Source organism: Falsarthrobacter nasiphocae (assembly GCF_031456275.1).
GTDB lineage: Bacteria > Actinomycetota > Actinomycetes > Actinomycetales > Micrococcaceae > Falsarthrobacter > Falsarthrobacter nasiphocae.
In genome coordinates this window covers 1,944,909-2,001,946 of the sequence record NZ_JAVDUI010000001.1, presented here as the reverse complement: position 1 = coordinate 2,001,946, position 57,038 = coordinate 1,944,909, and the positions used below count along the sequence as shown (strand labels likewise).

48 protein-coding genes and 4 tRNA genes (2 of these 52 cut by a window edge) are annotated in these 57,038 nt (G+C 71.5%); 16 read left to right on the top strand and 36 right to left on the bottom strand.

Going from position 1 to position 57,038, the window contains the following annotated elements:
- Positions 1-417, top strand: the 3' portion of a protein-coding gene (locus J2S35_RS09020) for an IclR family transcriptional regulator (RefSeq protein ID WP_309852476.1). The gene continues 330 nt to the left of window position 1, outside the view; 417 of the gene's 747 nt are visible here — the last part of the coding sequence; its start codon lies off the left edge, out of view; its stop codon occupies positions 415-417.
- Between the two features lie 105 nt (positions 418-522).
- Here J2S35_RS09020 and J2S35_RS09015 read toward each other — a convergent pair whose 3' ends face one another.
- From J2S35_RS09015 to J2S35_RS08965, 11 genes are all read right to left on the bottom strand, one after another.
- Positions 523-843 (bottom strand): hypothetical protein, encoded by a 321-nt coding sequence (locus J2S35_RS09015; protein WP_309852475.1) that lies wholly within the window; start codon positions 841-843, stop codon positions 523-525.
- A gap of 180 nt (positions 844-1,023) precedes the next feature.
- Positions 1,024-1,341 carry a hypothetical protein gene (locus J2S35_RS09010; protein WP_309852472.1) on the bottom strand — a complete coding sequence of 106 codons (318 nt, stop codon included), beginning with the start codon at positions 1,339-1,341 and terminating at the stop codon, positions 1,024-1,026.
- 36 nt (positions 1,342-1,377) lie between these two features.
- Positions 1,378-2,511 (bottom strand): thiamine-phosphate kinase, encoded by a 1,134-nt coding sequence (locus J2S35_RS09005; protein ID WP_309852469.1) that lies wholly within the window; start codon positions 2,509-2,511, stop codon positions 1,378-1,380.
- Positions 2,508-4,187, bottom strand: a complete 1,680-nt coding sequence (locus J2S35_RS09000) for a GTPase family protein (protein ID WP_309852466.1) — start codon at positions 4,185-4,187, stop codon at positions 2,508-2,510. The genes J2S35_RS09005 and J2S35_RS09000 overlap by 4 nt, the downstream gene beginning before the upstream one ends.
- Positions 4,174-6,063 carry a dynamin family protein gene (locus tag J2S35_RS08995; protein WP_380083465.1) on the bottom strand — a complete coding sequence of 630 codons (1,890 nt, stop codon included), beginning with the start codon at positions 6,061-6,063 and terminating at the stop codon, positions 4,174-4,176. Before J2S35_RS08995 ends, J2S35_RS09000 begins: the two co-directional genes overlap by 14 nt.
- An 80-nt stretch (positions 6,064-6,143) precedes the next feature.
- Positions 6,144-6,219 (bottom strand) — tRNA-Glu (locus tag J2S35_RS08990).
- 234 nt (positions 6,220-6,453) lie between these two features.
- Positions 6,454-6,525, bottom strand: a tRNA-Gln gene (locus J2S35_RS08985).
- Positions 6,526-6,652: 127 nt separating this feature from the next.
- Positions 6,653-8,158, bottom strand: a complete 1,506-nt coding sequence (gene gltX, locus J2S35_RS08980) for a glutamate--tRNA ligase (RefSeq protein ID WP_309852464.1) — start codon at positions 8,156-8,158, stop codon at positions 6,653-6,655.
- 132 nt (positions 8,159-8,290) lie between these two features.
- On the bottom strand, positions 8,291-9,064 hold the full coding sequence (locus J2S35_RS08975) for a fumarylacetoacetate hydrolase family protein (RefSeq protein WP_309852462.1): 774 nt from the start codon (positions 9,062-9,064) through the stop codon (positions 8,291-8,293).
- An 89-nt stretch (positions 9,065-9,153) separates the two neighbouring features.
- Positions 9,154-10,239: a branched-chain amino acid aminotransferase gene (locus J2S35_RS08970; RefSeq protein WP_309852459.1), complete on the bottom strand. Its 1,086-nt coding sequence runs from the start codon at positions 10,237-10,239 to the stop codon at positions 9,154-9,156.
- Between the two features lie 42 nt (positions 10,240-10,281).
- Positions 10,282-11,346, bottom strand: a complete 1,065-nt coding sequence (locus J2S35_RS08965) for a 3-isopropylmalate dehydrogenase (RefSeq protein ID WP_309852457.1) — start codon at positions 11,344-11,346, stop codon at positions 10,282-10,284.
- Between the two features lie 193 nt (positions 11,347-11,539).
- On the opposite strand from J2S35_RS08965, the gene J2S35_RS08960 reads away from it, so the two are divergent.
- The 4 genes from J2S35_RS08960 (at position 11,540) to J2S35_RS08945 (ending at position 16,841) form a co-directional block, all read left to right on the top strand.
- Complete coding sequence (locus tag J2S35_RS08960) at positions 11,540-12,853, top strand: sensor histidine kinase (RefSeq protein ID WP_309852454.1); 1,314 nt, start codon at positions 11,540-11,542, stop codon at positions 12,851-12,853.
- On the top strand, positions 12,850-13,518 hold the full coding sequence (locus tag J2S35_RS08955; protein ID WP_309852451.1) for a response regulator transcription factor: 669 nt from the start codon (positions 12,850-12,852) through the stop codon (positions 13,516-13,518). Before J2S35_RS08960 ends, J2S35_RS08955 begins: the two co-directional genes overlap by 4 nt.
- A 180-nt stretch (positions 13,519-13,698) precedes the next feature.
- A complete protein-coding gene (locus J2S35_RS08950; RefSeq protein WP_309852448.1) occupies positions 13,699-14,379 on the top strand; it encodes an ABC transporter ATP-binding protein in 681 nt (226 codons plus the stop codon).
- Positions 14,376-16,841, top strand: coding sequence for an FtsX-like permease family protein (locus J2S35_RS08945; protein WP_309852446.1), 2,466 nt, complete (start codon positions 14,376-14,378; stop codon positions 16,839-16,841). Before J2S35_RS08950 ends, J2S35_RS08945 begins: the two co-directional genes overlap by 4 nt.
- A gap of 9 nt (positions 16,842-16,850) precedes the next feature.
- On the opposite strand, the gene metG is transcribed toward J2S35_RS08945, so the two are convergent.
- From metG to ilvD, 9 genes are all read right to left on the bottom strand, one after another.
- Positions 16,851-18,413, bottom strand: a complete 1,563-nt coding sequence (gene metG, locus J2S35_RS08940; RefSeq protein WP_309852443.1) for a methionine--tRNA ligase — start codon at positions 18,411-18,413, stop codon at positions 16,851-16,853.
- Positions 18,414-18,509: 96 nt separating this feature from the next.
- The gene (locus J2S35_RS08935; protein WP_309852442.1) at positions 18,510-19,733 is read right to left on the bottom strand and encodes a Fic family protein; all 1,224 of its coding nucleotides are present in this window, start codon (positions 19,731-19,733) and stop codon (positions 18,510-18,512) included.
- A 173-nt stretch (positions 19,734-19,906) separates the two neighbouring features.
- A complete protein-coding gene (gene serA / locus J2S35_RS08930) occupies positions 19,907-21,502 on the bottom strand; it encodes a phosphoglycerate dehydrogenase (RefSeq protein ID WP_309852439.1) in 1,596 nt (531 codons plus the stop codon).
- Between the two features lie 173 nt (positions 21,503-21,675).
- A complete protein-coding gene (ilvC, locus tag J2S35_RS08925; protein ID WP_309852437.1) occupies positions 21,676-22,701 on the bottom strand; it encodes a ketol-acid reductoisomerase in 1,026 nt (341 codons plus the stop codon).
- Between the two features lie 54 nt (positions 22,702-22,755).
- Positions 22,756-23,268 carry an acetolactate synthase small subunit gene (gene ilvN / locus J2S35_RS08920; RefSeq protein WP_309852434.1) on the bottom strand — a complete coding sequence of 171 codons (513 nt, stop codon included), beginning with the start codon at positions 23,266-23,268 and terminating at the stop codon, positions 22,756-22,758.
- 1 nt (position 23,269) lies between these two features.
- Positions 23,270-25,084, bottom strand: a complete 1,815-nt coding sequence (locus J2S35_RS08915) for an acetolactate synthase large subunit (RefSeq protein WP_309852430.1) — start codon at positions 25,082-25,084, stop codon at positions 23,270-23,272.
- A gap of 314 nt (positions 25,085-25,398) precedes the next feature.
- Positions 25,399-26,388, bottom strand: a complete 990-nt coding sequence (locus tag J2S35_RS08910; RefSeq protein WP_309852427.1) for a DUF979 domain-containing protein — start codon at positions 26,386-26,388, stop codon at positions 25,399-25,401.
- Between the two features lie 2 nt (positions 26,389-26,390).
- Complete coding sequence (locus tag J2S35_RS08905) at positions 26,391-27,194, bottom strand: DUF969 domain-containing protein (protein WP_309852425.1); 804 nt, start codon at positions 27,192-27,194, stop codon at positions 26,391-26,393.
- A gap of 231 nt (positions 27,195-27,425) precedes the next feature.
- Positions 27,426-29,162, bottom strand: a complete 1,737-nt coding sequence (gene ilvD, locus J2S35_RS08900; protein ID WP_309852422.1) for a dihydroxy-acid dehydratase — start codon at positions 29,160-29,162, stop codon at positions 27,426-27,428.
- 186 nt (positions 29,163-29,348) lie between these two features.
- Between ilvD and J2S35_RS08895 the strand changes: the two genes are divergently transcribed.
- From J2S35_RS08895 to J2S35_RS08865, 7 genes are all read left to right on the top strand, one after another.
- Positions 29,349-29,765, top strand: a complete 417-nt coding sequence (locus J2S35_RS08895) for a hypothetical protein (protein WP_309852419.1) — start codon at positions 29,349-29,351, stop codon at positions 29,763-29,765.
- A 202-nt stretch (positions 29,766-29,967) separates the two neighbouring features.
- Positions 29,968-30,043, top strand: a tRNA-Lys gene (locus J2S35_RS08890).
- A 127-nt stretch (positions 30,044-30,170) separates the two neighbouring features.
- Positions 30,171-30,659: a thioredoxin-dependent thiol peroxidase gene (gene bcp, locus J2S35_RS08885; RefSeq protein WP_309852415.1), complete on the top strand. Its 489-nt coding sequence runs from the start codon at positions 30,171-30,173 to the stop codon at positions 30,657-30,659.
- 75 nt (positions 30,660-30,734) lie between these two features.
- A tRNA-Leu gene (locus tag J2S35_RS08880) sits at positions 30,735-30,816 on the top strand.
- 73 nt (positions 30,817-30,889) lie between these two features.
- Entirely contained in the window at positions 30,890-32,551 is a 1,662-nt protein-coding gene (locus J2S35_RS08875) for an ABC transporter substrate-binding protein (RefSeq protein WP_309852413.1), read from the top strand.
- 87 nt (positions 32,552-32,638) lie between these two features.
- Positions 32,639-34,156, top strand: coding sequence for a malate:quinone oxidoreductase (locus J2S35_RS08870; protein ID WP_380083455.1), 1,518 nt, complete (start codon positions 32,639-32,641; stop codon positions 34,154-34,156).
- Between the two features lie 11 nt (positions 34,157-34,167).
- Complete coding sequence (locus tag J2S35_RS08865) at positions 34,168-34,878, top strand: alpha/beta fold hydrolase (protein WP_309852408.1); 711 nt, start codon at positions 34,168-34,170, stop codon at positions 34,876-34,878.
- A 181-nt stretch (positions 34,879-35,059) separates the two neighbouring features.
- On the opposite strand, the gene J2S35_RS08860 is transcribed toward J2S35_RS08865, so the two are convergent.
- From J2S35_RS08860 to J2S35_RS08850, 3 genes are read right to left on the bottom strand one after another with little or no spacing between them, the layout of a single operon-like run.
- Positions 35,060-36,325 (bottom strand): MFS transporter, encoded by a 1,266-nt coding sequence (locus J2S35_RS08860; RefSeq protein WP_309852406.1) that lies wholly within the window; start codon positions 36,323-36,325, stop codon positions 35,060-35,062.
- Positions 36,322-39,558 carry an SMC family ATPase gene (locus J2S35_RS08855; protein WP_309852403.1) on the bottom strand — a complete coding sequence of 1,079 codons (3,237 nt, stop codon included), beginning with the start codon at positions 39,556-39,558 and terminating at the stop codon, positions 36,322-36,324. Before J2S35_RS08855 ends, J2S35_RS08860 begins: the two co-directional genes overlap by 4 nt.
- Positions 39,555-40,733, bottom strand: a complete 1,179-nt coding sequence (locus tag J2S35_RS08850; protein WP_309852400.1) for a metallophosphoesterase family protein — start codon at positions 40,731-40,733, stop codon at positions 39,555-39,557. The genes J2S35_RS08855 and J2S35_RS08850 overlap by 4 nt, the downstream gene beginning before the upstream one ends.
- A gap of 44 nt (positions 40,734-40,777) precedes the next feature.
- On the opposite strand from J2S35_RS08850, the gene J2S35_RS08845 reads away from it, so the two are divergent.
- Positions 40,778-41,656, top strand: a complete 879-nt coding sequence (locus J2S35_RS08845; protein WP_309852398.1) for a hypothetical protein — start codon at positions 40,778-40,780, stop codon at positions 41,654-41,656.
- Between the two features lie 129 nt (positions 41,657-41,785).
- Here J2S35_RS08845 and J2S35_RS08840 read toward each other — a convergent pair whose 3' ends face one another.
- Positions 41,786-42,805, bottom strand: a complete 1,020-nt coding sequence (locus tag J2S35_RS08840; protein WP_309852396.1) for an exonuclease domain-containing protein — start codon at positions 42,803-42,805, stop codon at positions 41,786-41,788.
- 85 nt (positions 42,806-42,890) lie between these two features.
- Between J2S35_RS08840 and J2S35_RS08835 the strand changes: the two genes are divergently transcribed.
- Positions 42,891-43,592, top strand: coding sequence for a VTT domain-containing protein (locus J2S35_RS08835; RefSeq protein WP_309852393.1), 702 nt, complete (start codon positions 42,891-42,893; stop codon positions 43,590-43,592).
- Between the two features lie 104 nt (positions 43,593-43,696).
- Here the strand turns inward: J2S35_RS08835 and rdgB are convergent, their stop codons facing one another.
- The 6 genes from rdgB to clpS all read right to left on the bottom strand — a co-directional run bounded on the left by rdgB (position 43,697) and on the right by clpS (position 47,900).
- Positions 43,697-44,371 carry an RdgB/HAM1 family non-canonical purine NTP pyrophosphatase gene (gene rdgB, locus J2S35_RS08830; protein ID WP_380083658.1) on the bottom strand — a complete coding sequence of 225 codons (675 nt, stop codon included), beginning with the start codon at positions 44,369-44,371 and terminating at the stop codon, positions 43,697-43,699.
- 41 nt (positions 44,372-44,412) lie between these two features.
- Entirely contained in the window at positions 44,413-45,198 is a 786-nt protein-coding gene (rph, locus tag J2S35_RS08825; protein WP_309852390.1) for a ribonuclease PH, read from the bottom strand.
- Positions 45,199-45,239: 41 nt separating this feature from the next.
- The gene (locus J2S35_RS08820) at positions 45,240-46,025 is read right to left on the bottom strand and encodes an MBL fold metallo-hydrolase (protein ID WP_309852387.1); all 786 of its coding nucleotides are present in this window, start codon (positions 46,023-46,025) and stop codon (positions 45,240-45,242) included.
- Positions 46,022-46,969, bottom strand: a complete 948-nt coding sequence (gene murI, locus J2S35_RS08815; protein WP_309852385.1) for a glutamate racemase — start codon at positions 46,967-46,969, stop codon at positions 46,022-46,024. Before murI ends, J2S35_RS08820 begins: the two co-directional genes overlap by 4 nt.
- A gap of 69 nt (positions 46,970-47,038) precedes the next feature.
- On the bottom strand, positions 47,039-47,596 hold the full coding sequence (locus J2S35_RS08810; RefSeq protein WP_309852383.1) for a DUF2017 family protein: 558 nt from the start codon (positions 47,594-47,596) through the stop codon (positions 47,039-47,041).
- Positions 47,589-47,900 carry an ATP-dependent Clp protease adapter ClpS gene (gene clpS, locus J2S35_RS08805; RefSeq protein WP_309852380.1) on the bottom strand — a complete coding sequence of 104 codons (312 nt, stop codon included), beginning with the start codon at positions 47,898-47,900 and terminating at the stop codon, positions 47,589-47,591. Before clpS ends, J2S35_RS08810 begins: the two co-directional genes overlap by 8 nt.
- 114 nt (positions 47,901-48,014) lie before the next feature.
- On the opposite strand from clpS, the gene J2S35_RS08800 reads away from it, so the two are divergent.
- Both J2S35_RS08800 and J2S35_RS08795 read left to right on the top strand, forming a co-directional pair.
- Positions 48,015-49,319 carry a nicotinate phosphoribosyltransferase gene (locus tag J2S35_RS08800; RefSeq protein WP_309852377.1) on the top strand — a complete coding sequence of 435 codons (1,305 nt, stop codon included), beginning with the start codon at positions 48,015-48,017 and terminating at the stop codon, positions 49,317-49,319.
- A 2-nt stretch (positions 49,320-49,321) separates the two neighbouring features.
- Positions 49,322-49,963, top strand: coding sequence for an isochorismatase family protein (locus J2S35_RS08795; RefSeq protein WP_309852374.1), 642 nt, complete (start codon positions 49,322-49,324; stop codon positions 49,961-49,963).
- 51 nt (positions 49,964-50,014) lie between these two features.
- Here the strand turns inward: J2S35_RS08795 and J2S35_RS08790 are convergent, their stop codons facing one another.
- From J2S35_RS08790 to J2S35_RS08765, 6 genes are all read right to left on the bottom strand, one after another.
- Positions 50,015-51,787, bottom strand: a complete 1,773-nt coding sequence (locus J2S35_RS08790; RefSeq protein WP_309853108.1) for a DEAD/DEAH box helicase — start codon at positions 51,785-51,787, stop codon at positions 50,015-50,017.
- The gene (locus tag J2S35_RS08785; protein WP_309852371.1) at positions 51,780-52,070 is read right to left on the bottom strand and encodes a DUF3039 domain-containing protein; all 291 of its coding nucleotides are present in this window, start codon (positions 52,068-52,070) and stop codon (positions 51,780-51,782) included. Before J2S35_RS08785 ends, J2S35_RS08790 begins: the two co-directional genes overlap by 8 nt.
- Positions 52,071-52,118: 48 nt before the next feature.
- Positions 52,119-53,699: a hypothetical protein gene (locus tag J2S35_RS08780; RefSeq protein WP_309852370.1), complete on the bottom strand. Its 1,581-nt coding sequence runs from the start codon at positions 53,697-53,699 to the stop codon at positions 52,119-52,121.
- Positions 53,684-54,505 (bottom strand): ABC transporter ATP-binding protein, encoded by an 822-nt coding sequence (locus J2S35_RS08775; protein WP_309852367.1) that lies wholly within the window; start codon positions 54,503-54,505, stop codon positions 53,684-53,686. The genes J2S35_RS08780 and J2S35_RS08775 overlap by 16 nt, the downstream gene beginning before the upstream one ends.
- A 72-nt stretch (positions 54,506-54,577) precedes the next feature.
- A complete protein-coding gene (locus tag J2S35_RS08770) occupies positions 54,578-55,552 on the bottom strand; it encodes a co-chaperone YbbN (protein ID WP_309852366.1) in 975 nt (324 codons plus the stop codon).
- A gap of 69 nt (positions 55,553-55,621) precedes the next feature.
- On the bottom strand, positions 55,622-57,038 hold the 3' portion of the coding sequence (locus J2S35_RS08765; RefSeq protein ID WP_309852363.1) for a hypothetical protein. Its footprint extends 227 nt past the window's final position; only the last 1,417 of its 1,644 coding nucleotides appear in the window; its start codon lies beyond the right edge, outside the window — the gene reads right to left on this strand; its stop codon occupies positions 55,622-55,624.

Here is a 57,038-nt window from a genome sequence, read left to right as displayed (position 1 = left end):
TGGCGAGTGTGCGTGGCCTCGGCCGAGCGGCCCATCGGACTGCGGGACACCATCCCCGTGGGCACCAAGCTGTCCATGAAGGGCGGCTCCGCGGCGCAGGTTCTGCTGGCTTGGGAGGATCACTCCCGCCTGCTCGAGGGCCTGGAGGGGGCCCGGTTCACCCCTGCCGTCCTCGCGGGCGTGCGGCGCCGCGGCTGGGCCCAGTCCTTGGGCGAACGTGAGCCCGGCGTGGCCTCCGTGTCCGCCCCGGTGCGGGGCCCCTCCGGCCGGGTCATCGCAGCCGTGTCCATCTCCGGCCCCATCGACCGGCTCACGCGCCAGCCGGGCCGCCTCCACGCCGAGGCCGTCGTTCATGCGGCCGCGACGATCACGGCCGCTCTGCGCAAGCCCTCCGACGGCGGCGACGAGGAGGACTAGCCTCCGCGTGCGACCTATGCGCCGCACGGCGCTGAAGGCCACAGAAGCGGGGCCCGCATCATGCGGGCCCCGCTTCTGTGTGTGCGGGCCCCGTTCCGGCTGGATCTACTCACCTCTCGGCCGCAGCTCCTGCCCCTGGGCCGCCGCGAGCCGCGCCCGTCGACGCCGCCGAACCCAGGCCCGAAGCGCGAAGTCCAGCAGGATATAGTCCGCCAGAAAAAACGCGAGCAGGGCGACTCCCCACGGCCACTCGAAGGGCGAGGGGACCGGGACACCGAAAACAACGGGGAGGAGAATCCACGTGCCGATGCCCAAAGACCATCCGACGATCGAGAGAATCCTGCCGGCCAGCCGCTCGTCGGGATCCTGCTCCGGCTCAAGAACGGCAGACGGGTCAACGGCGCTAGGCCGAGGCAACTGCTTCATGGATTTATGATAGCGTTCGTATGTGATACGTGTCACTCAGCGGCCGGCGAAGTGGTCCCATCCACCCTCGGGCAGCGGGGGCAAGGAGGATGAGTAGACCTTCGCGTGCGGCCAGGACCGCACGACGCTGCATGACGAAGGGGCGGGGCCCGCATCAAGCGAGCCCCGCCCACCTACGTCTCAGCTAAGCAAGTCACCGAGCCACGTGAGGCCACGCCAGCGCGAGGCATTCTCAGACCGCAGGTACCGGCGCACCATCCACCCCTCGATGCCGCCCAAGACGACCAGGAGCACGATGTCCAGAATCACCCCGTTGGGCCACTCGTAGAACCGAGGCACGTGGACCCCAAAGACCTTGGGCATGACGACCCAGATCACGAGAACGATGATGAGGTCGACGATCACGAACACCCGGACCAGGCCCCGAACCGCCTTGTCTTCATCGGATCCCCCGACAGCCGACGAGTCAACAGAACTGAGAGACTGCAACTGCTTCATGGATTTATGATAGCGCTCGTGTGTGTTATATGTCACTCAGCGGCCGGCGAAGTGGTCCCATCCGGCCGCGGGCAGCGGGGCCCCGTCCAGGAGTACGCGGTCCGCCGCGCCGGTCGCGGCATTGGGCCCCACGCCGGCGACTCGGCCGATGACCTCGAACCCATCCGGCACAGAGGCCGCGTCAGGGAACGTCCCCAGCAGGGCGAAGTCCTCGCCGCCGGTCAGGACGAGGCGGAGCGCAGCCCCGGCGTCGTCGTCTGAGTGACCGGACGCCACGCCTGGGGAGGCCGGCGCGGCACCGGTGCCGACGTCTTGCCGGACAGGAGCCGAGCGCAGCGCGCGGACGGCGGGCAGGAGTTCATCAGCGCGGGCGCGGAGGGGCGCGCCGCTCAGCTCGAGGCGGACGCCCGAAGCGCGGGCGAGCCGGTGGGCATCGCGGCCCAGCCCGTCCGAGACGTCCATGAGGCTCGTCGGCGCAGACTCCCGCCACGCGCCCATGGGAGGGCGGGGACGGAACTGCGCCTGGACGAACGGCTCGGCATCCGCAGTCACAGGCGCATCCCCGAGCAGCAGAGCGAGGCCCGCCGCGGCCCAGCCGAGGCGGCCAGCGACAGCGACGACGTCCCCCGGGCGCGCCCCCGAGCGCGAGACGGCCCCGCTCGGGCCGGGCTCGCCGAGGACCGTGACCGTGCTCGTCAGCTCGGACGCGGTGCCCAGGTCCCCGCCGGAGACGCGGCAGCCCGGGGCCAGCTCGTCCAGCGCGGCCCGCATGCCGCGCGCGAAGCCCTCAATGCGCGCCAGCGGGGTGTCAGCCGGGCACTGGAGGGACCAGAAGACGTGGCGCGGCTCGCCGCCCATGGCGTTGATGTCGGAGACGTTCTGGGCGATGGACTTCCACCCCGCGTCCGCCGGGTCCTGCTCCCGTCCGCACGGCCACGCCCACACGAAGTCCTGGCCCTCGACGAGCCCGTCCACCGTGACGAGGGTGCCGCGGGGCATGTGAACGAGCGCGGCGTCGTCCCCGGGGCCGATCTCGTCGACGTGCGCCCGATCTGGCGTCGCCTGGCCGTCGTGGTCCGCCGCGCCGTCGCCATCCCGTGCCCCTGAGCCGAGGATCGGCAGGAGCACGTCGAGGAGCTCGCCCTCGGTGAGATCCCCGACGAGGCTCATCGAGTGGCCTCGGCTCCCTGCCTCCGTCCGAGAAGCCCGCCGAGCCGTGACCGGCGCGGCGCGGCCGAGGCACGCTCCACGGCGGCGCGGAAGCGCTCGTACCGCGCAAGCTCCTCCTCGACCGGGTGCACGACGTACCCGCGTGCCACCCCCTCGACCTCAGCGGTAAGCCGCTTCCGAGCGCGCCGCCCCTTGATCCGGGACGCGGCCCCGGCGATGGCGGCCGCGAGGAGCGCCAGGAGGATGCCAAGCGCGGCGCCGAGCACCACGAGGAGCGTGGGCACCGGAAAGCCCTCCACCTGCGGCGTCTCGGGCAGATGGAACTGGAAGTAGCCCGCGAGGAAGATCGCCGCGAGCCAGCCGAGGCCGGCCACGAGCGTCAGCAGCGCCACCCACTGGAGCACCGTGAAGACGGGCCACCACCACGCGCGCCGCCCGGCCTGAAGGTCGGCCGAGGCGAGGGCCTGGTCCAGGCGATCCGGGAGCCTCTCGGACTCGCTTCGGGCCGCCCGCCGGGTCGAGGACCGCCACGCCTCGGTCGCGCCGTCGCTCGCCTCGTCCGCGAAGCGCCGCACGGCCGAGTCCGCCCGTGCCCGCTCGGACGCGCCCATCGGCGGCATCGAGGAGCGGTTCACCTCCGGGTTGACGTCCGAGCGGTGCAGGTTGAGCCGGCGCAGCGGGTCCGGCCGGAATCGGCCCACCCACTTGACGAGCGGCCATCCGGTGGCCGCGTGGGAGCGGTGCCGGTAGGACTTCTCGACGGCGTCCGCCACGACGCCCACCCGGGCCGCCGCGGCGAGCTCGGTGCTCAGGCCCTCGACGGACTTCTTCGTCACCCCCGCGGGCTCCCCCGTCCCGGAGGAGGCGAGGTCCCTCGCGGCGGCGTCGACATCGGCCGCAAGGCGGGCGTCGGCCGCGTCCTTGGCGTCCGCGAAGCGCCGGATGCCGTTGCGCACCCGGTCCACGTTCTGCCCCGTGCGGGCGCTCGCCGGGATGACCTCGACGCCCGTCACCCCGTCCTGGCGCAACAGTCCCTGGAGGGAGGCGACGACGTGGTCGACCTCGCCCGGGGGGAGGCGGTCAATCTGATTGAGCACCGCGAGCATGACGGAGCCGTGGCCCGCGAGCGGCCGGATGAAATCAAGGTGCACCGAGGCGTCGGCGTACTTCTGCGGGTCCATGACCCACACCAGCACGTCCACCTGGCCTGCGAGCCGCTCCGCCACCTCGCGGTTGGCCCGCTCCGTCGAGTCAAAGTCCGGCAGGTCCAGGAGGATGAGGCCGGACGGGTTCTGCGAGCCACGCTCGGTGGAGTGAAGCACCTCCCCGTCAGGTCGGAAGCGGCGGTCCGTGACGCCGAGCCAGTCCAGCAGCGGCTCCGAGCCCTCCCTGCCCCAGATCATGGCGAGCGGCTGGCTCGTCGTCGGCCTCGTGGCGGCGGTGCGCGCCACCTCCTCCTCCACGACCGCGTTGAAGAGCGTCGACTTTCCGCTTCCGGTGGCGCCGAAGAAGCCGACGACGGTGTGCTCGCTCGACAGGCGCCGGCGCTCCCCGGCGGCCGAGCTCACGCGGGCGGCCCGCTCAAGGAGCTCGCCGCTCAGGCGGTCCTCGCCGAGCGCGCGCGCCTCCTCGAGCGATTCCAGGCGGGACGCGAGATCAGACTCAGTTCTGGGCACGGGCGGCCTCCCTGGACTCGGTGGCGACGGCCCGGAGGTCCCGGGCGGCGGAGCGGGCATCGGCGGATGAGAACGCGGCGTCCGTGGCCGCGGCGGGAAGCAGACCCGTGAAGCGGGCCTCCTCCTCCCCCATGAGCGAGGCCATGCGGACGCCCAGGTCCTCGCGGGCCTTCTTGGCGAGGCGGCGCACGGCGTCCTCGCCGAAGATCGACTCGAGCAGGCGCTGAGACAGCACGGCGGTGGTGCCCGCAATGCCCACCTCGGCGCCCGTCAGGCCGCCCGTGGAGCCGAAGACGACGAGCATGAGCGCCACACCCACGGCGTTGACGCCGAGGCTCGAGATGCGGGCCATGCGGCGCTTGCCCTGGCCCTCGGTGCGGATGAGGCCGAGGAGATCGTCCTGCCACAGGCGAATCTCCTCCGCGGCGCGCTCCTCGAAGCCGGGCGAGCAGTTGGAGAGGTCACGGCCCTCCACGAGGGGGCGGCCGGCCGGCTCCTGGCGGAACATCGTGTCGGTGCGCTCGGCGGCGTGCGCGGCGGCGTTGACGATGACCGAGTGGAGGCCGGACTCAATCTCCGTCTCCACTTCCACGGCGGGCACGGGCTTGCCCGTGATGAGCGCGCCAATCCTGTCGCGGATGCGTCCGACGCCGGACTCGACACCGCGGAAGAAGTCCCCCGTGCCGATGAAGTCCTGCCAGCGCGCCAGGACCTCGCCGCGGAGCAGGTTGCCGTCCTGGGTGCTGCGGAGGACGTCCTCGGCGGCGATCTCGTAGTTCTCGCGGGCGAGGGACGCCAGGCGGGCGTGGGCGCCCTCCTGCTCGGCGATGCCCTCGGCGAGGCCGTCCATCCGGTCCGCGAGCTGGGCGAGGACGCCGTCGAGCGTCCGGCGCGCCACGTCGGCCCGGGACTGGGCGTCCGAGGCGAGCGTGGCCAGCCAGTCCGAGAGCTCGTCCGTGGCGCCGGCGGGGAGCATGCGCAGCTCGTCGAGCTCGCTCTCCGGGACGACGAAGAGCTTCGCGTCCGCGAGGCCCTCGCGGCTCAGGAGGGAGCGCAGGTCCGGCTCAATCTCGCCGATGACGGCCGGCGGGACTCGGTCGAGCACGACCGCGAGCGTGATGTCCCGGGCCGCCGCGTCCTTGAGGAGCGCCCACGGCACCGCGTCCGCGTACCGGTTGGCGGTGGTGACGAACACCCAGAGGTCAGCAGCGGAGAGGAGCTGCCCGGCCAGGCGGCGGTTCTCGTCCGAGAGGGAGTCGACGTCGGGGGCGTCGAGGAGGGCGATGCCCCGCGGAATGCTCGGCTCGGCGAGGAGGGTGATGGAGCCGATGGCCGCGGGGTCGGGCTCCTCGCCGGCCTTCGTCGCGGGCACCGGGGCCTCGCCCGGCTCGACGATGCGCCCGCGGACCCGCGCCAGGCTCGGGAGGATGCGGGATGTGGCGAACCACTCCTCGTCCTCCGGGTTGTGCAGGAGAATCGGCTGGCGCGTGGTGGGCCGGATGGCTCCGGCGCGCGTCACGGGCCGGCCCACGATGGAGTTGACGAGCGTGGACTTGCCCGCACCCGTGGACCCGCCGACAACGGCCAGGAGCGGCGCGTCGAGGGAGGCGAATCGGGGCAGGATGTAGTCGTCGAGCTGCTCCGCCATGCCCTTGGCCGCGGCGCGCGTCTGGGCTGCCGCAGGGGTGTTGAGCTCGATGTCGACGCCGGCGAGCCCGTCCCGCAGGCGCTCGAGGAGCGGGCCCAGTGCGGGCGCGGGACGCCGGAGGGCGGACGAGCTGGAGCGAGCGGGCTCGACGACGGAGGCTTCGCCGGGCGCGGGGACGCCGGGCGAGTGGGGATCCTGCGGCTCATGGCCGCCAAGTGAAGTGTTCACTCCCCCATCTTGCCAAAGACCTGGGCGGCCGTGGGACACGCAAAAGCCCGGCTGGCTTGCGCCAACCGGGCTTTCGGCTGTGGTGACCCCAGCGGGATTCGAACCCGCGTTGCCGCCGTGAGAGGGCGGAGTACTAGGCCGCTATACGATGGGGCCGTACATTCGCGTTGTCATTTCTCTTGCGAGAAGCTCCAACCTTATTTCCATGGCTCAGAAGCGATCTTCCGATCATTTCCTCGCCCTTTGCCACTCCGAATCTCTCCGAAGCAACTCGTCTAGCTTACCAGAAGTTTTTCTGACTTCCAAATCGGCTAGCCTTTTCAAAATTCGATTCCCGCACTCTCACCAATGATTCCCTCGAGAATCTCTAAAGCGGTGAAACGAATTTCGCTGGGATACCAGGACTCGAACCTAGAATGACGGTACCAGAAACCGTAGTGTTGCCAATTACACCATATCCCAATGGTCCCGAACCCGGCCGCAGCCGCCGTTCGCAACGAGTAATGACTCTACACGGTGCGAGCCGCACATGCAAATCGGCAGGGACCGGCGGTGCCGATCCCTGCCGATGCGCCTCTCCTGGGCCCCTCTAGCCGCGCGCGGCGAAGGCCCGCAGGCGCGCCACCGTGGACTCGCGGCCGAGAATGACCATGGACTCGAAGAGCGGCGGGGACACGCGGCGCCCGGAGAGGGCCGTGCGCAGCGGGCCGAACGCCTTCCGGGGCTTGAGCTCCATCTCGTCGATGAGGAGCGCCCGCAGCGCCGCCTCAACCGACTCCACCGTGAACTCGCCCAGCCCCTCGAGGACCTCCGCGGAGCGCGAGCAGATCTCCGCCGCGTTCTCCGGCAGGCCCTTCAGTGCGTCGTCCGCCACGTCGATGGCGTTGTCCGCCTTGAAGAGGAAACCCGCCATCTCCGGGACCTCGCCGAGGAGGGCGATGCGCTCCTGCACGAGCGGCGCCATCTCCGCGATGATCTCCCGCTCCCGCGCGGTGGGCTCCTCCCCGATGAGGCCCGCGGCCGCAAGGTACGGCGCGAGCCGGGACGCGAAGTCCTCCGGCGCGAGCATGCGGATGTGCGTGCCGTTGATCGCCTCGGCCTTCTTCTGGTCGAACCGCGCCGGGTTGGACAGCACGTCCGCCACGTCGAACGCCTCGACGAGCTGATCCACCGTGAAGATGTCCTCATCTGCGGAGAGGGACCAGCCGAGCAGCGCCAGGTAGTTGAGCAGCCCCTCGGGGATGAAGCCCTTGTCCCGCTGCAGGAACAGGTTGGACTCCGGGTCCCGCTTGGAGAGCTTCTTGTTGCCCTCCCCCATGACGTACGGCAGGTGGCCGAACTCCGGGGTGTACTCGGCGACGCCCACCTTGACGAGCGCGTCGTACAGCGCGATCTGGCGGGGCGTCGAGGAGAGGAGGTCCTCGCCGCGCAGCACGTGCGTCACGCCCATGAGCGCGTCGTCCACCGGGTTGACGAGCGTGTAGAGCGGCTGGCCGTTGGCGCGGACCACGACGAAGTCCGGCACGCTTCCGGCCCGGAACGTGATCTCGCCGCGCACGAGGTCCGTGAACGTGATGTCCTCGTCCGGCATGCGCAGGCGCAGCACGGGCTCCCGGCCCTCGGCGCGGAACGCGGCCACCTGCTCCTCGGTGAGCTCGCGGTCGAAGCCGTCGTAGCCCAGCTTGGGGTCCCGCCCGGCGGCCCGGTGCCGGGCCTCGATCTCCTCGGGCGTCGAGAACGACTCGTAGACGTGCCCGCCCGCGACGAGCTTCGCGATGACGTCCGCGTAGATCTCCCCGCGCTGCGACTGCCGGTAGGGCTCGTGCGGGCCGCCGACCTCCACGCCCTCGTCCCACGTGATCCCGAGCCAGCGCAGCGCCTCGAGGAGCTGCTCGTAGGACTCCTGCGAGTCCCGCTTCTGGTCCGTGTCCTCGATGCGGAAGATGAGCTTGCCACCGGTGTGCCGTGCGTAGGCCCAGTTGAAGAGCGCCGTGCGGATGAGACCCACGTGCGGCGTCCCTGTGGGCGAGGGGCAGAAGCGCACGCGCACTCCCTGCGAGGCGGGTGCGGGGTGGATGAGGGAAGAGTCAGTCATGCTCAGCAGCTGTCCGTTCGGTGTCTGTACGTGGTCGGTGTGAATGCGCTCCGGCGGGGGCGGTGCGGGCGGCCGCGTCGTCGTCATCATGAGAGAAAGGGCGACGACGATGCTGGCGCGACCCGCGAGGCCCTAGCGGCGGAAGGTGTTGGTCAGCTCGCCGATGCCCTCGACGGCCGCCGTGAAGGACTGGCCCTCCTCGAGGAGGCCGACGCCGGCGGGCGTGCCGGTGAGGATGACGTCGCCCGGCAGGAGCGTGAACGCGCTCGAGGCGAAGGCGACGAGCTCGGCGACGGAGAAGACCATCTGGGAGGTGCGGCCGTCTTGGCGGAGCTCGTCCCCCAGCTCGCCGGTCACGCGCACGTCGTCCGGGTCCAGCTCGGTCTCAATCCAGGGGCCGAGGGGGCACGAGCCGTCCCAGCCCTTGGCGCGGGCCCACTGGCCGTCGGTGCGCTGGCAGTCTCGTGCGGTGAGGTCGTTGGCCACGGTGTAGCCGAAGATGACGTCCCCCGCCTTCTCGGCCGGCACGTCCTTGCAGATGCGGCCGATGACGACGGCGAGCTCCGCCTCGAAGCTGATCTCCTCAGAGAAGCTCGGCAGGGTCACGGGGTCCCCGGGGCCGACGACGGACGTGTTGGGCTTGAGGAACATCAGCGGCGACACGCGCGGCGCCTCGTTGCCGAGCTCCGCCGCGTGGTCCTCGTAGTTGCGGCCGATCCCGATGACCTTGCTCCGAGGGATGACGGGCGCGAGAAGGCGGACGTCCTCCAGGCGGTGGACCGTGCCCGTGGGCTGAACGCCCTGGAAGAACGGGTCACCGACGATCTGAGTGAGGCTCTCCTCCTCGGCGTCGACGATCCCGTACGCGGGATCCTGTCCTGGGGCCACAAACCGTGCAATACGCATGTGTCCCATGGTATCCCCCGGACGGAGACGGCCCCGGGGCCCCGGGGCGACCGGAGCCCGCGGGGCCGCAGACGGAACTCTGGTGGCGCTTAGCGGACGCGCGTCACCCATCCGTGGCGGTCCTCGACGGCGCCCGTCTGGATGCCGAGCAGCTCCTCGCGGATCTGCTGCGTCACGGGGCCGGCGGGTGCGTCCGGGTCACCGATGACGTCGTCCCCGTCATAGAGGGCGCCGATGGGCGTCACGACGGCGGCCGTGCCGCACGCGAAGACCTCGCTCACGCGGCCGGAGGCGGCCAGCTCGCGGAACTCGTCCAGAGTGACCTTGCGCTCTTCCACGGCGAGGCCCTTCTCTGCGGCGAGCGTGAGGATCGACGAGCGCGTGATGCCCTCGAGGATCGAGCCGGACAGGGCCGGGGTGACGAGCGTGTCCCCGTCCACGACGAAGAACACGTTCATGCCCCCGAGCTCCTCGATGGCGTTGTCGTTGAGCGGGTCGAGGTACACGACCTGGTCGCAGCCCTTCTGCGCCGCGAGGACCTGCGGCTTGAGGGATGAGGCGTAGTTTCCGCCGCACTTGGCTGCGCCCGTGCCGCCTCGGCCGGCGCGCGCGTACTCGCGCTCCACCCAGATCTTGACCGGGCGAACGTCCCCGCCGAAGTAGTTGCCGGCCGGCGAGGCGATGACGCAGAACGTGTACGTCTTCGACGGGCGGATGCCGAGGAACGCCTCGGTGGCGATCATGAACGGGCGCAGGTAGAGGGACTCCCCCGGGCCCGTGGGGATCCACTCTGCCTCGACGTCCACGAGCTCGCGGCACGCGTCCACGAAGATGTCCACGGGCAGGTCCGCCATCATGAGGCGCTCGGCCGAGCGGCGCAGGCGCTCCGCGTTGGCCTCAGGGCGGAAGAGTCCCACCGTCCCCTCGGCGTTCTTGTACGCCTTGAGGCCCTCGAAGATCTCCTGGCCGTAGTGGAAGACCGCTGCCGCCGGATCGAGGCTGATGGGGCCGTAGGGCTCGATGCGGGCGTTGTGCCAGCCCTTCTCCTCCGAGTAGTCCACCACGGCCATGTGGTCCGTGAAGATCGTGCCGAACGCGGGCGCGGCCAGGATCTCGGCACGGCGCTCGGGGCTCGCGGGGTTCTCGGAGAGGCGTCGATCGAACGACAGCGTCATGGTGTCCTCCAGTGGGTCCGGTGCGGAATCGTCCATTTCAGACTAGGCCAGGCGAGCGGCAACCGCCTCGCCGATGACGCGGGTTCCGCGGGCCGCGCTGCCTGAGGCCGCCCCGTGCTCCGCCACGTCGTCGCGCACGGCAGCCCTGACGCGGTCCGCGAGCGCGCCCCTGCCCAGGTGATCCAAGAGGAGCGCGGCGGACAGGATGGCCGCGCGGGGGTCTGCGAGGCCCTGGCCCGCGATGTCCGGTGCGGAGCCGTGGACGGGCTCGAACATCGAGGGGAAGGCGCCGTCCGGGTTGATGTTGGCGCTCGCGGCGAGGCCGATCCCGCCGGTGACGGCTGCGGCGAGGTCTGTGAGGATGTCGCCGAAGAGGTTGTCGGTGACGATGACGTCGAAGCGCGAGGGGTCGGTGACCATGAAGATCGTGGCGGCGTCGACGTGGAGGTAGTCGGTCTCGACGCCCGGGAAGTCCTGGGCGACCTCGCGGACGACACGCTTCCACAGGGCGCCGGCGTGGACGAGGACGTTGTGCTTGTGCACGAGGGTGAGGCGGCCTCGGCGGGCGGCGGCGCGCTCGAAGGCGTCGCGGACGACGCGGCGGACGCCGTGGTCCGTGTTGATCGAGACCTCGGTGGCGATCTCGTGGGGCGTGCCCGCGCGGATGGCGCCGCCGTTGCCCACGTACGGCCCCTCGGTTCCCTCGCGGACGACGACGAAGTCCACCTCGCCCGGGTCTGCGAGCGGCGACTCGATGCCCGCGGGGAGGATGGACGGGCGGAGGTTGACGGCGTGGTCGAAGGCGAAGCGGAGCCTCAGGAGGACGTCGCGCTCGAGGACGCCGGAGGGCACGCGGGCGTCCCCGGGGGCGGCGCCGATGGCGCCGAAGAGGATCGCCTCGTGCCTGGCGAGGCTCGCGAGCGTCTCATCGGTGAGGGTCTCCCCCGTGGCCAGGTAGCGCTCGGCTCCCAGCTCGTAGCGGGTGATGTCGACGCCGGTGCCGTCGAGGGCGAGCGCCGCCTCGAGGACGCGGAGGGCCTCGTCCGTGACCTCGGGGCCGATTCCGTCTCCGCCGATGACTGCCAGGTCAATCCGTCCGTGTGTCATGGTCCCCAGCGTAGCGAGAAGTCCACAATTCAGACACATGATCCACGATGTGAACGGCAGCGTCGCTGGCGGGGTGCCATGAACGGGGGCAGGGCGGGCGGAGCGGGCGGGGCTCAGCGGGCCCCGCCTCGGGCGTGCAGGATCAGCCCGCGGTCTGATGCGCGGCCGCCCCGCCCGGACTAGCGTTGACGAGGTGAATCCATTCATTCCGCTGGGGGCCTGGCTTGCCACGCGGCGGTTCGGCGTCGACATTGCCCTTGCCCTGCTCCTGACGCTCATGACGCTGTACATGATCCTCGAGGCTGCGTCGCTCTGGGAGCTGCAGGGGCGGCGGTTCGTGTTCTATGTGGGGCTGGGCTGCGTGGGGTTCGCCGTCGCGTTGAGGCGGCGCCTGCCGTCCCACGCGTTCGTCGCGGGCAGCCTCGGATTCCTCGGGTTCCTGCCGGCCTTGGTGTACTCCTTCAGCGAGGTGTACCTCGCGCTGCCGGTCCTCGTTCTCCTGTACACCTTCGCGTCTCATGACAGCCCTGTCCACCGCCGGGTCTCCCTCATGGGCTTCATTGCGTCCGTCGTGCTCCTCGCCTTGTTCCGAACCGGCTCGACGCCCCCCGGGGACGCAGCGAGCGCCCAGGCGACCGTCCTCGCCATCCTCGTCCTGGCCGCGGGACTGACCGCGTGGGCGTTCGGCGACATGGCCCGATCTCGCCGCCTGGCCATCCAGGCGATTCGCGACCGCGCAGAGCGCCTCGAGCTCGAGGCCGCCCAGGAGCGCGAGCTCGCTGCGAAGGACGAGCGCGCCCGGATCGCCCGGGAGATGCACGACATCGTCGCGCACTCCCTCGCCGTCATCGTCACCCAGGCGGACGGCGGGCGGTACGCGGCGGCCGCCGACCCGTCCGCGGCCCCGCGCACCCTCGAGGTCGTCGCGGCGACCGCCCGGGAGTCCCTGGCCCAGATGCGCTCTCTCCTCGGCGTCCTCCGCACCGACGACGGCACGGCCTACGCCGCGGCCCCAGACCTCGACAGCCTCCCCGACCTCGTCGACACCGCGGTGACGAGCGGCGTCGACGCGCTCCTGTCGACCGTCGGCACGGAGCAGCGGGGGCGGCTCGACCGCGGCGCGGAGCTCGTCCTGTACCGGGCCGCCCAGGAGATGCTGACGAACGTCGTCAAGCACCAGGGCCCCGGGGCCGTCGCCGACCTCACCGTGCGCTGGCGCTCCCGCGACGTCGTCCTCTCCTGCGTCAGCGACTGTCCCGCGGCCTCCACCGCCGCCGCCGCCGACGCCCGCGGCCGCCTGGGGACGGGCCTTGGGCTCAAGGGCATGCGGGAGCGGGCCGCGCTGTACTCCGGATCCGTCGAGGCGGGGCCCACCGAGCGCGGGTTCCGCGCCGTCGTCGTCATCCCCTACGCGGGCCAGAGCGCCCCCGCACCCGGCACGCCCGCCCAGCCCCACGACCAGCCGCCCGCCCACCCCAGCCCGCAGACCGACAGGAGGACACCGTGATCCGCTGCGCACTCATCGACGACCAGCCGCTCATCCGCTCCGGCCTCGCCATGCTCATCAACTCCCAGCCCGACCTCACGGTCGTCGCGGAAGGCTCCGACGGCGACGAGGCCGCCCAGATCGTGGCCCGCGAGCGCCCCGACCTCGTCCTCATGGACATCCGCATGAAGCGCGTCGACGGGATCGAGGCCACCCGCCGCATCCTCACGGCGGTCCCCGAGGACGCCGCGCCCCGCGTCATCGTCCTGACGACGTTCGACCTCGACGAGTACGCCCTCGACGCCATCCGCGCAGGCGCCTCAGGCTTCCTCCTCAAGGACGTCCCGCCCGAGGACCTCCTCGCCGGCATCCGCACCGTCCACGAGGGCAACGCGGTCATCTCCCCGACGACGACGAAGCGGCTCCTGTCCCACATGGCCGCGGCCCGGCCCGCGAGCGCCCCTCCCCCGGAGTCCGCGGCGCTCCTCGGCCGCCTCTCGCCCCGCGAGCGAGACGTCTTCACGCTCATCGCCGAGGGCCTGACCAACCGGGAGATCATGGAGCGCCTCTTCGTCAGCGAGCCCACGGTCAAGACCCATGTGAGCCGCATCCTGGCCAAGCTGGAGGCGCGGGACCGAGTCCACCTCGTGGTCCTCGCCTACCAGTGGGGAGTCGTGTCCCCCTAGAGGCTGGGGCGCAGGGCGCACGGGTCAGCCCGCAGGATGACTCCGCCGGCGCCAGAAATCAGGCCCGCGTCCGATGCGCCGGACAGGGCCCGATTCATAGGCTCGAAAGAGTTGCCCGTCGTCGTCCCCGCCGCCCCAAGGCGGGCGCTGGCACCGCACCCGACTCTCGAGGAGCTCTCCATGACCCACGCCCAGCCACCCGCCATCCTCGCCCGCGACGTGCACAGGCACTACGGGGCCGACGAGGCCCGCGTCGCGGCCCTCGACGGCGTCAGCCTGGAGGTCGCCCCCGGCACGTTCACGGCGATCATGGGCCCCTCCGGCTCCGGCAAGTCCACCCTCCTGCACTGCCTCGCGGGGCTCGACGCGCCGGACTCCGGCGAGATCGAGATCGCGGGCCAGCGGATCACGGGACTGGGCGACAGCGCTCTCACCGCGTTCCGTCGGGACCGGCTCGGGTTCGTCTTCCAGTCCTTCAACCTCGTCCCGACCCTCACGGCCCACGAGAACATCGTCCTGCCCGCCAGGCTCGCGGGTCGAGCCCCGGACGAGGCCGCCGTGCGTCGGCTCGCCGAGCGGCTCGGCCTCGCCTCGCGCCTGACCCACCGGCCAGGCGAACTCTCCGGGGGCCAGCAGCAGCGCGTCGCCATCGCGCGCGCCCTCCTCGGCTCGCCCGACGTGATCTTCGCCGACGAGCCCACCGGGGCCCTCGACACGGCCACGGGCGACGACGTCCTCGCCCTCCTCAGGGACTGCGTCGACACCGACGGCCGCACCGTCGTCATGGTGACCCACGACGACCGGGCCGCCGGCGTGGCGGACCGGATCGTGCGCATGGTCGACGGGCGGGTCGCGGCATGATCCCCGTCCTCCTCGCAGGCCTGCGGGCCAACGTCAAGCGCTGGGGCGCGCTCGGGGCCGTCATCGCGCTCGCGGTCGCGTTTCTCACGGTGTCGATCGGCGTCGGAACGCTCATCACGGGCAAGAGCGTCCGGGACGCCCGGGCGGAGATCGCGGGCGCCGGCGTCGTCGTCGAATCCGAGACCGCCGCAGGGCTGGCCGCCGCGACGAAAGACGCGACGGCGCGCGGCGCCGAGACGTTCCTCCAGCGGACGGAGGGGCGGGTGCTGCGCACGGAGGCGCGGGACATCCTCCTGCGTGCCTCCCCCGTCCGGCCCGAGCGGTTCCACCCCCAGACCGTCTCGGCTGGCAGGCTCCCGAGCGCGCGCGGCGAGATCGTGCTGCCCGAGAACATCGCTCGCAGTGCGGGCGTCGAGGTGGGCGGGACCGTGACCCTCGTCAGTCCGGAGCCCGTCGCCTACCGCCTCGTGGGCACCGTCCCCGACGCGCGGATCGGCCTGCCGCCCGCCATCCTTGCGCCGTCCGACTTCGCGCCCGTGGACGAGTCCGTCGCCATCGGGGCGCTGCTCCTCGTGGCCGGCGGCGAGAGCGCGAGCATGAGCACGACGCGCCAATACACCGTCCAGTCGCCGGACTTCATCGCCGAGCGGGCGGGCGACGCCTCCATGGGGCGGGCCTCCACGGCGCCGTTCCTGCTCTTCGCGGTGATTGCGCTCGTCGTGGCCGTCGTCGTCATCTCCACGACGATGTCCGTCCTCACCGCGCGGCGCGCCAAGGAGCTCGCGCTGCTGCGGCTCGTGGGGGCGAGCAGGCGCGCCGTCGCCGGCGGCGTGCTGCTCGAGGCGCTCATCCTCGGTGCCGCGGCGTCTGCGGTGGGGCTGGGCATCGGCGTCGGCGTCCTGGGGATCGCCGTCCTCGCTGTTCCGGAGCTCGCCGGGGTGTCGTTCATTCCGCCGTTCGTCCTGCTCGGGGCGGCGTGGGGGCTCGGCGTCCTCGCGACGTCCGTGGGCGCACGGCCGGCCGTGCGCCTCGCTGGGGCGGTGCGCCCGCTTCAGGCGGTGTCCGACGACGCCTCGCGGCTCGAGGAAGAGTCGCGTTCCCGGCTGTGGCCGTGGCTCGCGGCCGCCGCGTGCGTCGCGGGCCTGGCCGGGACGTGGGGCCTCGCGGTCCGGCACGCGCTCATCCCGGCGACACTCCTGGGGGCCGCGAGCGCCCTCGCGAGCCTGCCTGTGTTCGTGCGGATGGCCCCGCGGCTCACAGCCGTGCTGCTCCGTGCGGTGCGGCGCTCGCCGGCAGCGCGACTGGCTGCGGGCGGCGTCCAGGCCTCGCCGCGCCGTGCAGGGTCCACCTCCGCGGCCCTGTTCATCGGGGTCACGCTCGTGACGATGATGCTCACGGCCGTCTCGACGGGGCGGGACATCGCCTTCAAGGCGCTCGATCACGACGCCCCGTTCGACGTGACCGTGGGCCTCGCGGACTACAGCGGTGTCGCCACCGGACCTGGCGAGGACACGACGCCCGCGGGGCAGGAGCCCACCCTCAGGAAGATCGCCCTCGCGCCGGGCGCCCTCGAGCGGATTCGCGCGCTGCCGGGCGTCGCCGGCGCTGACGTCCTCAAGCCCGTCTGGAAGGGCGAGCCCACGGAGCCCGTGGCGCAGCGCATCGTCTACGCGCTGCCGGCCGAGATCGGAACCGTGGCCCGCGGCGACATCTCGCACCTCAAGGACGGCGAGATCTACGGGGTCGGGGTCAACGAGGACGCGGACTCTCTGCCGAAGCGGCTGTCCGGTCCGGGCGGCTCCATCGACGTGGGGACGCCGATCCGCGCGGGCATGGGCACGGAGTTCCTCGCGGTGACGCACGGAACGGCCGCGCAACTCGGCAGCGTGACCGTGCCGAACACGCCGGACATGCTCGCCGTGCGCCTGACGGAGGGGCTCGACGCCGAGGCCATCGGCCGGGTCAGGGCGCAGATCGCGACGATCGTCGGCGTGGATCGCCAGCAGGTCAGCGGGGCGGCCGAGCAGCGGCGCCTGGTGGATGAGGGGCTCAACGTCCTCCTCGGGATCGCGCTCAGTCTGCTCGGGATCTCCGTCGTCATCGCGCTCATGGGCGTGGCCGACTCGCTCACGCTCTCGCAGCTTGAGCGGTCCCGCGAGGTCTCGCTCCTGCGCGCCCTGGGCATGAGCCGACGGGGTGTGGCGGGGATCGTCACGTGGGAGTCGCTCGGGATCACGGCCGCGGCGCTCATCGCGGGCCTGCCGCTCGGCGTCTTCTACGGGTGGGCCGGGGCTGTTGCCGCCGTGCCGTACGACACCCTCGACTCGGGCTCACCCGTGCTCAACTGGCAGTGGATCGTCGTGACCGTGCTCGGCGGACTCATCGTGGCGCTGGCCTCGAGCATGCTCCCGGCACTCCGGTCCGCGCGGGTCACCCCGTCCGAGGGGCTCTCCGCCCCGTAGGCGCCCGGCCTACGCCTCGTCCGGCTCCTCGTGGCGGGGGAAGATCGGCGCGGGGGCCGGCAGCGGCGCACCGGGGCGCAGGCGCTCGGGCCACGCCGCGAACTGGCGGGAGGCCTCCGTGTGCTGGCCCAGGGCGTCAAGGAGGCGGCCCGCGGACTCGGGCATGACCGGCTGGGCCAGCAGCGCAACCTTCCGCAGCACCTCGAGCGTCACGTAGAGCACCGTCTCCATGCGGGCCGCGTCCGTCTTGCGCAGCACCCAGGGGGCCTGGTCCGCGAAATAGGCGTTGGTGTCCCCGAGCACCGTCCACGCGGCCTCGAGCGCCTTGTGGAACTCCTGGGAGTCATAGGCCAGGCGGCTCGTGGCCAGGAGGGAGTCGGCTGCGGCGAGAACCTGCTCGTCCTGGACGGTGAACTCGCCCGGCGTCGGCACCGCAGCCCCGCAGTTCTTGGCGACCATGGACAGCGAGCGCTGCGCGAGGTTGCCGAGGTTGTTGGCGAGGTCCGCGTTCTTGCGGGCCACGACGGCCTCGTGGCTGTAGCTGCCGTCCGCGCCGTACGGCACCTCGCGGAGGAGGAAGAAGCGCACCGCGTCCAGTCCGTACCGCGCCACCCACTCGCCCGGGTCAACCGTGTTGCCGAGGGACTTGGACATCTTGACGCCGTTGTTGTGGAGGAAGCCGTGGATGACCACGCGCTTCGGCAGCTCGATGCCCGCGCTCATGAGGAACGCGGGCCAGAAGATGCAGTGGAACCGCGAGATGTCCTTGCCGATCACGTGCAGGTCCGCCGGCCAGTAGCGTGTGAAGCTCTCAGAGTCCGTCTCGGGGAAGCCCGCGCCCGTGAGGTAGTTGGTCAGCGCGTCCACCCACACGTACATGACGTGCTTGTCGTTGCCGGGCACCGGGACGCCCCAGTCGAAGGACGTCCGGGAGATCGAGAGGTCGTTGAGGCCCGACTCGACAAAGCGGATGACCTCGTTGAACCGCGAGCGGGGGCCAGCGAAGTCCGGGTGCTGCCGGTAGTAGTCGAGCAGGCGGTCCTGGTATGCCGAGAGGCGGAAGAAGTAGCTCTCCTCCTCGGTCCACGTGACCTCGGTGTCCGTGGCGGTGGCCACGCGGACGCCGTCCTCGCGGACGTGGGTCTCCTCCTCGGTCCAGTACTGCTCGTCACGGACGGAGTACCAGCCGGCGTAGGAGTCGAGGTAGATGTCCCCCGCGGCCTCCATGCGGCGCCAGAGCTCCTGGGCGGCGGCGTAGTGGTCCTCGTCCGTCGTGCGGATGAAGCGGTCGTAGGACGTGTGGACGACGTCGTCGTGAAGCGCCTTGAAGACCGCGGCGTTCCGGTCCGCGAGCTGCCGGGCCGTCATGCCGAGCTTCTGCGCGGTCTGCTCCATCTTCTGGCCGTGCTCGTCCGTTCCGGTGAGGAAGCGGACGTCGTATCCGTCCAGCCGCTTGAAGCGGGCCATGGCGTCAGCGGAGATGTACTCGTACGCGTGGCCGATGTGCGGCTCGCCGTTGGGGTACGCGATGGCCGTGGTCATGTAGAACGGGGTCTTCTCGGAGTCAGTCACCCCTCCATCCTAGTGGGGCTCCCTGCGCCGGCGGGTGCCTGTGGAGGACGACGACGGCGGCTGGCGCCGGGCCGGCCCCGTCGTCGTCCCTGCAGCCTAGCGCAGGGGCCGCCACCGCCCGGGTCGATCGGCGTACCGATCAAGGGCATGGAGGATGTCGTCGGCGCGCCAGGTGGAGTTCCGCGTCTTGTGATGCCGAGTCTGCTTGAGAATGCCGCGCTCCTCGAGGACCTTGATGTGCCGGTGCTCGTTGGCCTCCACGCCCAGGAGCTCGCGCGCGAGCTGGGCGGAGACGACAGGCTGCTGGAAAAGCCCCTCCGCGAGTCGGCGTGCGGCTGAGTCCGCACGGACCCCTTGGAGCTGCTCCTCCCAGGCGAGGCGGACATCGGCCAGGTCGGACGCCAGGTTGCGCCCATTGACCAGTCCGATGAGGGATGCTCGGGCCACGCACTCGACGATAGGGTCGATCGCCCCCTCGCGGTATGCAGTCAGGGCCGCGACATAGTCCGAGGGGTCTGCCAGGAGTCCTGCGCTCACCGGGGCGGTGACGGAGCGGGTGATGCCTTTCGCTCGAAGCATGGCCTGAAGGAGAGCCCGGCCCGTGCGCCCGTTGCCGTCCTCGAAGGGGTGGATGGTCTCGAACTGGGCGTGTGCCACGGCGGCCTGCGCGAGGGCCGGCAGGTCCATCCGGGCAGCGAACTCCATGAGGTCCTCGAGGGCCCCGGGCACTCTCCCCGCGACCGGTGGCACGAAGTCAGCGTCATGAGGTGAGCCGGCGCCCATGAAGGCGCGTCCGCCGATCCACACCTGGTCCTGACGGAGCTGTCCTGCCCCCTCGGGGTCGCTGCGTTCCATGAGAGCGCGGTGCATGGACTGAAGCGCGGCGACGTCGAGTGTCTCGGCGAAACGAAGCGCCGCGTTCATGGCGCGCACGTTGCCCACGATCATGAGCGCGTGCTCAGTGCCCGCCCCCGTCACCTCGGCCTCAGCGATCCTCCGTGCTGACGCCGAGAGCCTCTCGATCTCTGAGCTCGAGGCCGATTCGGAGCGCAAGAGCAGGGCCGCGTAGGGCGCCACCGTGCCGCCGTGCTCGGCGTCGAAGGCTCTGATCTCCGAGGCGGCCTCCTCAGCGAGGGCCGAGACGCGCGGCGAGAGGATCAGCTCGTGATCACCCATTCTGTGCGGGATGGCGGCCTTGTACGGTTGGCCGACGCGCCACCGATCCAGACGCGCCATCCCGGAGACGGGACTCACGTCCCAGGGCCCGCTTTCGTAGTCCAGGGGCGGCCACACGGCTGTCGGCGCGCTTTCTGAGGTCATAGAACCACTTTAGCCTCACTTATGACACTAAGTGAGGCTAAGTCTGCACAATGGCCTCACTTAGGTGCCTAAGTGAGGCTAACGCCCCCGCGGAGCCTCACGTGCGGGCGGCGGGGATGAGCCGACGGCGGCGGCTGGCGCCGGGCTGGCCGCCGTCGTCCTCCCCCACCCCGCTACCCGGCGAGGTCGATCTCGCGCACCCGCTCCGCTCCGACCTCGCTGCGCAGTGCCTCAAGGACGCCCTCGGGCAGCGCCGCGCTCACGGCAAGCACCGCCAGAGCCGTGTCCTCGGAGTCGTCCCGGGAGACCTGCATCGCGTCAATGTTGACGCCGCGCTCGCCGAGGATGTGGCCCACGGCGCCGATGACTCCTGGCCGGTCCGTGTACTCGAGGACCACGAGGTGGTCCGTGAGGGCGATCTCGAGCTCGTGCCCGTTGACGCCCACGAGCTTCTGCTGCTGCCGCGGACCCGTCAGGGTGCCCCGGACGCGCAGCCGCGTGCCGTCCTGGAGCGTGCCGCTCACGGCGAGGACGCTGCGGTAGTCGTCGCTCTCCGGCGACGTTGTGAGGCGCACGTCGATCCCGCGGCCCTCGGCGATGACGGGCGCGTTGACGTAACTCACGTGCTCCGAGACGACGTCCCGGAAGACGCCCTTGAGCGCGGAGAGCTCGAGGACGGTCACGTCCTTGTCGTGGATCTCCCCCATGACCTCAACGTCGATCTGGGCGACCGACCCCTTGGACAGCGCGGTGAACACGCGGCCAAGGCGCTCGACGAGGTCGATCCCGGGGCGCACGTCCTCGTGGATGACGCCGCCGGCCACGTTGACCGCGTCGGGGACGAGCTCGCCGGCGAGGGCCAGGCGCACGGACTTCGCGACGGCCACGCCGGCCTTCTCCTGCGCCTCCGCGGTCGATGCGCCGAGGTGAGGGGTGACGACGGCCCCCGGGTGGGAGAAGAACGGCAGGTCGGTGCTCGGCTCGCTCGCGAAGACGTCGATGCCCGCGCCGGCGATCTGCCCGGTGGCCAGTGCCTCCGCGAGGTCGGCCTCGTCGACAAGCCCGCCGCGGGCCACGTTGACGACGACGGCGCTGGACTTCATCCGCGCGAACTGCTCCGCCCCGAGCATGCCCACGGTCTCGGGCGTCTTCGGCATGTGGATCGTCACGACGTCGGCCCGCTCCAGGAGCTCGTCGAGGGATGCCAGGGTCACTCCCAGCTGTCCGGCGCGGGCGGCGGTCACGTACGGGTCATAGGCGACGACGTTCATGCCGAAGGCCTTCATCCGCGCGGCGACGAGGGCGCCGATGCGGCCGAGGCCGATGACGCCGAGCGTCTTCTCGTAGAGCTCAGTGCCGGTGAAGGCGGAGCGCTTCCACTCCCCTCCCTTGAGGGAGGCGTTGGCGGCCGGGATGTGCCGGGCCAGGCTGAGGATGTGCCCGCACGTCAGCTCGGCGGCCGAGATGATGTTGGACGTCGGGGCGTTGACCACCATGACGCCCGCGGCCGTCGCGGCGGGCACGTCCACGTTGTCGAGGCCCACACCGGCACGGGCGATGACCTTCAGGTCGCGGCCGGCGGCGATGGCCTCGGCATCCATGTGCGTCGCGGAGCGGATGAGGACGGCGTCCGCACCAGGCAGCGCCGCGAGGAGAGCCTCGCGGTCTGCGCCGTCCACGCTGCGGGTCTCGACGTCGGGCCCGAGGGCCTGCGTCGTGGCTGGGCTGAGCTCCTCGGCAATGAGGACTACGGGCTTGCGAGCGTTCACGGCGTTTCCTTGGGAGCTGGGGTCGGGTGGGGTCTGGAGAGCTCTGGGCTCGGGCGGGGGTGTGTTCGTGCGGGGATGACAGGGGCCGCCGTCGTCCGTTCGCTCGGGTCAGCGAAGGCGGTCAACGGCGACCCCCGGGGTGGTGCTGTCAGGCCGGACGGCCTGGGGACGGGCTAGCGGGCAACGCTGCCCTCGGTGAAGTCGTCGTTCGCCTTGAGCCAGGAGAAGAGCTGGCGCAGCTCGCGGCCCGTCTTCTCGATCGGGTGGCCCTCGCCCTTGGCCCGGAGCTCAAGGAACTCGGTGCGGCCGTTGTCCTGGTCGTCGATGAACCGCTTCGCGAAGTTGCCGTTCTGGATGTCCGCGAGGACCTCCTTCATGTTCTCCTTCACGTGCGGGTCGATCACGCGCGGGCCGGAGACGTAGTCGCCGTACTCCGCCGTGTCGGACACGGACCAGCGCTGCTTGTTGATGCCGCCCTCGACCATGAGGTCGACGATGAGCTTGAGCTCGTGAAGCACCTCGAAGTAGGCGATCTCCGGCTTGTAGCCGGCCTCGGTCAGCGTCTCGAAGCCGTACTGGACGAGCTGGGAGACGCCGCCGCAGAGCACGGCCTGCTCGCCGAAGAGGTCGGTCTCGGTCTCCTCGGTGAAGGTCGTCTCGATGACGCCGGCGCGCGTGGCGCCCAGGCCCTTGGCGTAGGCGAGGGCGAGCTCACGGGCCTTGCCCGAGGCGTCCTTCTCGACGGCGATGAGCGCCGGGACGCCGCGGCCGGCCTCGAACTCGCGGCGGACCGTGTGGCCCGGGCCCTTGGGGGCGACCATGGCAACGTCCACGCCCTCGGGCGCCTCGATGTAGCCGAAGCGGATGTTGAAGCCGTGGGCGAAGAAGAGCGCGTTGCCCGGCTTGAGGTTCTTCTCGATGGACTCCGCGTACACGGTCCGCTGCACCTGATCCGGCGTGAGGATCATGACGAGGTCGGCCTCGGCCACAGCGTCCGCGACGGAGAGGACGCGCAGCCCCTCGGACTCCGCCTTGGCCTTGGACGAGGAGCCCTCGGCGAGGCCGATGCGGACGTCCACGCCCGAGTCGCGGAGGTTGAGGGCGTGGGCGTGGCCCTGCGAGCCGTAGCCGATGACGGCGACCTTCTTGCCCTGGATGAGGCTCAGGTCGGCGTCGTCGTCGTAGAACATCTCAGTCATGGTGTCTCTCCCGTGTGTCGTGTGGTTCGGAACGTGTGTGCGCCAGCGTTGAGGCTAGCGGTCTGTGCGGGTCTTCTCGGGGGTGCTCTTGGGGCCGCGGGCAATGGCCAGCAGGCCGGACTGCACGTACTCGCGCACCCCGAAGGGCTCGAGGATGGCCAGGAGCGCTCCCAGCTTCTCAGAGGTGCCTGTGGCCTCGATGGTCAGTGAGTCCGGCGCCACATCCACGATATGCCCCCGGAAGAGCTCCGCCGCCTGTGTCACCTGTGTGCGGTTCGTGACGTCCGCCTTGACCTTGATCATCATGTGATCGCGCTGGACGGAGTTCTCCGGCACGAGCTCGACGACCTTGAGGACGTTGATGAGCTTGTGGAGCTGTTTGGTCACCTGCTCGAGGGATTTCTCGTCCGCGTCGACCACAACGGTGATGCGCGACTGCCCAGCGGCCTGGGTCGGCCCCACGGCAAGTGAGTGAATGTTGAAGGCGCGCCGGGCGAAGAGGGATGAGACGCGCGTGAGCACGCCCGGGACATCCTCGACGACGACGGACAGCGTGTGCTTGGCCACCTCAGGCCTCCTCGTCCTCGTGCTCCCACACAGGCGTGTGGTCGCGGGCGGTCTGGATCTGATCGTTGGAGACGCCGGCGGGGACCATGGGCCACACCATCGAGTCCGGGCTCACCACGAAGTCGACGACGACGGGCCGGTCGTTGATGGCCATCGCCTGCCGGATCGTCTCGTCCAGGTCCTCCTCCCGCTCGCATCGCAGGCCCACGCAGCCGTAGGCCTCGGCGAGCTTGACGAAGTCGGGGATGCGGCGCGTGCCGTGCCCCGTGTTGAGGTCCGTGTGGGAGAAGCGCGAGTCGTAGAAGAGCTTCTGCCACTGGCGGACCATGCCGAGGGAGGAGTTGTTGATGACGGCCACCTTGATGGGGATGCCGTTGATCGCGCACGTCGCGAGCTCCTGGTTGGTCATCTGGAAGCAGCCGTCGCCGTCGATGGCCCAGACGGTCCGCTCGGGATTGCCGACCTTGGCGCCCATGGCCGCCGGGACCGCATAGCCCATCGTGCCGAGGCCCGCAGAGTTGAGCCACTGGCCGGGGCGCTCGTACTTGACGAACTGGGCCGCCCACATCTGGTGCTGGCCGACGCCCGCCACGAACACGCCCTCCGGCCCCGTGAGCTCGCCGATGCGCTCGATGACGCGCTGCGGGACCATGAGGCCGTCCGAGGACTCGGTGTAGCCGAGCGGGAACTGCGCCTTGAGCCCGGCCAGCGCCGCGTTCCACGAGCCGTAGTCAGGGCTGTGGCGCCGCATCTCCTTCGCGAGGGCCTCGAGGGCCGGCTTCGCGTCGGAGACGATCGGCACGTCCGCGTGCCGGTTCTTGGAGATCTCCGCGGGGTCCACATCGATGTGAATGACCTTCGCCTTGGGCGCGAAGGATGAGAGGACGCCGGTGACGCGGTCGTCGAACCGCGCTCCCACCGTGAGGAGGACGTCGGCCTCCTGGAGGGCGAGGACGGCCGAGACCGCGCCGTGCATGCCCGGCATGCCGAGGTGGAGCGGGTCTGAGTCCGGGAAGGCGCCGCGAGCCGTCAGGGTGGTCGTGACCGGCAGGCCGATGGCGTGGACGAGCTCGGCCAGCTCCTCTGACGCGCCCGCGCGGATGACGCCGCCGCCCACGTAGGCGACGGGCTTGCGGGCGCCGGCCAGGAGGGCCGCCGCCTCCTTGATCTGCTTCCGGTTCGGCGAGAGCACGGGCTTGTAGCCCTTGACATCGACGACGGGCGGCCACACGAACTCCGTCATGGCCTGCTGGGCGTCCTTCGTCACGTCGACGAGGACAGGCCCAGGGCGGCCCGTCGTCGCGATGTGAAGCGCCTCGGCGAGGACCCGTGGGATGTCGGCCGGGTCCGAGACGAGGTAGGAGTGCTTGGTGACGGGCATCGTGATGCCGACGATGTCCGCCTCCTGGAAAGCGTCCGTGCCGATGGCGGTCGAGAAGACCTGGCCAGTGATGGCGAGCAGCGGAACGGAGTCCATGTTGGCGTCCGCGATGGCCGTGACGAGGTTGGTGGCGCCGGGACCCGAGGTCGCGATGCACACGCCAGGCCTGCCCGTGACCATCGCGTAGCCCTGGGCCGCGTGGCCCGCGCCCTGCTCGTGGCGGACGAGCACGTGTCGCAGGACGGTGGAGTCCATGAGCGGGTCGTACGTGGGGAGAATCGCGCCGCCCGGCAGGCCGAAGATGTCCGTGACGCCGAGAAGCTCAAGCGAGCGGATGATGGCCTGGGACCCAGTCATGCGTTCGCGGATGGTCGGTTGGGCGTCAGAGGCCGCGGCCGTCTGGCGCGCCGCCTCACCCTCTGTGTGCTCGTTCATGGCGAGTGCTGCTCCCCCTTCGACACCGCGTGCCCCGCGGCGCCTCCTAAGTTGTGATCACGTCATATGAAAAAAGCCCTCCCACCCTCCTGGGCGGTGCGGGCTCACGGGTGACGTCGGTCCGCGGTGCGCGGCCGGCGTCCCCTTAAATGATAGAGACGAGAAGCACGGTGTGGTTCATGGTCTCCATGGTGCTCCCCTTGCGGCGTCAGTGCCACCACAACGGCCCCGGGTCCCACTATGTGAGACACCGGAGCCGCTATGTGAGATTGCTAGCCGTCAGCGGCACCCAGGCGCCGCCGGAGCCACTCCCCCTACAGCCAGGGGAAGACGCACATGAAGACGATGTTGACCGCCAGCATGATGAGCGCCGTGGGGATCTGGGCCTTGATGGGGCCGTACTGGTTCTTCATCTCCAGCAGCGCCGCAGGGACGATGTTGAAGTTGGCCGCCATCGGCGTGACAAGCGTGCCCGAGAAGCCTGCGAGCATGGCCACGGCGAAGAGCGGTGCCGGCGAGGCGCCGTACGCCTCGACGAGCACCGGCCAGCCGATCGCCGCCGTCATGATCGGGAACGCGGCGAACGCGTTGCCCATGATGGCCGTGAAGACGAACATGCCGAGCGCGTAGATGAGCACCGCGACAATGCGGTTGCCCTCAGGCGTGATCGAGCGCGTGAACTCGCCGACGATCGTGCCGACCCCGGCGTTCGTGAACAGCGTGCCGAGCGTCGAGAGCATCTGCGGCAGGAGGACAGCCCAGCCGATGGACTCGAGCAGGCGCCGGCCCTCGTGGAGCGGGACGGCCGGGCTCTTGACCCGGAACATGACGACAGCCACGAGGAGCGCCACGAGGCAGCCGATCGTCAGGCCCTGGATGGTCTCCGTGCCCGTGGCGAACATGGGCTTGCCGTTGACCGGGATCTTCGAGATGCCGGCCGCGATGATGACAGTCACGACAGGCACCGTCAGCGCCGGGATGAAGAGGCGGCTGCCGTAGCGGCGGGCGAAGGACTCGCGCTCGCCCTCCGTCGTCGTGAGAACGTCACCGCGGCTCGTCAGGCCGAGGCCGGCGATGAGCGCCAAGGCGATGACCATGGCGCCGAGGGGCGCCGCGGGCAGCTTCGGGCCGAGAGCCGAGGCGCCCGTCTTGCCCGGGATGAACCCGCCGTAGAAGAAGCACGCGCCCAGGAGGATCCAGAATGCGGCGTTGGTCCAGCGCTTCGAGTGCGCCGGGTCCCGGGCGATCTGGATGCCCACCGTCGCGAAGAACGCGCCGGCGATCCAGTAGATCCATTCGCTCATGATCATGCGCGGGCCTCGCTCTCGCGTGCGGCGGCAAGGGCGGCCTGCTCAGCTGCGCGCTGGTCCGCCTCTTCCTGCTCAGGGGTCCATCCCTCGGCGATCGCGGCCTTCATGTCGCGCTCGACGACGCCGTCGAGGCGCAGGAGCCGGAAGCCATGGATGAGGAACGCGGCGATGGCCGTCGGGATGGCCCAGACGGCGATCTGGATCGCGTCGAGGGTCAGGCCGTACGTGCTGTCGACGAACGCCGTGATGAGGAGCACCGAGCCGATGGCCACGAAGCAGTCCTCACCGAAGAAGAGGCCCACGGTGTCGGCGCCGGCCGAGTGGCCCTTGACGCGCTCGCGCACGCGCTCCGGGAGGTAGTCGCCGTGCTTGCGGGCAACGGCGCCCTCCGCCATCGGGTAGACCACGGGGCGGACCATCTGCGCGGGGCCGCCGAGGCTCGTGAGGCCAAGGGCCGACGACGCCTGGCGGAAGAAGAGGTAGATCGCGAGCAGGCGACCCGCCGTGAGCGTCGCAAGACGGCTCACGAGGCGCTTCGCCTGCTGCTGGAGGCCGAAGCGCTCCGCGAGACCGATGATGGGCAGGACGATGAACGCGACCGAGATCGAACGGCTGTTGGTGAACCCGGTGCCGAACGTGGAGAGGATCGTGATCGGGTCAATGCCGGCCAGAAGGGCCGCGGCAATGCCCGCAACGGTCACCACGATGAGTGGGTTCAACCGCAGCGCGAAGCCGATGACCACGAGCACGACGCCCAGGATCGGCGACCACGACTGGATCGACGTGAAGAAATCTTGCATGTGGGGTGCTTTCAGAATGGAGGAAGACTACAGGCCGGCCACTGTGAAGAGGCGCACACAGCCGACGCCCAAGTATGACCCCGCGCCCGTCCCCTCGCCAACTCCGCACGCGTGCGACGGTCACAGTCCGCAACGAGAACAGCGCCGCCCCGAGCTCGGAGAGAGCCCGGGGCGGCGCTGAGGAGGAGCGGGCGACGACGCGGCTGGCGCCCCGCCGTCCGCCGCCGTGATTTAGCCGCAGTAGGCGCCGTCGCTCGCCGAGTGGACGAGCTTGGCGTACTTCGCGAGCACGCCCGTCGTGTACCGGGCAGGCAGGGGCTGGAACTCGGACCGGCGCTTCTGGAGCTCGTCCTCATCGACCAGGAGGTCGAGTGAGCGGCCCTGGATGTCCACGCGGATGCGGTCCCCGTCCCGGACGAGGCCGATCGGGCCCGCGTCGCTCGCCTCGGGGGCGATGTGGCCGATGCACAGGCCGGTCGTGCCGCCGGAGAAGCGCCCGTCCGTGAGGAGGAGCACGTCCTTGCCGAGGCCGGCGCCCTTGATGGCGCCCGTGATCGCGAGCATCTCGCGCATGCCGGGGCCGCCCTTGGGGCCCTCGTATCGGATGACGACGACGTCACCGGGCTGGATCTCCTGGTTGCCGAGCGCCTCGAGGGCCGCCTGCTCCCGCTCGAACACGCGGGCCGGGCCCTCGAAGGTCTCGGCGTCGAAGCCCGCCGACTTGACGACGGCGCCCTCCGGGGCGAGCGAACCCGAGAGGACCGTGATGCCGCCCGTGGCGTGGATGGGGTTGTCGAGGGCGCGGAGGATCTTGCCGTCGACGTCCGGCGGGTTGATGGCCTCGAGGTTCTCGGCCACCGTCTTGCCCGTGACCGTCAGGGCGTCGCCGTGAATGAGGCCCGCGTCGAGGAGGGCGCGCATGACCACGGGCACGCCGCCCACCTGGTCCACGTCCGTCATGACGTAGCGGCCGAACGGCTTGAGGTCGCCGAGGTGCGGGACCTTGTCGCCGATCCGGTTGAAGTCCTCCAGCTGGAGGTCGACCTCGGCCTCGCGAGCGATGGCGAGGAGGTGGAGGACGGCGTTGGTCGAGCCGCCGAACGCCATGGTCACGGCGATCGCGTTCTCGAAGGCCTTCTGCGTCAGGATGTCCCGCGCGCGGATGCCCTTGCGGAGGAGCTCGACGACGGCCTCGCCCGACTTGTGAGCGAAGACGTCGCGGCGGCGGTCGGCGGAGGGCGGCGCCGCCGAGCCGGGCAGCGACATGCCGAGGGCCTCGCCGATGGCGGCCATCGTGTTGGCGGTGTACATGCCGCCGCACGCGCCCTCACCGGGGCAGATGGCGCGCTCGATCCGGCCGAGGTCCTCCTCGCTCATGCGCCCCGTCTTGCAGGCGCCGACGGCCTCGAACGCGTCGATGAGGGTGACTTGGCGCTCCGAGCCGTCCTCGAGCTTGACCCACCCGGGCATGATCGAGCCCGCGTAGAGGAAGACGGAGGACAGGTTGAGACGCGCGGCGGCCATGAGCATGCCCGGCAGGGACTTGTCGCAGCCGGCGAGGAGCACAGAGCCGTCGAGGCGCTCCGCCTGCATGACGGTCTCCACGGAGTCCGCGATGACCTCGCGGGAGACGAGCGAGAAGTGCATGCCCTCGTGCCCCATGGAGATGCCGTCCGAGACCGAGATGGTGCCGAACTGGAGCGGGTATCCCCCGGAAGCGTGGACGCCCTCCTTGGCCCCCTGAGCGAGGCGGTTGAGGGACAGGTTGCACGGGGTGATCTCGTTCCACGAGCTCGCGATGCCGATCTGCGGCTTCGTCCAGTCGTCGTCCCCCATGCCCACGGCCCTGAGCATGCCGCGCGACGGCGCCGAGTCGACTCCGTCGGTCACCGCCCGGGAGCGGGGCTTGATGTCCACTGCGGCCTCGCGGCCCGTGTTGTCCTTCTGCGCGCTGCTGTCATCCTTCATGCGAGCCAGTGTATGTTGCGGCCGGTCGTCGTCGCCCTCTCCCTGGCCCCGGAGTCCACATGGCGAGGCGAGGCGCCAGGCCGCCGCCTCCCGCCGCTCAGGTGACGTGGAGGGACCGCCGGGGGAACGCCAAAGTACCCCCGGTACCGTGAGGCGCGTCTCATCTCCCCATCGCAAGCAGGCCTCATGACTCACGAGCGGACAGCCGGAGCCGACGCTCTCGCCAAGACCCACTTCCGCGGACTCTTCGACGCGCGCGTCTACAACTACGGGGACTACAACATCCTCGTGGCCGAGGGGCTGGGCGCACGCTCGCAGGAGACCTTCCTCCTCGGCTACCGCCCGTCTCCGCGTGAGATTCTCGTGTGCCCCCTCGGAGACTCCCCCGTCGTGCAGATCTCGGAGATGGACGTCTCGGTAGCGGCGGTCGACGCGACCGATCGGACTGTGGGGATCATCACAACGAACGGTCTGGCACTCGAGTTCTCGCTGGAGGACGTCGCGAGCGCTCCGGTCGGCCCCGCCCTCGCCGTCCTTAATCAGAGCGACGACGTCGCGGACTTCCTCGCATTCATGCAGGTTCTGGCCCGCGACGCCGCGTAACGGCGGGGATCGCGGGGCGCTGGGCCGCCCGAGGCGCGCCCATGAATCCCCTCACGGGACGGGCCGCCGGGCGCTGGGGACAGTCCTCCCAGGAGTCCGCTCCCGAACGGGAGAGCCCCGTTTTGCACGCGCCCCAAAACCCTGGTAGAGTCTTTCTTCGTTGCACGGCGCCGCGGGAAACACCGCAGAGCAGAGTAACGATGCGCCTCTAGCTCAACTGGCAGAGCAATTGACTCTTAATCAATGGGTTCCGGGTTCGAGTCCCGGGGGGCGCACCAACCGGAAGTGCCGGGTTCTTCACAGCGAAGAGCCCGGCATTCTCGCGTTCGGGGGCGGCAGCGCGCGTGGGCCGCAGCCCGTCCGGGGGCGGCCACCCGTTGCGAAACGGCCACTATGGTGGATGGCATGACGGAACGCACCCTTATTGAGCCCGGACAGACCGCCCCCGCCTTCACCGCCCAGGACGCGCTGGGCGAGACCGTCGACCTCGCGAGCCTCGCGGGCCGCCGAGTCATCCTGTACTTCTACCCGAAGGCCTCCACGCCGGGCTGCACGAAGCAGGCGTGCGACTTCCGCGACCACCTGGGCTCCTTCACCAAGGAGGGCTTCACCGTGCTCGGCGTCTCGCCCGACTCCCCCGAGGCCCTCCGCCGCTTCGCGGAGAACGAGTCCCTGACCTTCCCGCTCCTCTCCGATCCGGACCACGAGATCGCCAGCGCCTACGGCGCCTGGGGCGAGAAGTCCTCCTACGGGCGCACCACGGTGGGGCTCATCCGCTCGACCATCGTCATCGACCCCGAGGGGCGCGTGGAGCTCGCGCTCTACAACGTCAAGGCCACCGGCCACGTGGCGCGCCTGCGCCGCGAACTCGGGCTGGACTCCCCGCAGGGCTAAGGCCACACCGGGCAGCGCCACCCCCGAGGGCCTCCCGTGTCCGCGCGTACCCCCTCGTGTACTCTGGGAAATTGCGCGCGAATGGCGGAATTGGTAGACGCGCTGGATTTAGGTTCCAGTGCCTGCGGGCGTGGGGGTTCGAGTCCCCCTTCGCGCACCCAGTACCCGGCTTACGTCTCCCGCGGCAAGCGGCGGCACGCGGCCACGTCATCGAGAAAGCAGGTGCGCCCGTGACCGGAGCCGAGCGGCCCCACCGCGACCAGGTGACCCGTCGCCTCTTCCTCGGAGGCTCCCTCGCTCTTGCGGCTGGACCCGCCCTCGCGGCCTGCGCGCCGAAGGTCGTCCCGCCGAGCGACTCCCGCCCCGCCGTCGAGCGCCGCCTCCGCTTCGGCCTGCCAGCACCCATCGCGTCGCTGGACCCGGCGCTCGCGAACGACATCGAGTCGCAGCGAGTCATCCGCCAGGCCGTCCAGACCCTCGTGGGGACGGACGCGGCCACGGGCGCCCCGACCCCTCTCCTCGCCGAGTCCTTCTCGATCGCCGAGTCCGGGGACCGAGTGCGCTTCACCCTGCGCTCCGGGCTCGTGTTCCACGACGGCTCCCCCCTGACGCCGGCAGCCGTGCGCGACACCTTCGAGCGCCTCTACCGCCTGCCCGAGCAGGCCGTCGCGCTCAACCCGGCCAACGCCTTCCGGGCTGTCTTCCGCGCGCACGCCCACGAGGGCGAGTCCTCCCTCTACGAGGGCTGCGACATCCTCGGCGAGCGCGTCCTCGAGCTCAAGCTCCGCCGCCCCATCGCGGGCATCATCCCCGCCCTCTCCCACATCGGGTTCGGCGTCCTCTCCCCCGCGCAGACCCGCGAGCGGGTCGCGCAGGCCACTCGCCTTGAGACCACCCCCGAGTCCTGCCTCCCCGTGGGCACGGGCCCCTTCACGGTTCAGAGGGCGACGACGAAGGCCGCCGCACTCGCCCGCTTCACCGAGAACTCGCAGGCCCCCATCGCGGTGACCGGAATCGACTTCAGCGTCCACCCCGAGGAGTGGAGCCGGCTCGACGCGCTCCTGACGGAGAAGGTCGACGTCATCGACCTCGTCACGCCCCGCATGGCCGCGAGCCTGGCCCGCAACGCCAAGCCCACCCTCACCCGAGACCCGTACTCCCTCCTGTATCTCGGCATGAACGCGGCCCACCCGGTCCTCGCCAAGCCCCGCATCCGGCGCATCGTCGCGGACCTCATCTCGAAGCAGCCGCTCATCCCCGGCCAGTTCCTCAACGGCACCAAGGTGGCGGACAGCTTCTTCCCGCCCCGCCTGCGCGTGCGCAACCCCCAGCGGCCCGCCGGCGAGCGCCCCGTCACCGCCGACGACGCCCCCTCCGCCCTCAAGGACGCCGGCTACAAGGGCGAGACCATCGAGTTCGTCTACCCCACGGGTGCGCCGCGCCTCTACCTGCCGTACCCCGAGCGCACCTACGCGCTCCTGGCCAGGCAGCTCCAGGCCGCGGGCCTGAACATCAAGCCCGTCCCCATCCCCTGGACCGCCGGGTACGAGGCGCAGATGCTCGCCCGGCGGCAGCGCGGGTTCCACCTCGGCGGCCTCAACGGCGGCTTCCTCGACCCCGGCTACTTCGTCACAGCCCTCTTCCTCAACGGACGGGCCGAATTCGGGGTCGCCGATGCCGACCTCACCGAGGCGCTCCAGCGCGCCCAGGTCCTCACGGATGCGGACGAGCGGCTCGAGGCCTATGGCGACATCGGCGACAGGCTTGCCGTGCTCGCCCCGGCCGTGCCTCTCGTCGTCCCCGTCTCCGCGCTCGCGACCTCCCCGGACGTCCAAGGTGTCCCGGCCTCGCCCGTCCTCGACGAGGTGCTGAGCTCCGTCCGGTACACCTGACCCGCGGCAGACCACCGCCGCAAGGCCCCGTCGTCGTGATTCCGCCCGCCGCGGCCGACGAGAGTACGCTGAAAGAAACACCCCCTCATGACTGAAGACCGGTTAGGAACTGCGTTGAGCGCTGAACAGCCCACGGAAGAATTCACCGACGTCCTGCTCCTCGGAGCCGGCATTATGAGCGCCACTCTCGGCACGATGCTGCAGGAGGTGGACCCGAACCTTCAGATCCGCCTCATCGAGATGGAGGACCGCCCGGGCACGGAGTCCTCCGCGCCGTGGAACAACGCAGGCACGGGCCACGCCGCCCTCTGCGAGCTCAACTACGCGCCCCAGAACGCCGACGGCACCGTGAGCACCGCCAAGGCCCTCGCGATCAACGAGCAGTTCCAGGTGACCCGCCAGTACTGGTCCCACCTCGTCCGCAGCGGACGGCTCACGGACCCCAGCTCCTTCGTCAATCCCATCCCCCACGCAAGCTTCGTCTGGGGCGACGCGCACGCCGACTACCTCCGCGCCCGCTACGAGGCGTTCTCGGCCGAGCCGCTCTTCCGGGACATGGAGCACACCGAGGACCCGGAGGTCATCCGCTCCTGGGCGCCGCTCATCATGGAGGGCCGCACCCCCGGCACCCGCCTCGCCATGTCGCGGTTCAAGGGCGGCACGGACGTCGATTTCGGTGCCCTGACCCGCAAGCTCGTCGCTGCCCTCAGCGAGCGCGGCGGCCAGGTCGAGTACCGGGTCCAGGCCAAGGACGTCACCCGCAACGCGGACGGCACGTGGACCGTCCTCGTCAAGCACCTCGACACGAACGAGGAGCGCCGCATCCGGGCGCGCTTCGTCTTCGTCGGCGCCGGCGGCGGCGCCCTTCCCCTCCTGCAGAAGTCCGGGATCCCCGAGGGCAAGGGCTTCGCAGGGTTCCCCATCTCGGGGCAGTTCCTGCGGTGCACCGACGAGTCCATCGTGGCCCAGCACGCCGCCAAGGTCTACGGCCAGGCGCAGGTTGGAGCCCCGCCGATGTCCGTGCCGCACCTCGACACCCGCTTCGTCAACGGCAAGCGCGCCCTCATGTTCGGCCCGTTCGCCGGGTTCTCCACGAAGTTCCTCAAGGGCGGCTCCTTCCTTGACCTGCCGCTGTCCCTGCGCCCGCAGAACATCGTCCCGATGCTCGCCGTGGCCAAGGACAACGTGGACCTGACGAAGTACCTCGTCACTGAGGTCCTCAAGAGCCAGGACTCTCGCATCGCGGCGCTCAAGGACTTCGCGCCCGCCGCGCAGAAGGGCCAGTGGGAGCTCATCACCGCCGGTCAGCGCGTCCAGGTCATCAAGAAGGACCCCCAGAAGGGCGGCATCCTCCAGTTCGGCACCGAGCTCATCACGTCCGCCGACGGCTCGCTTGCCGCACTGCTCGGCGCGTCCCCGGGAGCGTCCACGGCCGCACCGATCATGATCGAGCTCATTCGCCGCTGCTTCGGCACGGACTTCCCGCGGTACGAGGAGCGCCTGCGCGAGATCATCCCGTCCTACGGAAAGAAGCTCAACGAGCACCCTGATCTCCTCGATGAGGTCACGGCGTCCACCAACGAGGCCCTCGGCCTCACGTCCTGACGGGCCGGCCAGTGACTGCAACCGGGCAGACCGGACAGCCTCCCGTCCTGCTGCTGCACGGCTTCGCCTCGACGGCCGAGGAGACCTTCGGCCAGCCGGGGTGGATCCGCGCCCTGGAGCAGGCGGGCAGGCGTGTCATCGCGCCGGACCTGCCCGGCCACGGCTCGAGCGAGGCGCCCCTGCCGCAAACCCGAGCGGACCTCCTCTCGTGGGCGGCTGATCAGGCCGAGGCCGCCCGACGTGAGACGGGCAGCGTGGACGTGGCGGGCTATTCGCTGGGCTCCACTCTCGCGTGGGAGTTGGCCCTCATGCCGGATGCCGGGGTTCGCCGACTCGTCCTCGCGGGGGTGCCCCGCCGGGACCATCTCGCGGACCTGGCCGAGGGCGTGACGAACGAGTCGACCCTCTTCCTGGCGAAGGCCACTGACGCGGCGGGCGACGACGAGGCGCAGCGGCGGCTCGAGGCCGTCGTCAAGGCCGCGGCCGAGGACCCGTTCAACGGGGCCGAGCGCCTGGCGGCCGAAGGTCCGCCGGAGCAGCTGGTTCTCGTGGCTGCCGGCTCCCAGGACCAGCTGGCGCTCATGCCGGCGGAGGTCAAGGCTGCCGCCCGCCTTTTCGGCACCTCGGACCCGGACGGCCTTGTCGTCCAAGGGCGGGACCACGTCTCGGTTCTGCCGAGCCGGGAGCTGCGGAAGGCCGTCGTCGACGCTCTGGGCGGATAGGGTCCGGCCGGACTCTCCCCTCCCGTTCCGAGGCGGGTTTCGCACGCCCGGAACGCGTTCTTTGGTTGAAACTCGCCTCGCAACGGGCTAGCGGGAGGGGGCAACGGACTGGCGCGACGGGGCGACCGTCTGGCGGGAGGCGCAACGGGCTCCCGGGAGGGGGCGGGTCAGTGCGGGGAGCCTACCGCTCGTTGCCGCCCGTCGCCCGGCGGGCGTGCGCCCAGTGGAGGGCGGCCTGCACGGCGCCCGTGATGAGGATGCCCGCCGCGCCCGCGACGGCAACTCCGAACGCCGCACCGCTGCCTGCCTCGTCGGCGAGGGCTCCCGCCGCGGCGGAGGAGAGCGAGGTGCCCAGGACGATTCCGCTGCCGAGAACGGTCATGACTGTGGCTAGCACTCCCGCGGGCGTCTCCTCGCCGGCTGTCTCGAAGATCGTCACCATCGTGGCGCCGACGGGCAGGCCCATGAGGAGCAGCGCCACGAGCATGCCCCCGATGCTCGTCGCCCCGTAGGCGATGAGCGCGAAGACGACGAGGAGCGCGCCCGCCCCGGCCCAGCGGGCCTCCTTGGGGACGCGCGGGGCCCAGAACGGCATGGAGACGGCGACGATGGCCGAGGTGAGGGACAGCGCTCCGTAGAGGAGGCCCGCGCCGTCTGGAAGGCCGTGCTCGTGGGTGAACGGCAGGAGGGCGGTCAGGGTCCCGCCGAAGATCGTGCCCATCGAGATCATGCCGAGCGTGCACAGCACAATCTGTGTCATGACCCATCCCGTGAGTCGAGCGGGCCCGGCGCTCTCGGTCTGGGTCCCGGTGCGGGGCAGGCTGCGGACGAGGACGATGACGGACGCGAGGACCCACAGGGCGGAGACGATCATCGGCGCGGCGGGGGTGACGACGGTGGCGAGGGCTCCGACGAGCACGGGACCGACGACGAAGGAGAGCTCGTCCACGGTGCTCTCGTAGGACATGGCCGTTCCCATGCGGGAACCCGACCCGAAGGTCTTGCGCCAGACGACCCGCGCCACGGCTCCGATCTGCGGGCAGGCAGCCCCGATGACGGCGGAGTGCAGGAGGAGCAGGGTCTGGGCCCAGGCGGTCTGCGCGTGGACGAGCACGGGCGCCGAGAGGAGATAGGCGAGGAAGGCGACGGCTTGGATGATCGCGAACACGAGGAGCACTCCCCTGGGCCCGCGGCGGTCGACGAGGCGCCCGAAGAGCGGCGCACCAACGGCGGAGCCGATCCCGACGGAGGCCGAGGCCAGGCCCGCGAGGGCGTAGCTGCCCCCGACACTGGGAATGTACGTCAGGGTGCCGACCGCCATCATGGCCTGCGGGATGCGCCCGAGGGCCGAACCGAGGAGGAACGGGCGGGACGCCGCAGCGAAGAGTGTTCGGAATGCGGCGAAGGGGGATTCTGCGGAGTCGATCTTGCCGGCGGGGGCGGTCATACGCCCGCGTCCGAGCGGGTCGACAGTGTGGACCCCCGTTGGGTCTTGCTCACCATAATCTGGTGCCCGATCCGTCCGTGCATTTCAGTCACATGCGACACGATACCGATGGTCCGCCCGCCGTCCGCTCTGAGCGCCTCGATCTGCTCCATGACTGTGTCCAGTGTCTCCGCGTCGAGGGAGCCGAAGCCTTCGTCAATGAAGAGCGTCCCCAGCTCGATGCCTCCGCTCTCCTCTTGGACGACCCGCGCGAGTCCGAGTGCCAGGGAGAGAGAGGCCATGAACATCTCGCCGCCGGACAGGCTCTCGGGGGCGCGGCTGGCCAGGGTCCAGTGATCGACCACGGCCAACCCGAGGCCTGCCTCCTTGAGGCCCTTTTTCGTGTCGTCGTAGACAATCTCGTAACGTCCGGACATCTCGTGGAGGATCTGGCTGGCTGCAGCGGCGATGTCCTCGAGCCGGCTCGCGAGCACGAACGCCTGGAGGGCCATGCGCCGCTCATTGTCAGGGCCGCGGCCATTGGCTGTCTCCGCGAGCGCGCTGACGCGCTGCAGGGCCTCGAGCGCGGGCCCGAGGCGATCGTCGATGTCCTGGAGGGCGTCCGCTGTGCGGCGAGCCTGCACCGCGAGGCTCGCGACGGCCGCGTGGCGGCGGACGAGCGCATCGCGGCGCAGGGCGAGGATGCGGCGTGCCCGCGCGAGCCGGGCACCTGTGGCCTCGGCCTGGCCGAGGGCGAGGGCCCAGGCCGGCCGCCATGGGATGTCCTGACCGTCTGGGCGGCCCTCGACGCAGCCCTCGAGGGCTGCGCGGACCTCCGGTGACGGCTGCCAGGCGGTGTCCCGTGAGACTCCGGCCGCCCCTGCGATGGCGTCCCGAACGCGGTGCCTGTCTCGGTCCCGGCAGGCGACTCGCTCCTCAGCCTCCCGGACGGCCTCCGGGGACAGGAGACTGTTCGCGGCATCCTCGGCATCCGCGAAGGCGGACTCCTTGAGGCGAGCGGTCTGCGCGGCCGCCGCTGCTGAGGCTCGTTCTTGCGCGTCCTGGGCACGCGTGCGGGCTGTCTCGCAGGCGCGAGCGGCCACCGCGGAGGAGGCCAGGAGCGCGGCCGCCGAGGCGAGCTCGTCTCGCGCGGCTCCCGCGGCGGCCACCGGCGTGGCCTCGGGGAGTCCGGCTGCCGCGGCGGCCACCGGCGTGGCCTCGGGGAGTCCGGCTGCCGCTTCCGCGCCTGGCCAGCCGGCCTCGGCGGCGGCGGTCAGCCAGTCCTCGAGGGCGCGGTCCAGTTCGGCCCGCGCTGCGGCGTGTGCGGCGTCTGCGGCGGCGAGGCGAGCGGCCGCCTCCGCTGAGGCGAGTTGAGCCCGCTGCGCATCCGCCTGTGCGGCCGTGGCCTCGCCCGCGGCGGCCTCGGCGGCCGCCTGGCGTGTCTGGATCTCCTCCGCCTGTGCTTGGGCGGAGGCGAGCTGGGCCTCGAGCTCGGAACGGCTCGCCCCTCCCAGCTGGTCGTTGAGCCCGGCGAGCCGCTCGCGGGCTCGTTCCAGGTCCCTGTGCGCCCCCTCCCGGGCGTGGCGGCGTTCCGTCAGCTCGGTCTCGGCGGACTCGATCTCGGCTTCGGTGACGCCGGAGCCCTCTGCGGCGTAGGCGGCGGGCTCGGGGTGCTCGACGGAGCCGCACACGAGGCATGGCTCGCCGTCCTGGAGCTGGGCGGCGAGCCGAGGGGCGACCTGCTCCGCGAACCGGCGGCGGATGACGGCCAGGGCCTCGAGGGCGACGGCCTCTTCGGCGGAGGCGCGCCCGAGCCTCTCCTCCCCGGCGCGGCAGGCCTGTTCGGCTGCCTCGGCGCGGCCCGCGACGTCCACGCGCTCGGCGGCTGTGGTGACGGCGTGGGCGGCGGCGGTCGGGTCTCCGATGGCAGCCGCCAGGGCTGCGTGGCGCTCCAGGGCCGCCGCGGCGGCTTCGTCCGCCTCAGCCGCGCCCTGGGCGGCTCGCGTGGCTCCCGTTCGGGCGTCCTCCACCGCGGACCCCGCCGTCACACGCGCAGTGTCCCGGCGCAGGATGAGCTCACCGAGGCGAACGGCTTCCCGCACACGCTCGGCCCGCTCTTCCCAGGCCTGTGCCTGGGCCTCGGCTTCTGAATCACCGGCCGCCCACTCGGGGACGAGGCTGCGGGCCTCCGCCAGCGAGGCGGCGGCCCGGTCTGCCTCCTCTCCTCGGGTCTGCGCCTCTGCGGCCTCTCGCCGAGCGGCCTCGACCGCGCCCATGACCGTCTCCGCCCGGCGATGACGGGCGAGGGCGCCCTCCGACGCGGCGGCGGCCTCCGCGCCCTCGGCGAGGCGGTCAGCGGCCTCGATGACCCGCGCCCAGTCCCTCAGGCTCGTCAGGAGGGCAGCATGCCTCGTGAGCTCGGACTCGGCTCGTTCGGCCGCCGCCCGCGCGTCCTCGGACGCGCTCGCCTGGCGGACAGCCTCCTCCCCGAGCGCTCCCGCCAGTTCTGCCGCGTCCCAGGCGGGTTCCTCACGGATCCCGTCCGGGCCCTCGTCCTCTTGGACGGGGGAAGGCCGGAGCCCCCACCGAAGGGCCTCCTCTGCGTGTCCGCGGGCGGCCGCCGCGTGGGCCTCCCGTGCCGCGAGCTCCCCCTCGACGCCCTCCCGAAGCTCGCGGGCCTTCTCGCGGAGGCGCTCCTGAATGTGCGCGTAGGGCTCGGCTGCGAAGAGGCGCTCGAGGATCTCCCGCCGCTCCTTGTCATCCGCCATGAGGAACCGGGCGAAGCGGCCCTGCTGAAGGAGGACGACCTGGAGGAACTGCTCCCGGGTCAGGCCCACGATCTCGGTGACGGCCTTGCCGATCTCCTGCTGGTTGCTCGTCACGTCCTCCCAGGCGCCGCCCGTGCGCCGGAAGAGGGCACCGCGCGTGCGCTCGGCCGTGATCCCCTGGCCGCGCCGCTTGGGGCGGGACCATGCCGGCACACGCTCGATGCGGTATTCCGCGTCACCGACCGCGAACTCGACGACGACGCTGGGCTCCGTCTCCGGCGCCTTGTGGTCAGAGACGAGGCGCGGGTTGGCATCTTTGGTGGTGCCGTAGAGCCCGTAGACGAGCGCGTTGAGCACGGTGGACTTGCCCGCGCCCGTGTCCCCGCGCAAGAGGAACAGGCCGGTGTCAGCAAAGTGGCGGAAATCCACGGACTCGGTCCCAGCGAATGGGCCGATGCCGGTCAGGGTGAGGGAGAGGATCCTCATGCGCTGCGCTCCGCGGCCGCGACGTCCTCGAGGACCGAGGCGACGATGGGCCTCTCCTCCGCGTCCAAGGCGCGCCCCCGCACGAACGAGTAGAACATCTCCACGACGTCTCCCCGGCTCGTGGCCCGGCGCACGCGCTGCGCGTACCCGCCCGCGGAGGCCATCTCGATGTTGGGCGTGCGGATCTCAAGGGCGAGGGGGAAGCGGGTGCGCAACCGCCTCATGGGTTCAGCCGGCCGCTCCGTGTCCGTCAGGGTGGCCGAGACGAAGTGCTCCTCGGCGGCCGCCAGCGCGGGGTCTGCGAGCAGCTCCTCGAGGGTCCCCTCGATCCGGCTGACCGCGCGAAAACCACGGAAGTCAACCTCCGAGATGCTCGTGTCCCCGCCTGGGGAGACCTCCACCATGAGACCGCCCTTGCGGTGACCCGCCTCGGAGAAGGAGAAGGGGATCGGGGAGCCGGAGTAGCGCACCGAGTCCGCAATCCGCTGGCGCCGGTGCAAGTGCCCCAGCGCGGCATAGGCGAAGCCCTCGAACAGGCCCGCGGGGATCTCCCCCAGGCCGCCTTGACGGACCTCGGGGCGGATCTCCCTCTCGCTGTCCGTGGAGGTGCCTCCGCGCACGAACGAGTGCGCCAGGACGACGGCCGGCCGCCCGGGCTTCGCCGCGTCCCGCATGGTCTCGAGCGCCGCACGGTGGATGGACTCCGTGTCCGCCGGCTCCTCACCGAGCCGGGCCTCGAGCCACTCGGGGCGCGCCACCCTCAGCAGGGATGTGTCCAAGAAGGGGAGCATGAAGAAGTCCACAGCGGCCCCGCTGCGGCCGGTCAGCGTCACGGGCTCGCCAATTCGGTGGACGTCCGCCCCGATGTGCACCCCGCCGTGCCGGAGAATGGAGGCGCCGAATCCCAGCCGAGTGGCCGAGTCATGGTTTCCGGGGCTCAAGACGACGGCGGCGCCGGCGTCGCGCACCCGCGCCAGGGTCTCGTCAACGAGCTCCACCGCCCACACCGGCGGGTACGCGCGGTCGTAGACGTCCCCGGCAATGACGAGCACGTCCACAGCCCGCTCCCGAACCGTCTCCACGACGAATGACGCCCATGACTCGAAGGACTCACGGAGGGACGCCCCGTGGAACTGCCGCCCGAGGTGCCAGTCTGACGTGTGAAAGATCCTCATGAATTCAGCATCCCATGAGGGGTGGACACGATAAGCTGACGCGCATGCCCGCGCTGACGACTGACCCTGACCGCGACCGGCTCGCCGCCGCCTTCCGCTCCGTCCCTGCCCTCACCGCAGAGGGCTCGCTCGTTCTCGCCTACGGCGCCGACGCCGTGACCGAGGTCCTCGAGTGGGCCGCGGACGGCGTGGGCGCGGACCCCTCCGCCGCATCCTGGCTGGGCGGTCTCCGCCTCGCGCGCCACCTCGGCCTTGCGACGGCCCCCAGCGCCCCTCCTCAGCTCTCCCGGGCGGTCGACGACGATGTGGCCGCCTGCCTCTCTGCCGTCGGAACAGCGGGCCGGGCCCGGCTCACCGAGGCCTTCCGCGGCTCCTTCCCGCGCCTGGCCGCCTCCTACGCCGTGGACCGCATGGGCACCCGAGCCCACCCGCTGACAGAGGCGGAGCTGCCGAGCCGCCTCGACGACCCGGGGGCCCTCCTGCGCGCGCTGCCGCTGGCCGCGCTCGTCCATGTCGAGCCCGTCACGGTCTACACCCTCGTGCTCGAGAGCGTCGCCATCAGCGTGTCCTCCGTCGCCGAGCAGCACCGGATCGCGACCGCGCTCTCCGTCCTGTCCGCGCGCCTCAGCCCGGACGCGGCCACTCGCGGCCTCGACGCCGCAGAGATCGCCGGGCGACTCGAGGTTCCGGCCGTGCGCGGGGAGGCCGTGGCCGAGCTCGCGGCCGCAGCGGCGGACACCCCGTCGCGGCCCCTGGAGCGAGCCGGGGACCCCGATCCCTGCGGGGCCGTCGCCGAGCGGCTCGGCGTCGTCGCCCTCTCCCCCGAGGACGAGGCCAAGGACGAGGCCGCACGCCGCGTCCGCGACGCGGTCCTGGAGCCGGCGCTTGACAGGCTCGCGCGCCTGCTCGGCGTCGCCGGCTGACGCCCGCTTGACCCGCGGCACCGCCCGCCCATGCGGGGCCCGGGTCGCCGCAGTCTCACGCGCCCGGCCGGGGCCCGGCACGCCCTCGCGTGACCGGCCTCCCCTCGCGGCGCCTGCGACCAGCTCCGCTCAGACGGCCCTGTCCGGCCAGTGCCCGCCCGTGCGCTGCAAGAACTCGCCCTCGGTGACGATCTCGATCCCGAAGCCCCGCCCCCGCAACTTCAGCGCGGTGTTCAGCGCGGACGTGCGCCGCCCCTCGCCCGCCGCGAGCGCCTCCGGGGTCAGGCCGTTGCCTGCCACGAGCATCGTCGTCGCCGAGTCCATGACAGCCACGGGCCTCGCGCCGCACGCCGCGGCCCTCCGCCACGCCTCCGCGCGGGACAGGCCCAGCGTCCCCGTGAAGAGAACGCGCTGCCCGTAGAGCGGGTTGCTGGGGTCCGCGTCGGCAGAGGGGACGACGACGGGGAGCCGCTCCTCCTCGGCCGCCGCCTCGGCGGGCACCCCGTCCACCCAGTCGCCTTCGGCGGGCAGTTTCGCGAGCGCCTCGCTCGTCGCCCGGGAGAGGCCTCCACTCGGGTCCGGCGGGCTCAGCCGCGAGACCGCGACGCCGATCGAGCCCAGCCCGCCGCGCAGCGTGTCCTCTCCCGTGCGGCGGACGACCTCGGCGGCGATGGCGGCGCACGCGCGGGCGTCCGCCAGGGCGTCGTGGTGGACCGTCATCGGGGCGCCGGCAGCGGCAGCGGAGAAGGGCAGCGAGTGGGAGACGATGGCAAAGCTCGCGCGCGACATCTGGACCGTGCAGGCGTAGTCCCAGGGACGCACGGCGACGCCTGCCACCTCGGACGCCGCGGCCATGACCCCCATGTCGAAGGCGGCGTTGTGCGCCACGAGGACGTCGTCGCCCGCCTGCTCCGCGAGCATCTCAAGAGCCTCAGCGATCCCGGGCGCGTCCCGCACGTCCTCGGGGCGGATGCCGTGGATGCGCACGTTGCGGCGGTCGAACGCCCGGGCGCCCGCGGGCGGCTTGATCAGGGTGGAGCTCTCCGCCGCGACCACCCCGCCCCGCACGGTCACGATGCCGAGCGCGCACGGCGACCCGCGGAACCCGTTGGCGGTCTCGAAGTCGATCGCGGTGAAGTCCACACTCATTCGTTCCATCTTAGGCGGGGCGGCTGCCGCCCGTCTGGACCGGACTATCTGGCATCTGCCAGGGAACGCCTCTAGGCTTGGACGGGTGTATGACATCTCTGCCACGGCCCTCGTCCCCCCACTCGCCGGGTTCCTCCCCAGCTGGCTCGATCCCCAGGTCTTCCTCGCGGACCCCGCGATCGGCCCGTGGGTAGTCCTCGTCATCCTCGCGATCGTCTTCGCGGAGACTGGCCTCCTCGTGGGCTTCTTCCTGCCCGGGGACTCGCTCCTCTTCACCGCGGGCCTCCTCGTGGCCACGGGGACGATCGACTTCCCCATCTGGCTCCTGTGCCTGCTCGTGTTCGTCGCCGCCTTCGTCGGCGATCAGGTCGGCTTCATGATCGGCCGCAAGGCCGGGCCCGCCATCTTCAACCGGCCCAACTCGACCTTCTTCCGCCACGAGCACGTGGAGCAGGCTCACGCCTTCTTCGAGAAGCACGGCGGCAAGTCGGTCATCCTCGCGCGCTTCGTGCCGATCGTCCGCACCTTCACCCCGGTGATCGCCGGCGTGGCCCAGATGCACTACGCGACGTTCGTGCGCTTCAACATCATCGGCGCCGCCCTCTGGGGCATCGGCGTCACGCTGCTCGGCTACATCCTGGGCGACCGCGTCCCGTTCGTCCGCGACAACCTGGACCTGATCTTCATCATCATCGTCTTGGCCTCGGTCGTGCCCATCGTCGTGGAGCTCCTCAAGGCCCGCCGCGCCGCGAAGGCGGACGACGCCGGGACTCCCCGCCAGCCGTAAGGCCGCCGGCCCAGCAGGGCCCTCCCCCATTACCCCACAGGCTCCGCCCGCCGCATCCAGTGCAGCGCGCGGAGCCTGTGTCATTGAGGGCCGGCCCGCCAGCCTCAGGCCCGGAGGACCTCGAGGATGCTCGGCAGGAGTGCCGCCATGGCCTGGCCGCGGTGGCTCCGGCGGTTCTTCTCCTCCGGGGTCAACTCGGCGGCGCTCAGCTCGAGCCCCTCCGGCTGGAGGATCGGGTCGTAGCCGAACCCTCCGTTGCCCCTGGGCTCGCGCAGAATCGTCCCACGGAACGTCCCGTGCTCAACGCGGGTCTCCCGGCCCGGGACCGCGAGGGCCGCCGCGCAGACGAACCCGCCTCCCCGGTGCTCGTCCGGCACGTCGGCGAGCTGATCGAGGAGGAGGCGAAGGTTCGCCTCGTCGTCGCCATGCCGGCCGCTCCACCGCGCCGAGAGGAACCCCGGCGCGCCGCCCAGCACGTCCACCGCCAGGCCGGAGTCGTCCGCGAGAGCCGCAAGGCCCGTCGCCTCGGCGATCGTCTCGGCCTTGAGGCGGGCATTGGCCTCGAACGTCACGCCGGTCTCGCGGACGTCAGGGGCGCCGACGGCCCCCGCGTCGACGACGAGCGCGTCCACGTCGAGGTCCGGCGCCACGGCGGCGATCATCGCGCGGAGCTCGCGGAGCTTGCCCGCGTTGTGGCTCGCGAGCACAAGACGCGGGGAGGAGACGACGACGTCGGCTGCGCCCGGGTCACCCTCGGCGGTTTCAGCGGCGCCGTCCAGGGGCGCGTCCCCGCGGCGCGCGGCCGCAGCCTCGGCGGCGCTCACGCGGACGCCCCCGGCTGCCCGGAGAACTGGGCCCCGAGCGCCTCGGCCTGGACGCGCGCGAGGTCCCGGGTTCCGATGAGGGCCAGGTCGAGAAGGGCGTTGAGCTCATCGCGGTTGAACGGGGCGCCCTCGGCGGTGCCCTGGACCTCGACGAAGTCCCCGGAGCCGGTGACGACGACGTTCATGTCCGTCTCCGCGACGACGTCCTCGACGTATGGCAGGTCCAAGAGGGCCCGGCCCTCGACGATGCCGACGCTCACGGCGGAGACCGAGTCCTTGAGGACGGCGGCCGAGGCGGGGATGAGGCCCTCGCGCTGGCCGTGGCGGACGGCCTCGACGAGCGCGACGTACGCGCCCGTGATCGAGGCGGTCCGCGTGCCGCCGTCGGCCTGGAGGACGTCGCAGTCGAGGACGATGGTGTTCTCCCCGAGGGCGCCGAGGTCGACGACAGCGCGGAGCGAGCGTCCGATGAGGCGGGAGATCTCGTGGGTGCGGCCGCCCTGCTTGCCCTTGACGGACTCGCGGGCGCTGCGCGTGTTCGTGGCCCGGGGCAGCATGGCGTACTCGGCCGTGAGCCAGCCGGTGCCCTGGCCCTTGAGCCAGCGCGGCACGCCCTCGGTCAGGGACGCGGTGCAGAGCACGCGCGTGTCCCCGAAGGAGACGAGTGCCGAGCCCTCGGCGTTCTTGGACCACCCGGTCTCAATGGTGACGTCTCGGATCTGGTCGGGTCGCCGGCCGTCGAGGCGGGGTGCTGACGTGGTCTCGGTGGGGGTCTGAGTCATCCCCCCATCCTAGGCGGCGCGGGTGTCCGCCCGCTTGGCGCTCAGACGTCGTAGGAGACGCCGGCGGTCGCGACAGCGATCTCGCCGTCGAAGACCCCGCGGGCCTCGCTGACGGAGCGGGTCGCGTCGTTCCACACGGGCAGGTGGGTCAGCAGGAGCCGGCCGACGCCCGCGCGGGCGGCCGCCTCCCCCGCCCGGCGCCCGGTCAGGTGGACGCCCTCGATCGCGTCGTCGCGGCCCTCGTGGTAGGCGGCCTCGCAGAGGAAGACGTCGGCCCCACGGGCCGCGTCCTCGAGGGCCTCGCACGCGTCCGTGTCCCCGGAGTAGGTCAGGACCCGCAGGGCGCCGTCCTCGAGGGTCTCCGTGATGCGGAAGGCGTAGGCCTCGTCGACGGGGTGGCGGACGGGGAAGGCCTCCACCGTCAGGGGGCCCACGGTCACGGGCTCCCCCGCCGCGATGGCACGGAAGTCGAAGTCCTCGTGCATGCCGGGGTCCACGGGCATGCCGTACGCGGTGGCGAGGCGGTCCGGCGTCTCCGCGGGGCCGTGGATCGCGATGCGCTCGCCGCGGAACCCCTCCGGGTCCCAGTGGACGGCCACGTGGAGCCCGCAGACGTCCATGCAGTGGTCCGGGTGGAGGTGGGAGAGGAAGATCGCGTCGATCGAGCTCAGGTCCAGGTGCCGCTGAAGGGCGCCGAGGGCCCCGGAGCCAAGGTCGAAGAGGACGCTCCACGTGCGCCCGTCCCGCTCGGCCCGGACGAGGTAGCACGAGGCGGGCGAGCCGGGCCCGGGAAAGCTGCCCTGGCACCCGATGACCGTCAATCTCATGACAACTCCTTCTCGTTCCCGCCTCCGCCGCGGCGGGCGCAGTCCCTCAGCATGTCCGGCGTGATCTTGGCGATCGCGGCGGTGGGGTAGATCGCGTCGACGTCGTCGACCTTGGAGACCCCGGAGACCTCCGGCCCGAGGAACCGCCGGGCCAGAAGATCGAACTCCGCGGCCGGCCCCGTCGAGAGGAACTCTCGCGTGGGCACGGCCGTGTCGGGCGCCTGGATGCCGCCTCGCACGAGGACCCGGTAGAGGTCCCGCGCCGTCTCCTCCGCCGAGGAGACGAGAGTGACGTCCTCCCCCATGACGAGCGAGATGACGCCCGCGAGCAGCGGGTAGTGGGTGCAGCCGAGGACCAGCGTGTCCACCCCGGCCTCGCGCAACGGGGCCAGGTACTCCTCGGCCACCGAGAGGAGCTCGGGGCCGCTCGTCACGCCCGCCTCGACGAACTCGACGAAGCGCGGGCAGGCCACCGTGAAGACCTCGAGGTCCGGCGCGGCGGCGAAGGTGTCCGGATAGGCCCGCGAGCGCGTCGTGCCGGCCGTGGCGATGACGCCGATCCGCCCGTTGCGGGTGGCGGCCGCGGCGCGCCGGACGGCCGGGCGGATGACCTCGAGCACCTCGATGCCGAGGTCCCCATAGCGCTCTCGCGCGTCCCCGAGGACGGCAGCGGACGCCGTGTTGCACGCGATGACGAGGGCCTTGACCCCGGAGGCCACGAGCTGGTCCATGATCCCGAGCGCGTTGGCCCTGACGTGGGCGATCGGCAGCGGACCGTACGGTCCGCGCAGCGTGTCCCCGACGTAGATCATCGACTCGTGCGGGAGCAGGTCGATGAGCGAGCGGGCGACCGTGAGCCCACCGACCCCGGAGTCAAAGACGCCGATGGGGGCGAGGGGCGAGACGGCGCGCGGCTCGGTGCGGGGAGGCAACGGTGCGTTCATTAGTCCCCAAGGCTAGGGGGTTTCGGCCTGGCAGGCACCCTCGCAGAGTGTTGTCTTCCTCACAGGGAGTCAGAGGGAATCGATCAGGGCCGCGGACAGCCCGGCCCGCAGCCAGCCCACAAAGTTGTAGAGCACCGCGAGCGCGCTCTCCGTGTCCGTCATGTCCTCCACGGCGGACACCTCCTCCGCGGTCTCCTCGTCGACGACGCCGAGCCTGGCGGCGAGGACGATCGCCACCGAGTTGAGGCCGCGGGAGGCGGCCTCGGCCTCCTCGCGCGAGAGCCTGAGGGAGTCCCGCGCGAAGATCTCCTGCGACCGGGCGAGGTCCTCGAGCTTGGCGCGCCGCACGTCCTCGTGGGCAAGCCGGCGGAACTCCCCCGCGACGTCGGGGTCGAGCGAGGCGTCGGGCAGGAGGGCGAGCAGTGCGGGGTCCTCGGGCGCCGCGGCGTCGGGGCGGTAGCCCGTGATCTCGACGAGCGGGTCCACATCGCCGTGGGGCGCGTCGGAGGCGAGCAGCTCGGCGACATCCGCCAGAGCACGGGTGAGCACGGCGCGCTCTCCCCGCTCGAGGTGGCCGACGAAACTCCCGCCGTCTGCGCCGGGCCGGTAGCGGAAGCGCTCAGCCACGGCTGTCCTGCTCGATCGTGGCGTGGAGCCCGTAGCGGTGCATGGCCTGGGCGTCCCGCTCGCAGGCCTCGCGCCCGCCGGTCGCGACAACCGCCCGGCCCTCCTCGTGGACGGCGAGCATGAGCCGGTCCGCCTCGACGGCGCTCATGCCGAAGTAGGAGCGGAAGACGTAGGCGACGTAGTCCATGAGGTTGACCGGGTCGTTCCAGACGACCACGCGCCACGGGGAGGCGGTGGACAGGGCTTCGTCCTCGCGCGGCAGGGTCGAGACGCCGCCCGCGGGCTCCGAAAGAGGATGCGACATGGTCACTATGCTAGGAGGCAAGCCCCGGCGCCGGCGCGGGTTTCGCTGCGCGCGTCACGGGCCTGTCTCGCGGCAGCCGCAGCGAGCCGCCCCCGAACCCCAGGATGAACCCGGATGCGCCCCTCGACCGCTCTCAAGACCGATCACTACGAGCTGACCATGCTCCAGGCCGCCCTCCGCTCTGGCGCCGCCCACCGCCGGAGCGTCTTCGAGGTTTTCGCGCGGCGCCTTCCCGCGGGCCGCCGGTACGGCGTCGTCGCCGGCACGGGACGCCTCCTTGAGGCCCTCGAGGACTTCCGGTTCGGTCCAGAGGAGATCGCCCACCTCGAGTCTCTCGGCGTGTTCGACGCCGCCACGCTCGACTTCCTGCGCGACTTCCGCTTCTCGGGCGACATCTACGGCTATGCGGAGGGCGAGGCGTACTTCCCGAACTCCCCCATCCTCATCGTCGAGTCCACGTTCGCCGAGGCGTGCATCCTGGAGACCCTCGTCCTCTCAATCCTCAACCACGACTCGGCGATCGCCTCCGCGGCCGCCCGCATGACGGTGGCGGCCGGCACCCGCCCGTGCATCGAGATGGGCTCGCGCCGCACGCACGAGGACGCGGCCGTCGCCGCGGCCCGGGCGGCCGTCATCGCCGGGTTCGCGTCCACCTCGAACCTTGAGGCGGGCCGCGACTACGGCCTGAAGACCACCGGCACCGCAGCCCACTCCTTCACGCTGCTCCACGACTCGGAGGAGGCAGCCTTCCGCGCCCAGGTCGCGACGCTCGGGGCTGGCACGTCCCTCCTCGTGGACACGTACGACGTCGAGCAGGGCATCCGCACGGCCGTCAAGGTCGCGGGCCCGGAGCTCGGGGCCATTCGCCTCGACTCCGGCGACCTCGTGACGCAGGCCGGCTGGGCGCGCGAGCTCCTCGACTCCCTCGGCAACGAGCGCACGGGCATCGTCGTCACGAGCGACCTCGACGAGTACGCCATCGCCGCCCTCGCCTCCGCGCCCGTGACCGCGTACGGCGTCGGAACCAAGCTCGTCACGGGCTCCGGAGCCCCCACGTCCTCGATGGTCTACAAGCTCGTCGCCCGCGAGAACGAGGACGGCGAGTGGGTCTCCGTGGCGAAGAAGGCGAAGGACAAAGTCTCCGTGGGCGGGCGGAAGTACGCGCTGCGTCGCCTCGACGAGCGGGGGATCGCGACGGCGGAGGTCGTCGGCGTCGGCCACCGCCCCGAGGGCGACCACAACGACAGGCCCCTCCTGACGCAGCTCGTCACCGGCGGGGAGATCGTCCGTGAGGCAACCGGGGCCGAGGGCGTGCGCCGCGCGGCCGAGCGCTTCCGCCGCTCCCTCGCCGAGCTGCCCGTGGCGTACACGCGCCTGACCGAGGGCGAGCCCGTCATTCCCACCGTCCTGGAGGACTGATCATGGCGCTGCCCGCCCCCGCTCGGCTCGAGGACATCCTCGCGCTCGCCGACATGACGGTGGACCCGCGCCGCACGGCCGCCGTCGTCGTCGATGTCCAGAATGACTTCTGTGAGGGAGGCTCCCTCGCGGTGGAGGGAGGCACGGCCGTGGCCGCCGCGATCACGGAGGCGTTCGCGGGGCCGCGCAGGCTCTGCTCGATCGTCACGACGCAGGACTGGCACATCGACCCGGGCTCGCACTTCTCGGAGACGCCGGACTTCCGCGACTCGTGGCCGCGGCACTGCGTTGCGGGGACCCCGGGGGCCGAGCTCAGCCCCGCCCTCGCTCTGCCCCGCGTGGACGCGGCGTTCCTCAAGGGCGAGTACGAGGCCGCGTACTCAGGTTTCGAGGCGCGGCTCGACGACCCCTCGCTGCGGCTCGCCGACCGCCCCCGCCTCAACGCGTGGCTCTTGTCCGCCGGGATCGACACGCTCCTCGTCTGCGGTCTCGCCTTCGACTACTGCGTGCGGGCCACCGCCCTCGACGCCCGTGCCCTCGGGTACGAGACGGTCGTCCTGTCCTCCCTGACGGCTCCGGTTTCGGAGACGACGGCGCGCGTGACCGCGGAGGAGCTGGCGGACGAAGGGGTGCGCCTCATCTGAGGCCGCCGCCGGGCTCGGCGCGTCCCGGTGCGCCGGGACCGCCGATCCGCCCTAGGCCCCGGGCTTGCCCCGGCCCACGAACCAGTCCTGAAGGCGGGCGATGCGCGCCTCCAGCTGGCTCGCGCTCGCCTGGGCGACGGCTGGCCCGCCCGTCAGGCGCCGCAGCTCGGAATGGATGACGCCGTGAGCCATGCCCGAGCGCGCGGCCCAGGCGGAGACGCTCTTGGACAGCTGCCCGCGCAGCTCCTTGATGCGCCGGTGGTCCACGGACTCCTCGAACTCGGCGTCCGCGCCGGCGTCCTGGGGCTGCCGCGAGGACTGGCGGCGAATCTGCTCGTGCTGCCGCTTGCGGAGCAGCTCGTTGACCTGCTCTGCGTCCAGCAGGCCGGGGATGCCGAGGAAGTCCATCTCCTCGGCGCTGCCGACGTCGCCGCCGAGGCCGAACTCGGCCCCGTCGAAAAGGACCTTGTCGAACGAGGCCTGGGAGTCCAGCGCCTCGAAGGACGCCCGGGTGAGGGAGTCCGATGCCTTCTCCTCCCGGTTGGCCTCGTCCATGAGCTCTTCCTCTGGGATGAAGTCCGGGTCCGTGGGCTCCGTGGGGCGGTCCAGGGCGTGATCCCGCTCCGCCTCCATCTCATTGGCGAGCGCCATGAGGACCGGCACGGACGGCAGGAAGATCGAGGCCGTCTCGCCGCGGCGACGCATGCGCACGTAGCGGCCCACGGCCTGGGCAAAGAAGAGCGGCGTCGACGTGCTCGTCGCGTAGACGCCCACGGACAGGCGCGGGACGTCCACGCCCTCCGAGACCATGCGGACGGCGACCATCCAGCGGCTCGAGCCCGCGGAGAAGTCCTCGATGGCCTTGGACGCCTTCTTGTCGTCCGAGAGGACGATCGTCGCGGACTCCCCCGTGATGCGCTTGAGGATGCCGGCGTAGGCGCGGGCCGTGACGTGGTCCGTGGCGATGACGAGCCCACCGGCGTCCGGGACGGCCCGGCGGACCTCCTCCAGACGCTTGTCGGCGGCGGCGAGGACCGCCGGGATCCACTCGCCCTCGGGGTTGAGGGCCGTGCGCCACGCCTGGGCTGTGACGTCCTTGGTCACGAGGTCCGCCAGCCCCGCCGACATCTCCTCGCCCGCGCTCGTCTTCCACCGCATGGATCCGGAGTACGCCATGAACATGACGGGGCGCACGACCCCGTCCTTGAGCGCGTGGCCGTAGCCGTAGGTGTAGTCAGCGCGGGAGCGCCGGATGCCCTCGTGGTCCGCCTCATACTCGACGAAGGGGATGGGCGCGGTGTCCGAGCGGAAGGGCGTGCCGGTGAGGCTCAGGCGGCACACGGCGGGCGTGAACGCCTCGCGGATGCCGTCGCCCCAGCTGAGGGCGTCGCCGCCGTGGTGGATCTCGTCGAGGATGACGAGCGTCTTCCCCGCCTCCGTCTTGGCCCGGTGAAGCATGGGCTTCATCGCGACCTGCGCGTAGGTCACCGCTACTCCCACGTACCCGCGCCCGTGGGCGCCGTCGGAGTTCTTGAAGTTCGGGTCGATCGGCAGGCCCGCGGCTGCTGCGTTGTCCGCCCACTGCCGCTTCAGGTGGTCCGTGGGCGCGACGACGTAGAGGCGGTCCACAATCCGCAGGTCGAAGAGCGTCTTCGCCACGCTCAGCGCGAATCGGGTCTTGCCCGCCCCCGGGGTGGCCACCGCGAGGAAGTCGCGGCGGCGCAGCTGGAAGTACTTCGTGAAGGCCTCGGCCTGCCACTGGCGGAGTCCCTCCGGAACGGGAGGGACGGGGTGCGTCGGGGCCGGGGCCGCCGGCTCAGGAATCGCCGTCACCCTGCATCTGGTCGTAGACCTTCTTGCAGTCCGGGCACACCGGGAACTTCTGGGGGTCCCGCCCGGGGACCCACACCTTGCCGCAGAGCGCAATGACAGGCTCCCCCGTCAGGGCGGACTCCATGATGCGGTCCTTCTGGACGTAGTGCGCGTAGCGCTCGTGGTCCCCCGGCTCGGCCTGCTGGCGCTCGGCCTGCCGCTCGAGGACGGACGTGCCGCCGCGCGAGGGCTCGGACAGGGGCGAGGACTCAAACGGATCCTGCTCAATGCTCATGAGGTCCAGTCTATGCGCTCGCCCCCGCCGTGGCCCGGCGGGCCCTCGCTACGCGTGGTCCAGGGCGATGAGGCTCTCAAGGTGCCGCGTCGACCTCGCCTCCCAGAGCCGCGCCCCCACCCAGAGTCCGACGACGACAGCCGTCGTGCCGAGCCCCAGCCCGAGAGCGATTCCGCCCGCGAGCAGCCCCGCCGAGTCCTGGGCCTGGCCGAGGCGCACGAGGATGAGCGGCCCCGCCATGACGAGGCTCGTGACGGCCATGCCGCCCAGCTGGAGGAGCATCGGCAGCAGGCCGTTGCCTCGGGAGCTGAAGACGGAGTCGCCCGGCAGCACGGTGCGCTGGACGAAGAGGCCGCTCATGACGAGGCCGAGCCCCATGGACGTGAGGGCCGTCGAGAGGACGATTGTCGCATTGGCGAGGCCCCGCACCGGGTCCGCCGAGGCGATCCCCTCGATGACGCCGTAGAGGGCAGCGCCCGCGACGGTTGCGATCCCGTAGCCCGCGAGGCGCCCGCCGAGCTGGGTCTTCCCCCTCACGCCGGCGGCGATGTAGACCCAGTGGGCCGTCGAGTCGTAGGAGACATCGAGCGCCATGCCCCAGCCCAGCATGAACCCAAGGAATAGGAGCCAGAAGATGCCCATCCCCTCTCCGAACATGCGGCTCTGGACGACGACGATGACGATGATCAGGGGCACGGCGATGATCGTCAGGGAGTACCGGGGGTCCCTGCGCCAGGAGAGGAGGCTGCGGCCCGCCACGGCGCCGAGGACGCCCCCGCCGAGTCGGTCGAAGATCGTGGCCTTGACCGCGCCCTTCTTCCCTGGGGCCGGCCCAGTGGTGCCGAGGGAGGGCTCCGCGAGCTGCCGGCGCAAGGCGCGCGACCACAGCCACACCGCCGCTGCCAGCGAGGCGAGTGTTATGGCGAGTCGCACGGCCAGCACTCCCCATGCGCCGCCCTGGGCGTCGGCGCCCAGCGCCCACGGGGCGCCCAGCGGCGTCCAGCCGACGAACCGGGAGGCGACGCCCGCAACGTCCGGGGACGAGAAGAGCCACGAGGCCGCCAGGATGAGGGGGCCCAAGAGCATGAGGCCCACGAAGAGGACGGCCATGCTCGACTCCCGGAACAAGCGGGTCGTCGCCAGCGAGGCAAGCGCGGTCGTCACGAGCCGCGCCAGGACGAGGGCCAAGAGCGCACCGAGGATCCCGCCGAGCAGGCCGAACACCGCGCCAGCCGCCGTCGTCGACGTGGGGAGGACCCAGGAGAGGCCGAGGAGGAGCGTCAGGATGCCCGCGGGGGTGACCGCGCCGCCGAGGACGAGGCCCGCGATGAGGGAGGGCATGGGGACCGACATGGTCGCGAAGCGGGCGGGGTCGAGTGTCTCGTCGAGGCCCGTCACGAGCGGCGGCACGACGACCCACGCCAGGACGATCAGCGCGCCGGCCGTGGGCAGGACGGCGGCCACCGTCTCATGGCTCGCCATCCGCAGAAAGGCGAGGCCGGTGATGGCGAAGACGGCGGCGCCGAGAGCGTAGAGCCCGCCGAGGATCGTCGCGACGAGCGCGCCCGTGCTCCGCGTCAGGAGGTTGCGCTGGAGGCGCAGGGAGAGGCGGATCAGTGTTCCAACCATGCCAGCCCCTCCCCCGAGCGGCGCCCGCCCACGAGCTCGATGAAGCGCGACTCGAGGTCCTGTCCCGCGCGGACCTCGTCCACGGTTCCGGAGGCCACAAGGCGGCCGCCGGCGACGATCGCCACGTGGTCGCACATGCGCTGGACGAGGTCCATGACGTGGCTCGAGACGATGACCGTGCCCCCGCCCGCGACGAAGTGCGCGAGGACGTCCCGGATGTTCGCGGCCGAGACCGGGTCCACGGCCTCGAACGGCTCGTCGAGGACGAGGAGGCGCGGGGCGTGGATGAGGGCGGCCGCGAGCGTGATCTTCTTCTTCATGCCGGCCGAGTAGTCCGTCACGAGCTTGCGCGGCTCGGCAGTCAGGTCCATGAGCTCGAGGAGGTCAGCGGCGCGCTCCTTGACGGTCCCCTGATCGAGGCCCCGCAGCCGGCCGGTGAACTCGAGGAGCTCGGGGCCGGTCAGGCGGTCGAAGAGGCGCAGCCCGTCCGGCATGACGCCGAGGAGTTGCTTGGCGGCATCCGGCTCGCGGAGGATGTCCTTCCCGTAGACGAGTGCCGTGCCGGCCGAGGGGCGCAAGAGGCCCGTCGCCATGGACAGGAGGGTCGTCTTGCCCGCGCCGTTGGGGCCTACGAGGCCGAAGAAGGAGCCGCTCGGCACCTCAAAGGACACGGAGTCCACGGCGAGGACCTGGCCGAACGCCTTGCTCAGGCCCTCAACGGACAGAGCGGGATGCGCGGAGACCGGCCCGGAGCCATGCGGTACGACGGGCGGCAGGGATGCAGATGGAGCGGTGTCGTCAGTCATGCCTCCAACATATCGAGGACCCCGCGCCCGCCGCGTCCCCCGGAAGGATGACCGGGCTCCGCGCGGGCCGTCCTAGAAGAGGGCGGCCGCGAGGCGGCGACGCGCCGGACCCACCGCCGGGTGCTCCGGCCCCACGAGCTCGAAGTGCTCCACGAGCCGTGCCCGGGCGGCCTCGCGCTCGTCCCCCGCGTGCGAGGCGACAAAGCGCAGCAGGCGCGTGAAGGCGTCCTCAACGTGGCCGTTCGTCAGGTCGAGGTCGGCGACGAGAAGGTGCGCCTCGATGTCGTCCGCGTCCCCCGCCGCGCGCTCGCGAATCCCTTCGGGGACATCGGCGATGCGCTCGAGCAGCTGGGCGTTGAGGAGGCCCTGCCGGGCCACGGCGTCCGCCGGTCGCTCTGCCAGGACGCCCTGCCAGATCCGCTGCGCCTCGGCGTAGTCGCCGCGGCCGATGGCCTCCAGCGCCGCGTCCTCCTCGGGCGAGGACGCGGGCTCCTCCGCCGCAGGCTCGTCGTCGGACTCCCCTGCCGGCACGCTTCCGGTGACCCCGTGCTCGTCCGCGAGGCTCGTCAGCTGGGTGAAGATGTCGTCCCAGTCGGCGGGCGGCATCCCCTGGTAGATGGGGACCGGCTGGCCCTTGATGAGGGCGACGACGGCCGGCACGGTCTGAAGCTGGAAGGCCTGGAAGACGCCCGGGGCGTCCTCGCCGCGGACCCGGCCCAGCACGAACCGGCCGCCGCGCGCCGCGACGAACGGCAGCAGGTCGTCGATCGCCGCGTCAGAGCCGGGCACCTGGTCCGCGTAGAGGCCGACCATGACGACGACCTGGTGCGAGAGCTGGAGGACCTGCTCGAAGCTCGCGTCGTTGACGTCCACGACGAATCGCGCCGAGTCCGCCGCCGGCGCGCTGCCGGACGGCGACGAGGCCGCGGACGCCGATGCAGCCGAGCGGGCGCGATCCGCGAGGGCAGAGAGGTCCACGGCGCCGCGCAGGGCCGCGCTTTCGAAAGCAGAGGGGGAGGATGACGAAGGGCCGGGTTGCACTGACATGTATCTCAATGTAACCCGGCCCCGCCGCAGGAATCGAACCCCGGCGCCCGCCCTGTGACGGGCCTCGCGCTAGCCCTTGCGAGCCCCGATGAGGTCCTGGTCGACGCCCGTGACGACGACCTTCTCACCCGAGCCCCGCTTGGGCACGTACATCATGACGGACTGGCCGTAGGAGACCTCGACCGGCCCCTTGACGCTCGCGGCCCCCACGAGCTTCTCGTACGGCGTGCCGCTCAGCTGGACGGAGCCGCCGGACTCCTTCGGGGATGCGGTGTACAGCATGTTGAGGTATCCGAACACCATGACGCCGCCGTCCGCGGTCGGGAAGGCCCGGGCCTCGTTCCAGTCCACGGCCTGTCGGATCGTGCTGTTGACGCCCCCCGCGTTCTTCGTCACCGACTTCTGGAAGTCGATGAGGTCCTTCTGGAACGACGTGGACTCGAAGGCTCCCTTCGAGGGCCCCTCGGGGTGGTCGAGGACGTCGGCGAGGGCCTGCAGCGAGCGCGCGGGGGTGAGGACACCCCGGCCGTCGTCGAGCCCCACGGCCCGAGAGCCCGGCTCGTTGTCCGGCTTCGGGAACTTGGCGCCGGGAAGCATCGACATCGTGTCGCGGAGGACGTAGTCGTCCTGCGCGCGCTTCTGCTCCAACACGAGAGCCACGGGCAAGTCCTGCGGCCCGTCCTGGACGACGGCGACCACACTGCGCGGGAACTCATCGGAGAACGGCACCATGCTCGTGACGATCTTCGTCGCGATCGGCGCCGGCGGCGCAATAGAGGAGTTCTTGGCGCGCATCGCGTACGTCCCCGCGCGGAGCGTCTTGGCGGCGCCGGTGAATCGGCCGGTCAGCGCCGACGCCGACTGCGCCTTGTCTGCCTTCTCCGCGTCCGCGGAGACGGCCTTGACGATGCGCTCCAGCTGCTGTCCGCTCACCGTGGGCGTGTAGTCTTGCGCGCCCGCTGACGCGCTGGGGGAAGCGGCCGACGGCGCCGGGCTCGTCGAGACCGCCGCCGGCACGGCGAACGAGCCCGCCAGCGCCATGGCCAGGAGAGGGGAGACAGCCTGCGCGCGGTGCGAGCCGCGGGCGACTCGAACGGCCTCGCGGGCACGCGGCGACGACCCAGCCGCCAGGCGATCGTCGTCGCCCTTGCGCCGCATGAGGAGCCAGGCGAGCAGCGAGCCCAAGGCCACGAGGAGGCCGACGATCAGGAGGGGAAGGCCCCAGGGCTGCGCGACCTCTACGTCCTTGCTCACCGTCAGCGACGACGGGAGGGGGGCGCCCTCGCTGCCTGTGATGACGACGTCGTAGCGCTGATTGTCCCGCACGGGGTCGATGTGCTGCACGGTGCGCCCGCGCTGGACGGCCGTCGTCGCGAAGATGTCGGTCGAGGCCGGTGCGAAGGCCGCTGCGGCCGTGCCCTCCGTCGACGCCGAGAGGTCGCCGCCCGCACGGGAGACGACCGTCTGCTGCGCGTCCCCGGCCCAG

Bases quoted from the DNA above. Each gene is read 5' to 3' on its own strand.
- J2S35_RS08965 (WP_309852457.1), bottom strand. From the start codon at position 11,346: ATGACACACGGACGGATTGACCTGGCAGTCATCGGCGGAGACGGAATC.
- murI (WP_309852385.1), bottom strand. From the start codon at position 46,969: ATGAACGCACCGTTGCCTCCCCGCACCGAGCCGCGCGCCGTCTCGCCC.
- J2S35_RS08800 (WP_309852377.1), top strand. From the start codon at position 48,015: ATGCGCCCCTCGACCGCTCTCAAGACCGATCACTACGAGCTGACCATG.
- rph (WP_309852390.1), bottom strand. From the start codon at position 45,198: ATGACTCAGACCCCCACCGAGACCACGTCAGCACCCCGCCTCGACGGC.
- J2S35_RS08950 (WP_309852448.1), top strand. From the start codon at position 13,699: ATGACCCACGCCCAGCCACCCGCCATCCTCGCCCGCGACGTGCACAGG.
- J2S35_RS08935 (WP_309852442.1), bottom strand. From the start codon at position 19,733: ATGACCTCAGAAAGCGCGCCGACAGCCGTGTGGCCGCCCCTGGACTAC.
- gltX (WP_309852464.1), bottom strand. From the start codon at position 8,158: ATGACTGACTCTTCCCTCATCCACCCCGCACCCGCCTCGCAGGGAGTG.
- J2S35_RS09005 (WP_309852469.1), bottom strand. From the start codon at position 2,511: ATGAGCCTCGTCGGGGATCTCACCGAGGGCGAGCTCCTCGACGTGCTC.
- J2S35_RS09010 (WP_309852472.1), bottom strand. From the start codon at position 1,341: ATGAAGCAGTTGCAGTCTCTCAGTTCTGTTGACTCGTCGGCTGTCGGG.
- J2S35_RS08795 (WP_309852374.1), top strand. From the start codon at position 49,322: ATGGCGCTGCCCGCCCCCGCTCGGCTCGAGGACATCCTCGCGCTCGCC.
- bcp (WP_309852415.1), top strand. From the start codon at position 30,171: ATGACGGAACGCACCCTTATTGAGCCCGGACAGACCGCCCCCGCCTTC.
- J2S35_RS08910 (WP_309852427.1), bottom strand. From the start codon at position 26,388: ATGAGCGAATGGATCTACTGGATCGCCGGCGCGTTCTTCGCGACGGTG.
- J2S35_RS08850 (WP_309852400.1), bottom strand. From the start codon at position 40,733: ATGAGGATCTTTCACACGTCAGACTGGCACCTCGGGCGGCAGTTCCAC.
- J2S35_RS08895 (WP_309852419.1), top strand. From the start codon at position 29,349: ATGACTCACGAGCGGACAGCCGGAGCCGACGCTCTCGCCAAGACCCAC.
- J2S35_RS08860 (WP_309852406.1), bottom strand. From the start codon at position 36,325: ATGACCGCCCCCGCCGGCAAGATCGACTCCGCAGAATCCCCCTTCGCC.
- clpS (WP_309852380.1), bottom strand. From the start codon at position 47,900: ATGTCGCATCCTCTTTCGGAGCCCGCGGGCGGCGTCTCGACCCTGCCG.
- J2S35_RS08970 (WP_309852459.1), bottom strand. From the start codon at position 10,239: ATGACGCTGTCGTTCGATCGACGCCTCTCCGAGAACCCCGCGAGCCCC.
- J2S35_RS08915 (WP_309852430.1), bottom strand. From the start codon at position 25,084: ATGAACGAGCACACAGAGGGTGAGGCGGCGCGCCAGACGGCCGCGGCC.
- J2S35_RS08905 (WP_309852425.1), bottom strand. From the start codon at position 27,194: ATGCAAGATTTCTTCACGTCGATCCAGTCGTGGTCGCCGATCCTGGGC.
- ilvC (WP_309852437.1), bottom strand. From the start codon at position 22,701: ATGACTGAGATGTTCTACGACGACGACGCCGACCTGAGCCTCATCCAG.
- J2S35_RS08855 (WP_309852403.1), bottom strand. From the start codon at position 39,558: ATGAGGATCCTCTCCCTCACCCTGACCGGCATCGGCCCATTCGCTGGG.
- J2S35_RS08820 (WP_309852387.1), bottom strand. From the start codon at position 46,025: ATGAGATTGACGGTCATCGGGTGCCAGGGCAGCTTTCCCGGGCCCGGC.
- J2S35_RS08780 (WP_309852370.1), bottom strand. From the start codon at position 53,699: ATGGTTGGAACACTGATCCGCCTCTCCCTGCGCCTCCAGCGCAACCTC.
- J2S35_RS08845 (WP_309852398.1), top strand. From the start codon at position 40,778: ATGCCCGCGCTGACGACTGACCCTGACCGCGACCGGCTCGCCGCCGCC.
- ilvD (WP_309852422.1), bottom strand. From the start codon at position 29,162: ATGAAGGATGACAGCAGCGCGCAGAAGGACAACACGGGCCGCGAGGCC.
- J2S35_RS08975 (WP_309852462.1), bottom strand. From the start codon at position 9,064: ATGCGTATTGCACGGTTTGTGGCCCCAGGACAGGATCCCGCGTACGGG.
- J2S35_RS08870 (WP_380083455.1), top strand. From the start codon at position 32,639: ATGACTGAAGACCGGTTAGGAACTGCGTTGAGCGCTGAACAGCCCACG.
- J2S35_RS08840 (WP_309852396.1), bottom strand. From the start codon at position 42,805: ATGAGTGTGGACTTCACCGCGATCGACTTCGAGACCGCCAACGGGTTC.
- J2S35_RS08945 (WP_309852446.1), top strand. From the start codon at position 14,376: ATGATCCCCGTCCTCCTCGCAGGCCTGCGGGCCAACGTCAAGCGCTGG.
- J2S35_RS09015 (WP_309852475.1), bottom strand. From the start codon at position 843: ATGAAGCAGTTGCCTCGGCCTAGCGCCGTTGACCCGTCTGCCGTTCTT.
- J2S35_RS08775 (WP_309852367.1), bottom strand. From the start codon at position 54,505: ATGACTGACGACACCGCTCCATCTGCATCCCTGCCGCCCGTCGTACCG.
- J2S35_RS08770 (WP_309852366.1), bottom strand. From the start codon at position 55,552: ATGTCAGTGCAACCCGGCCCTTCGTCATCCTCCCCCTCTGCTTTCGAA.
- J2S35_RS08785 (WP_309852371.1), bottom strand. From the start codon at position 52,070: ATGAGCATTGAGCAGGATCCGTTTGAGTCCTCGCCCCTGTCCGAGCCC.